This window comes from Christiangramia qingdaonensis, from assembly GCF_048381525.1.
Taxonomy (GTDB): domain Bacteria; phylum Bacteroidota; class Bacteroidia; order Flavobacteriales; family Flavobacteriaceae; genus Christiangramia.
This window is the reverse complement of record NZ_JBLWIM010000012.1, coordinates 1033513-1075821: the sequence shown is the minus strand read 5'-3', so window position 1 is coordinate 1075821 and position 42309 is coordinate 1033513. Positions and strand designations below refer to the sequence as shown.

Below are 42309 nucleotides of genomic sequence, written 5' to 3'. Positions count from 1 at the left end.
GGTCTCGCACAGTAAGGAGCAGCCAGTGTTTGTCCCCTTCTATTCTGCAAATAATCCAGATAGATCTTATTTTTGCGATTCTTTACAGCCCGATCCATACTGGTAAGATCTTTGGTTCGCTCGAGAACATAATAACAGATGAGTTTTGTAAATTCCCGACCTTCTTCGTAAGAATATTTCGCTCCAAGTGGGATATAAATATGAATCCCCGAAGATCCTGATGTCTTGCAATAAGCTTCAATGTTTGCCGACTCTAAAATTTCCTTTGTTACCTGCGCAACTTCAATTACTTCCTCAAATGTATTTTTTTCTGAAGGATCAAGATCAATGACTACATAATCTGGTTGGTCCAATGAGTTTTTCCTGCTATTCCAGGGATTGATCTCAATACAACCCAGGTTTGCCATATAAATCAAACTAGCCTCGTCCTGGCAGAGAAGGTACTGAATATCTCTTTTTGCAGAAGTAGACCAAATCTTTAAAGTTTCGATCCAGGAATCCAGCAAACCTTCATTGTCTTTCTGGTAAAAACCTTCCTTCTCGATACCATGTGGATGCCTGTGGAGATTTTGCGGACGATCATTTAGAAACGGGATCATATATTCTGAAACCTGTATGTAATAATCGATGAGATCATACTTCCTGAAACCTTCTCCCGGCCAATAGATCTTATCAAGATTCGTAACATTAACTGTTCTGCCATTTATGTCTAAGCCATTGAAACTAGCCTTTGAAGATTTCTGAGATGATTTATTAGCGGTTTTCTCATCACTTAAAGATTTGTCTTCTCTTAAACCTTTGTACACAGGATGGCGCATTCTACCGCTCTCTGTCCATTCTGAAAATTTGATCTCGCATACAAGTTCCGGTTTTACCCAATTTGGTATTCTGCCTTTGAGGTTTATTATATGTCCGAAAGGTGACTTTTGAGTTTCAAGTCCCTGCATTTTCTGAAGTAATTCCTGCTGCACCGAAGATGAAAATCCTGTTCCGCAATTACCTACGTATTGTAATTCACCTTCTCTGTACATCCCGAGTATCAACGATCCGAAAACGGATCCTTTTGAATCTGTATAACCACAGATCAAAGCTTCTTCAGATCTTGTTCCTTTTATTTTTAACCATTTCTCACTACGATAACCTGGAGTATATACCGAATCTGCTTTTTTTGCGATCACTCCCTCCATACCATTTTTGATAGCTTTCTTGTAAAATGCATCTGCCATACTCTCAACATGCTCACAGTAATAGGTCATCTCCAATCCTTCCAGAACATCAGGAAGCAGACTTTTACGTTCGAGCAGGCCTAAGTCCAGTGTACTGTGTCCATTTAGAAAAAGTATGTCAAAAATATAAAAACGAAGATCTGCCGGAGAAGTACTGTCGTAATTCTGCAGTTGTTGAAACTGTGGTTTTCCCTGCTCATCCAGAATTACCACTTCCCCATCGAGTATCACATCATGCGGGATGTTATCCAGGTCCTGAGCGAGCTTTGAAAACTTATTATTATAATTTATACCATTCCGGGAATACAGGTTCACATTACCTTGGCTGATACTTGCAAGAACTCTGTAGCCATCCCATTTTAACTCGTAGATCCACCCGGCTTTACTAAAGATTCCATCTGCCGCAGTCGCTAGCATTGGTTTTATGATATCAGAATCGTTTAAGCTTTTTACGATTCCTTGCGGAGCATAATCTTCTGCGTCGTAATTTGAACTTACCGAATGATCGTCTTTCTTCTTTATAAGCAACCAGTGTTTCTGTCCATCCTGCCTTCTTGTTCTAACAAGGGCAAATGTTCCTTTCAGCTTATCACCATGAAATTTCACTTTCAGATCACCCTTTTTTAATGCCTCCTCAGCTCCAGAATCTCCTACCGATTCAAATGTACCGGTATCCCAGATCCGCATTTTTCCAGCTCCATAATTACCCTTTGGGATGGAACCTTCAAAGTGTAGATACTTTACCGGGTGATCTTCAGTTTCAATAGCCAGCCTCTTATCGTCGGGATTCATGGAAGGGCCTTTAGGAACGGCCCAGCTTTTAAGAACACCATCAACCTCAAGCCTCAAATCATAATGTAATCTGGAAGCTCGATGACGTTGAATTACGAACCTATGAAGATTCTCGTTTTCAAGATCACCCTTGGGCTCAGAGGTTTGAGTAAAATCACGTTTTTTATTGTATTCTGTTAAAGACATGTATTAGCTGGCCTTTGACTTTTTCTTTTCAAGGCTGGCCTTCAGTTTAGCCATAAGATCGTCTGCCTGCGTGGGTTCAGAATCGTATTCTTCAACTTTAGGCTTTTTACCAGTCGCTTTGGATTCTATGATCTTCATTAACTGGTCATTATAGATATCCTTATATTTCTTAAAATCAAAGTCAGAAGTATATTGTTCGATGAGTGAAACTGCCATATCTACCTCCTTGGCTTTTACTTTGGTTTTGGTAAGCTTTAGCTCTCCGGGATTTCTTATCTCATCTTCAAACCTAATTACGTGTAACACCAGTGCATCCCTGTAAATACCTACAAGAGATAAATGCTCCTTTTGTCGCATCACGAAAGTAGCAACACCTAGTTTTCCAGTCTTTTTCAATGCCTGGAGCAGTAAGTTATAGGATTTACCACCTTCTTTCTGTGGTTCCAGAAAATAAGGCTTTTTAAACAACACATCGGCTACCTCATCCTCATCGATAAATTCTTCGATATCGATAGTTTTAGTCTTTTTCATGTTCGCCTGGTCAAAATCCTCTTTTTCCAGAATAACATAGCCGTCATCCTTTTTATAGCCTTTTACAATATCCTTCCATTCCACCTCTTTGCCGGTATCCTCATTTACACGTTTATAGCGAATACGGGCATGATCATTTTTATCAAGCATATCCAGGTCTATACGCCTGTCTTCAGAACCCGAATAAAGTTTCACGGGAATTGAAACCAGACCAAAACTTATTGAACCATTCCAGATTGAGCGCATATTAGTGGTTTCTTAGTGCTTTAATCAATTCATCTTTAGACATATCACTTCGTCCATCGATGCCAACTTTTTTCGCCTGCTCGTAGAGTTCTTCTTTTGTTCTCTCTTCGTAATTTTCGGCTTTACCACCTTTCTCTCCGGAATTGGATGTATTGGCGATCCTCGCCGCTTTTTCCTTGCTCATTCCTTCCTTGCGCAATTTCTCGTACTGCTCATCATTTTTAATACTGGGTCCGTGATCTTTTGACATCTTCTGAATCTTTTGAATTGAACTTAAATTTAATCAACCTTTCAGCAGTCCTGAAATTTTAAGGGATTGATTAACCATAGTTTAACTGAAATACCAGTTTAAAGATCTTTTTTCCGAAGGAATAGGAGAATGATACTTTTGGCTAGAAATTGAAAAACCTCCACAATTGCGGAGGTTTCTTTATTTCTTTTTTATTGAAGGGTTTCCTATAGTGCGTCGATCTTTTTCTGCACTTCCAGGCTTGTGCCTTCAAATTCATAGGTATCACTGGTCTCATTTCCATTTAAGGAACTTGTGACCACTACCCTCGCGGTTACCAGATCGTCCAGATCATTTTTCTCCAAACTAATTTCTTTTGAAATCACAGAACCTTCCGAAGAGATCACCTCAACAGTTTCCTCCTGGTTTGGAATGTCAGCATCTGTATGCCCACCTAAAATTGGTGCGATTACCAGGCCGATAAGGCAGGTTAATTTAATTAATATATTCATTGAAGGACCTGAAGTATCCTTGAAAGGATCTCCTACCGTATCACCGGTTACTGCTGCCTTGTGAGCATCAGAGCCTTTATAGGTCATCTCCCCATTGATCATGACTCCGGCTTCAAAAGATTTCTTGGCATTATCCCAGGCACCTCCGGCGTTATTCTGAAAGATAGCCCAAAGCACACCACTCACAGTAACCCCCGCCATATAGCCCCCAAGCATTTCAGCAATCGCAAGATTATCCATTCCGAAAATCATTGGCAGAAATGCGATGACTAATGGAAAACCGATAGTTAATAAACCTGGCAACATCATTTCCCTTAAGGAAGCTTCCGTAGAGATAGCCACGCATTTATCATATTCAGGCTTTGCAGTTCCTTCCATAATACCCGGAATATCCTTGAATTGTCTTCGTACTTCCTGCACCATTTCCATCGCAGCTTTACCCACCGCATTCATTGCCAAAGCAGAAAATACCACAGGAATCATCCCACCAACAAAAAGCATAGCCAGAACAGGAGCTTTAAAAATATTGATTCCTTCAATCCCTGTAAAGGTTACATAGGCGGCAAAGAGAGCTAAAGAAGTTAAAGCAGCAGATGCAATTGCAAAACCTTTTCCTGTGGCTGCGGTCGTATTCCCTACAGAATCCAGAATATCTGTTCTTTCTCTTACTATTGGCTCCTGCTCACTCATTTCAGCAATACCTCCAGCATTGTCTGCTATAGGTCCAAAGGCATCGATCGCCAGCTGCATAGCTGTAGTTGCCATCATTGCTGAAGCTGCCAATGCAACTCCGTAAAATCCTGCGAAAGCATAAGACGCCCAGATCGCACCGGCGAATAATAAAATTGAAGGAAAGGTAGAGATCATACCGGTCGCCAAACCTGCAATTATATTTGTTCCAGCTCCAGTACTTGATTGCTGAACGATCTTGAGAATTGGTTTTTTCCCCAGTCCTGTATAATATTCGGTTACAGAAGAAATCGCACCACCTACAACCAGACCAACCAGCGTTGCGTAAAATACGCGCATGGAACTTATGTTAATCATTTCAAATCCTTCCTCTCCACCTATGAAGAATCCCATGGTCATGGTATTCGCAGGTAGCATCCAGTTTACCAGAAAATAACAGGATACCGCAACCAGTAAGATCGAAACCCAGTTCCCGATATTTAAAGCTTTCTGAACTTCAGATTCTTTAGCCGAATTTGAAGAGATCCTTACCAATAATGTCCCGATTATAGAAATGATAATTCCTACTCCGGCGATTGCCATTGGTAATAAAATTGGACCAATACCACCAAAACCTTCGCTGGTGATATCACCTCCCATATCCTCGATTATATAATTTCCAAGCACCATTGCTGCCAAAACTGTGGCCACGTAACTTCCAAAAAGATCGGCTCCCATCCCGGCAACGTCACCTACATTATCTCCAACATTATCTGCAATAGTCGCAGGGTTTCTAGGGTCATCTTCAGGGATACCTGCTTCAACCTTACCAACGAGATCAGCTCCAACATCTGCAGCTTTGGTATAAATCCCTCCTCCTACCCTGGCGAAAAGCGCTATAGATTCGGCACCGAGAGAAAAACCAGCAAGAGTTTCCAGAACTACGGTCATTTGCTGAGTATTGGTCCACTCTCCTCCCATAAAATAATGAAAAAAGAATATAAAGAAGCCGGTAAGACCAAGAACTGCGAGACCAGCAACTCCAAGTCCCATCACTGTTCCACCTCCAAAAGAGATATTCAAAGCTTCTGGCAGACTGGTTCTTGCCGCCTGTGTCGTTCTTACATTAGTTTGGGTAGCGATCTTCATCCCGATATTTCCGGCGAATGCTGAGAATATCGCACCAAAAATAAAGGCAACTATAATAAGGTAATGAGTGGTTGGAACAAAATATGCGATTGCGGCTAACGCAATGCTGGCTCCAATCACAAAGAGAGTCAATAATTTGTATTCTGCTTTTAAGAAGGCCAGGGCTCCTTCATAGATGTGTGCTGAAATTTCTTTCATTTTTCCGTCTCCGGAGTCCTGTTTCATCACCCAGGATCTTTTGACCCACATAAAAATGAGTCCGATGATTGCCAGCACCGCTGGCAGGTAGATCATTATTGATTCCATATTAGCTAGTTAATTGTTAATTAAATATTAATGCTAGCTAATGTAGTAAAATTGGTAACAATTAAAAAAGCAACAACTTTTTAAGGTTATTGCTTTCATATTCTTAATAATTTGAGTGATATCTTGCGATTATATTCCGAATCTGGATTTATCACCTTCATAGTTCTCATATCGTTCGATACACTGTCTAATGATCTCACGAGCTTCGTCTGCATCTCCAAAATCTCCTGTATCTACCTTTTTCTTCTCAAGATCTTTATAAACCTTGAAGAAATGTTCGATCTCTTTAAGCATATGACCATTCAATTCTTTAAGATCGTTCAATCTATTCCAGATAGGATCTGATACCGGCACGCAGATGATCTTCTCATCCGGACCTTTTTCGTCTGCCATATGGAATACACCGATAGGCTTCACTTCCATCACGATCCCTGGAAAGGTAGGCTCAGAAACCAATACCAATACATCAAGTGGATCTTCATCTAATGCAAGGGTGTTAGGAATAAAACCATAATCTGCAGGATACATCATCGAAGAGAAGATCATCCTGTCGTAACGTACTTTTTTAAGTTTGAAATCGTATTCGTATTTATTTCGGCTTCCCTTTGGGATCTCGATCAATACATCAAAAGTATTCGACATTTTTATATTTTTATCTAAATTAAAATTCAGGGCAGCAAATATAGTTATTTCTGATATTTAAACTATTATCTAAAAGTGAAATCCGAAATCTATTGTAAACGCAAGACTCCTTGCATCAGAATTATCGAAGTAATTTCCACGGAAATGAACATCAAACCGCATGACCTTTAAAATATTTCCAATACCCAGACTATACTCGTAAAACGGATCATTATCTGGAGCTACCAGCGGTAAACCGGAAGCATCTAAATCTTTACTATCTTGTGAAATATCTCCATAGACCGCTCGAAATCCTACTAATTCCCGCAGGTTTAAATCCCTTAGCAACGGAATTCTTGAAAATAGCCTTCCATTAAAATTATGGTCGATATGAATAGCTGAATAACTATCTGTCACAAATTCATAGAAATCCAGTGTTGGAAACGAATTATACATACTAAAATATGTCTGGTTTCCAGGAACTACACTCAGCAAACCTAAAGGCACAGCGTCAAATGTCTTCCCGGCTTCCAGGCTGATATTGGATCTACCAAAACCACCAATTAACAATGGCTGATTGTAAAAGAACTGAAGTTTCTTATAATCAAAATCACTATTAAAAACTTCTTTAACTCCAAGACTGTAGTTTAAAAATAAAGTTGGAAAATCCTCTTCATTCACCACATTACGCTCCACTCCAAAGCCAGAAGTTTTCCTACCCGGTGTCCAGGTTATGATCGTAGAAAGTTCGGTTTGGTTAATCTCACTATCGGTGATCGTACGCGTGTCGTCTACGTAATATTCAAGACTAAAACCTTCAGATGCTGGTTGTAATATTCTGTAGTTAGCTCCGAATCTTAGGGTAAGATTTTTTACCGGTTCCAGTTGTACGGAAAAAACACTTAAATTAATAGAACTCAATTTATCTGTATCTCCAACATTCAGAAGCGATGAAGACGCAAGACTCCTTCCCAGAACATCTGTGGAATTAGTAAGACTGGTTCCTAACTGCTCTACATCCCTTCGGTTTCCACCACTTAAGATTAGTCGCATTTTGTAATCCAGCAGAACTTTTGCTGATACTCCATACTTGAATTTATGGTCTTTAAATCCATAAGCGCCATATGCCTCGATTCTCCATGGATCATTCTGCCCGAAATAGGTTCTTCCTCCAAAACGGGTTCGAACTCCTTCCACGTCATTAAATCCAAAAGTGGAATAAACAGGACCATAATCCCATCCATCAAACTCTACGTAACCAGACTGCGCAATCGTGGCTATATCATACAATCTGTTAAAAGCCTTTGTCTTTGTAAGACTGTCCAGCATTACATAGATTCCTTCTTCATCATCGTTTAACTGTTCCAGCCTGTTTTCACTCCAGAACTCGTCACTTCTATTATAAGCCTGAGATTGCGGATTGTAAACTGGTTGATTATAAAAACTCGATCCCCGTTCTTTATTAAACTCATACTCATCGTAAAGCATGGTTCGTTTCGCGTAAACTCCCTGTGAGGTTTTCTTTTTGTTTATTCCGAAGTCGGCCATAAAGAAATCCTTCTCTATCAAAAAAACAGAATCATTCAGAACTTCGAAATCCTGTTCGATATAAACCTGTTTGATCCAGTTTATATTTACATCCTTAGTAGTTTCGAGATTGATGTTCTTCACTGCCCAGGTCGTATCATTCACCCAGAAATCTCCTTTAAAAGTTAGTTCATTCTCACGGCGTGGATAATAGACGATATTATAGCACCACTTATTGTCGATATAAGCACTATCAGACAACACATAATTGTAGGTATCGATCCCTGTAGTCGAGATTGGGCTTACAAAGGATTTATCGAAGAACTTGATATAGTTTTTATAGATATCGTAATCGTCATAAATATCCTTCACAAAATCGATCAGGTTCCTATTCTGATTGAATCCGGAATTCTTGTTTCCTAGTAAAACCTTTTTCTCTTCATTGATCTTATTATCCCCATAAACCTGGGTTACCGACTCGTTAATGAACATAGGCAGATAAGTCTTCCCGGTCACTGCATTGGTATCTGCATAATCGAAAATGAACTCCATTCCATTAAAGATCCTGCTTTCTACGACAGCACTATCTATGGTATTGAGATCAAATTCAAGTTTTTCGTATTCCTTATAACTATACTGGTCGAAAGCATTTACACCGTTGCTTCGGCGGTTTGCCCAAACTTTCTTTAAGATATCAATTGCCGGGTTGTTCTTCTTCGAGGTTTTCCCACGATAGATAACTACTTCATCAAGACTGGAAGCTTCCTGCTCCAGCTTCACTTCCATGTTTAGATTGACCCTGGATTTTAAAGCGATATTTTTGGTTTTGTAGCCAATAAAGGAAAACACAAGGGTATCATAGTTATCATCTGACTGAAGGTAAAACTCACCAACTTCATTGGTAGTCGTTCCTGAAGTAGAATTTGCGAAAACTACATTCGCAAAAGGCACAGTAGCTCCGGTGTCATCGGTAACAATTCCTCCAGCTTTTGTTTGAGCGATTAGACTGAAAACTGGAAGGAGAAAAAGTATAAAAAGGTAGGTGTATTTGTTCATTATAGGATAAAAAAAAACTTCATCGTTTAGATGAAGTTTCAAAGATAGGTTGAAAAGGTTTACTTGTACATGACCTTTTTCACAGCTTTAACAACATCCTCACTATTTGGCAACCATTCTTTCAGAAGAACAGGTGAATAAGGTGCAGGAGTATCTGCTGTATTGATCTTTATAATTGGAGCATCCAGGTAATCGAATGCTTTAGATTGTACCTGATAAGAAATTTCCGTAGAAATATTTCCAAAAGGCCATGATTCCTCAAGGATCACTAGACGGTTGGTTTTCTTAACTGATTCAAGGATGATATCTATATCTAAAGGACGAATCGTTCTAAGATCAATGATCTCACATGAAATATCTTCTTCAGCTAAAGTTTCAGCTGCCTTATAAGCTTCTTTGATTATTTTTCCGAAGGAAACAATAGTAACATCAGAACCTTCACGCTTGATATCGGCTTTACCAATTTCAATAACATATTCATCTTCAGGAACTTCACCTTTATCTCCATACATTTGCTCACTCTCCATAAAGATCACCGGATCATCATCACGAATCGCAGCTTTCAATAATCCTTTAGCGTCATACGGGTTAGATGGAACGATGACTTTAAGGCCTGGTGTGTTTGCGTACCAGCTTTCGAAAGCCTGTGAGTGAGTTGCTCCCAATTGACCTGCAGATCCTGTTGGTCCACGAAATACAATTGGAATATTAAATTGCCCGCCACTCATCTGGCGCATTTTTGCAGCGTTATTGATAATTTGATCAATCCCTACAAGTGAGAAGTTAAAGGTCATGAATTCAATGATAGGACGGTTACCGTTCATGGCAGAACCAACTCCTATTCCAGAAAATCCAAGTTCAGCGATTGGTGTATCTATAACTCTATCCGGACCAAATTCGTCAAGCATACCTTTGGAAGCTTTATAGGCACCATTGTATTCAGCAACTTCTTCACCCATTAAATAGATACTGTCGTCGCGACGCATTTCTTCGCTCATCGCCTCAGCAATAGCTTCTCTAAATTGAATTGTCCTCATTATGTAAAATCTTAATTTTAATTCCTGCAGAGCAAAAATAGTAATTCATTAAGGTAAATACCATAATTGTAAGCAAAAATTTAGAGGTTGCAGAGTTCTTCGGAAATGCTTAAATCACGAATAACGAGAATCTCATTATTTTGCATAGTTTTATACATATTGCGCATTAAAACACACACAAAACCAAAAATCAACTAAAATTTGACTGATTCTTTTGGTTAAATTTATTATGCATGCATAGCTTTTTTTGATATAAAATACTTACCTTCGTCTGCGAAAACGTTTTATTAAAAAAAGAACCTTATATATGAAAATCTTAGTTTGTATTAGTCACGTACCTGACACTACATCCAAAATCAATTTCACGGAAGGAGACACGAAGTTTGACACAAATGGTGTTCAATTTGTAATAAACCCGAATGACGAATTTGGTCTTACCAGAGCGATGTGGTTCAAAGAAAAACAAGGCGCGAGTGTAGATGTTGTAAATGTTGGGGGAGCTGAAACCGAGCCTACACTTAGAAAAGCACTTGCAATTGGAGCAGATACAGCAATTCGAGTAAACACTCCTGCAACTGATGGATACCAGGTAGCAAAGGAATTGGCTAAAGTTGTTAAAGACGGCGGTTATGACCTTGTTATTGCAGGTAGAGAGTCTATTGATTATAATGGTGGAATGGTTCCAGGAATGTTAGCCGGAATTCTGGATGCTAATTTCATTAATAACTGTATTAGCCTTGAGATCGATGGTGACAAAGCGAAAGCTCTTCGTGAGATCGATGGCGGTAAAGAAACTTTAACTGCTTCTCTTCCACTAGTTATTGGAGGACAGAAAGGATTGGTTGAAGAATCTGATCTTCGTATCCCGAACATGAGAGGAATTATGCAAGCGCGTAAAAAACCTTTAAATGTTGTTGAGCCTGCGGAAACTTCAGTAAAAACCGAAGTTGTAAAATTTGAGAAGCCAGCACCAAAAGGAGATGTGAAATTAATTGATCCTGACAATCTGGATGAATTGATCAACTTACTTCACAACGAAGCAAAAGCGATCTAATCAAAATTCAGAATAAAATAGATTCAGGAATTAAAAAATTTAGAAAATGTCAGTTTTAGTATATATAGAATCAGAAGAAGGAAAATTTAAGAAAGCCTCTTTCGAGGTTGCATCTTACGCAAAGGAAGTTGCAGACATGCTGGGAACCAGTGTTACTGCGGTAACCTTCAATGTTGATGATGTTTCAGAGCTTGGAAACTACGGGGTTGACAAAGTTTTGAAAGTAAACAACGACAAATTGAATAATTTCAATGCTGAAGCATATTCTGATGCCATTAAACAGGCGGTAACTCAGGAAAGCAGCAAGGTTGTAGTTCTTAGTCAGAGTGCAAACAGTAAATATCTAGCACCACTACTTGCAGTACACCTGGAAGCAGGATATGCATCTAATGTTGTGGCATTGCCAGAGAGCGCAGATCCTTTTACAGTTAAAAGAACTGCTTTCACGAATAAAGCATTTAATTTCACTAAGATCGATACCGATGTGAAAGTGCTTGGTCTATCCAAGAACGCTTTCGGTCTTAAAGAATCTCAGGGAGCTGCGACTGCTGAAGATTTTAGCCCGGAACTTTCAGATGAAGATTTCACTGTAAACGTAGAATCTGTAGATAAGGCAACGAATAAGGTAACGATCGCCGATGCTGAAACTGTGGTTTCAGGAGGTAGAGGACTTAAAGGTCCTGAAAACTGGGGAATGATCGAAGAAATGGCTGAAATTCTTGGAGCTGCAACTGCATGTTCCAAACCAGTTAGTGATATGGGTTGGAGACCTCACAGTGAACACGTGGGACAAACAGGTAAGCCTGTAGCATCCAATTTATACATTGCAATTGGTGTATCTGGTGCAATTCAGCATCTTGCCGGTATTAATGCTGCCAAAACCAAAGTTGTAATTAACAATGATCCTGAAGCGCCTTTCTTCAAAGCTGCAGATTACGGGGTGGTTGGAGACGCTTTTGAGATCGTACCGAAGCTAAATGAAAAATTGAGGGAATTTAAAGAGAAAAACGCATAATTTTTCTAAATTGCGACCCATAAAAGGGCTGTCTAGATCTGGTAATTTTGTCCTTATTTAGACAGCCTTTTTAATTTTTACGAAGCATGAGTTTAGTTCGTCTGAACATTAAAGGAATATCTTACAGTCAAACACAAAATGGAGCTTACGCCCTGATTCTTAACGAGGAGGATGGTGAACGTAAGTTACCAATTGTTATTGGAGCATTTGAAGCACAATCCATTGCGATAGCGTTGGAAAAAGAGATCAAACCTCCCAGACCACTTACCCACGATCTTTTCAAAAACTTTTCAGATCGGTTCTCGATCACGGTTAAACAGGTTATCATTCACAAACTCGTAGACGGCGTATTTTACTCCAGTCTTATTTGTGAACGTGAAGGTGTCGAGGAAGTTGTGGATGCCCGAACCAGTGATGCAATTGCACTTGCACTAAGGTTTGACGCCCCTATTTTCACCTACAAGAACATTCTTGATAAAGCTGGAATTTTCCTGAAAGCAGACGAGAGTCAGCGTGCTAAGGAAATGAAAGATGAAGAGGAAATTATTGAAGAAGAACTTTTACGCGAGGACATTGAAGTGAAAATGGATAGCGATTCAGGTTTCAGCAAGATGTCACTGGAAGAACTTAATGAGCTACTTGCCCAGGCTGTAAATCAGGAAGATTACGAAAAAGCCGCTCGTCTAAGGGACGAGATCTCCAAAAGAAAATAATCTATAATGAATAAACTCTGGTGTTGCCTGTTTCTGGTCTTAATTTCTATTGCATCAGCTTCTTCACAAACCATTTCCAAATCCTGGACTCTGGAAAATTCAGCTGAATTTCAAGAGAATTCAGTTTTTCAGGATGTTGAAGAAGTTCATTTTAATGAAGGTAGCTTCCTTTTTCTGACAAATTCTGAACAGGATACCATTGCTTCCGGAGACTATCTATATCAAAAGAAATTACTGGTCCTGTTCTATAACTCACCAAAGGATACTATTCAAAATCTGAGGGTGACTGGGATTAGCGATCAAAAACTAAGCATCAAAGGTAGAGATAACACCTTCGAACTTTCAGCAAAGCCAAAGCTTGCTGAAGATGTGATCCCTGTGAAAGCTGCGAAGCAAATGATACCCAGCCAGGGAATGTCCACTTCAAGTTTGATTCGAGGCATTCTTGGTATGTTCGTGCTTTTACTCATCGCATTCCTCTTCAGTAGTAACCGAAAAGCGATTAGCTGGAAAACTGTTGGTATAGGACTAGGAGCTCAATTAATATTGGCTATTGGTGTTTTAAAGATCACAGTGGTTCAGAAAGTATTCGAATTCGTAGGACAAGTATTTGTATTGATCCTTGATTTCACCGCGGCAGGAAGTGAATTTTTACTAGGCGGAATGATGGACGTGGATAGTTTTGGATTTATTTTTCTATTCCAGGTATTACCTACCATAATTTTCTTCTCCGCATTAACATCAGTTTTATTCTACCTTGGAGTAATCCAGATCGTTGTAAAAGGAATGGCCTGGGTACTTACCAAATTAATGGGAATCTCTGGACCTGAGAGCCTTAGTGTTGCCGGGAACATATTTTTAGGACAGACCGAAGCACCTCTAATGATAAAAGCTTATCTGGAACGTATGACCAGGTCTGAAATTCTACTGGTTATGATTGGCGGGATGGCTACTGTAGCCGGAGGTGTACTCGCTGCATATATTGGATTTCTTGGTGGTGATGATCCGGAATTAAGACTTCAATTTGCTAAACACCTGCTTGCCGCTTCAGTAATGGCTGCACCTGGTGCTATCGTAATTTCAAAAATTTTATATCCACAACAGGAGGCTGTAAATACAGATGTAGAAGTTTCTTCAGACAAGATTGGAAGTAATATTCTAGATGCCATAGCAAATGGTACTACTGAAGGTTTAAAACTGGCGGCGAATGTTGCAGCGATGCTACTAGTCTTCATCGCATTTATCGCCATGATCAATTATATCCTTGGATATTTAGGTGCGCTTACTACTTTAAACAGTGTCATGGCAGAATATACTCCATATTCTAAATTCTCTCTGGAATCGATTTTAGGAATCATCTTTTCTCCTTTGATGTGGGTCATAGGTGTGGCAAAAGAAGATATGATGCTAATGGGACAGTTGCTTGGAATTAAACTGGCAGCAAGTGAATTCGTAGGATATGTTCAACTGGCAGACCTTAAAAACCCTGCAAACGCATTAAGCCTGAATTACGAAAAGTCGGTCATTATGGCTACTTATATGCTCTGCGGTTTTGCTAATTTCGCTTCCATAGGGATTCAAATTGGCGGAATTGGATCATTAGCTCCAGGACAACGTAAAGTTCTTTCTGAATTTGGAATGAAAGCATTAATTGGTGGAACTCTTGCCTCCCTTTTATCCGCTACGATCGCCGGAATGATCATTGGTTAACAGCCTAATTTTTAGAAAACTTTGTAATCTCATATTCTTCAGCAGCCTGAAAATGTGCTAATTTGCCGTGCTCAGTAAAACAGAATATGGAAAAAGTAGCTTCAAAAAGAGGAAATAGAGGACAGAATGCGGAATGGCCGCATCAGATACCATTTAAAGGCTGGGTAGATATTGGAAAGCGTGTCTATAAGGAAATGGCGGTAGACCATGTTCAGATTGTTTCTGCCGGAGTTGCCTTTTATTTTTTCCTATCTATTTTTCCAACAATTGTAGTAGCTATTTCTATTTACAGCCTGGTATTAGATCCCGCGCAAATACAAGAGCAATTATCCAGACTTACTTTGATACTACCGGAACAGGCATATGGTATGATCGCCGATATTCTCAATCCGGTCATAGAACAGGATCGTAAAGAAATTGGCTGGGGATTAGTCATTAGTATCCTAGTGAGTATCTGGAGTGCGAACAAGGGAACCAGTGCATTATTTCAGGGTGTTAATATCGCTTATGATGAAGTTGACACTCGTGGAATTATCAAAAAGAACCTTCTTACTTTGCTATTTACCTTGGCAGGTGTAGTAGTAGGTTTAATAAGTTTGCTTATCGTAATTTTCTTTCCGCTACTTATCAAAAATATTGGCCTTACACCAGGTCTTGAACATATGCTTACCTGGTTGCGCTGGGTTTTCCTGGGAGTTATTCTTATTGTGATGTTAAGTATGGTCTATAAACTGGCTCCAAACCGAACCAATCCTAAAATGCGCTGGGTGAGCTGGGGAGCTATTCTGGGTACTATCTTCTGGCTTGGTGGTTCCATTGCATTCTCGTGGTATGTTGGGAATTTTGGTAGTTATGATGATCTCTACGGAAGCTTCGCCGCAGTAGCTATTCTAATGTTATGGTTATTTCTTACCGCTTTTATTGTTCTTATGGGTGCTGAAATTAATTCTGAAATGGAACACCAGACTAAAATTGATTCTACGATTGGGGCCGAAAGACCCATGGGAAAACGAAATGCTTACCATGCAGATAGATGTGCGGTAGTTGAAGATGGTGATGAAGAATGCTAAATTATTATAGATTGGACTGGAATTCAGTCTAAAGTTTAGCCGATTTTCTTATTTTTATTGCTCGACTTTTCGCTCAATAATCAAGCTTTTCTTCATGAAACAATACCACGATCTTCTTAAACATGTACTTGAAACGGGTGCTCAAAAAGGTGACAGAACCGGCACTGGAACAAAAAGTGTTTTCGGTTACCAGATGCGCTTCGATCTCAGCAAAGGCTTCCCTATGGTTACTACCAAAAAGCTTCATTTAAAATCGATTATTTACGAATTATTGTGGTTTCTAAAAGGAGATACGAATATTGAATACCTTAAAGATAATGGCGTAAGAATATGGAACGAATGGGCAGATGAAAACGGTGATCTTGGCCCTGTATATGGACATCAATGGAGAAACTGGAATAGCGAAGAGATCGACCAGATCAAGGAGATCGTAGAGACATTAAAAACAAATCCTAATAGTCGAAGAATGCTGGTTTCTGCCTGGAATCCTTCAGTATTACCAGATACTTCTGTTTCATTTTCAGATAATGTAGCGAATGGTAAGGCTGCCTTACCTCCATGTCATGCATTTTTCCAGTTTTATGTGGCAGACGGCAAATTATCTTGCCAGTTATACCAGAGAAGTGCAGATATTTTTCTAGGAGTTCCTTTTAATATTGCATCTTACGCCCTACTCACCATGATGATGGCACAGGTATGTGGATATGAAGCGGGTGATTTTATTCATACTTTTGGTGATGCTCATATCTATAGCAACCATATGGAGCAGGTGGAACTTCAGTTGAGCAGAGAACCCAGAGAACTTCCTCAAATGAAACTAAATCCTGAAATAAAAAACATCTTTGATTTTACTTTTGAAGATTTCAGTTTAGAAAACTATGATCCATATCCGGCAATCAAAGGTAAAGTAGCAGTTTGAAAAGCAAACTTTTGCCAAGTCCATCGTGGCGGGATAATTGCAACAACCAGATTAAACCAAAAATATTAGTATGAAAAATATATTTCTAGTAGCATTATTATTCATAGGATTTGGAGCCGTCGCTCAAGACGATGTATCGGTAGAAGGAAACAAGGTTTCTATGAAAGAGACTGCACCGGTCTGGCCGGGTTGTGAAGCAAGTGAAGATACAAAAGCCTGTTTCAATTCCATGTTAATGAAACATATAAAGGAAAATTATAAGTATCCAAAAAATGAAAACGGTGAATACATTAGAGGAAAAGCCACAGTTTCATTAGTTGTAAACGAAGAAGGAAAAGTGGTGGTTAAAGAAGTCACTGGTAAACACCCAAAAATCAATAAGGAAGCAAAAAGAATGATCGAAGCGATACCAACGATGACACCAGGACAGCTAGCTGGAAAGCCTAGAGCGATTAGCTACAAAATCCCCTTAACTTTCTAAATGAAACTCATAAGTTTTCTAAGTTTACTCTTTCTATTCACAAATTCTATTCAATCTCAAAATCCTGACATAGTTCCATGGGATGAAGTGGATAAAATTCCAGTTTTTGTGGGTTGCTCAGAATCTGCAAATATTAGTATGTGTTCTGAGAAAGCATTTATTGATTTTGTGATCAATCAATTTAATCAAGAATTGATTTCAGAATCTGAGTCTGCTTATACCTTAAACTTTAGGATCATCATTGGTACAGATGGCAAACTGCGATGGTCATCTGTAAAAGGTAATAATGACGAGATAGAATTGGAAGGACGTAGAATCTTATCCAGTTTACCCACCTATAGTCCGGGATTAGTAAAGGATCAGCCGGTAAATGTTATGGTTTCGTATAGGATTGAATTAGAGAAACAAAATGATATCTCAAATATTAAATCTGTAGATATCCCGCCTATACCTCGTGATTGTGAGAATAATGAAGATAAAAGAATTTGTTTAGCTGAAAACATTTCGCGTTATGTCAATAGATCTTTCAATACTGATATTCTGAGATCAAAGAAAAAAGGCAACTCAATATTCAGAACTACAGTGCATTTTGTCATTAACGATCAAGGTAAAATTGTTGATGTGACAGCAGATGGAGAAAATGAAGTATTCAACCAGGAAGCTATTCGAGTAGTAAGTACTATTCCTTCCATGCAACCGGCAATACTCAATGACAAACCTGTAGCGGTGACTTATAGCCTGCCAGTTGCAGTTGGAATTTCAAGTAATTAACACTTTAACTCGACCTTAACGAGCTACTTGCAAGCTCATTTTGAAAAATTTGTAAATTTGAGTGATACCAAAAAGTATCGCTCATTTTTTATGTTGTCACAATCCGAATTACTACATCTTTTCAAAGAGACCCGAATAGATTCAGAAAATATTTGCTCCTTCCTGGAAACTGAAGATTACGTGGTACAACCAATCGTAGATGTTTCACCTCCTAAGTGGCATTTAGGACATACCACCTGGTTCTTTGAAGAATTTGTTTTAAAAAAATATGCTAAAAACCATTCGCTATTCGATGAGAACACAGCATTTGTTTTTAATAGCTATTACGAAAGTGTTGGTGAAAAAGTAGTACGAACAGACAGGGGAAATCTTTCAAGACCGACTGTTGCCTGGATCTATAAATTCAGAGAATATATCACGACCGAAACTGTCAGATTACTAGAAAATTATAAGCTTTCGGAAGAAGCTCTGAGTGTTCTGGAAATAGGCTGTCATCATGAAAAACAACATCAGGAACTATTGTATGCAGATATCAAGTATATTTTAGGTAATAATCCTTTAATGCCAGAATACAATCAGCAGTTTCGAGAAAACCCTGTTCAGGATTTTGAGCGAGAATGGCTTGATATTCCTGAAGGTATTTATGAAATTGGCCATACTTCAGAAGATTTCTGCTACGACAACGAATTAGGTACACATAAAACCTATCTACACGACTTCAGTATATCTAACAAACTAGTAACTAATTCAGAATACTTAGAATTTATTGATGCTGGTGGATATGAGGATGTTCTGTTATGGCATGCTGAAGCCTGGGATTGGGTGAATGCTAATCAAATTAAAACACCATTTTACTGGCATAAGATCGAAAACAAGTGGCATCAGTACACTTTAGGTGGATTAAAGCCTCTGAATCTGGATGCTCCGGTTACCCATATTAGTTACTATGAAGCTTTTGCATATGCACAATGGAAAGGTATGAGATTACCAACTGAGCAAGAGTGGGAAATTGCTCAAAAGGATTTTGACTGGGGAAGCAGATGGGAATGGACAGAAAGCGCTTATTCTCCATATCCAAATTATCAAAAAGCAGACGGCGCTCTTGGAGAGTATAATGGAAAGTTTATGGTAAACCAAAAGGTTCTTCGTGGAGCTTCAGTCGCTACTTCCAGTAAGCATAGCCGTTATACTTATAGAAATTTTTTCCATCCACAATTAAGATGGCAGTTTACGGGTTTCAGACTCGTTAAATAATAAAATATGAAAAATCAATCTGCAACCATGTTCGAATCTGTCTTTGCTGAAGACACACATAAAGGACTTACCAGCTATCCAAAATATTTGCATTCCAAGTATATCTACGATAAAAAAGGAGACAAATTATTTCAGGAAATCATGGCAATGCCTGAATATTACCTTACCAGCTGTGAGTTTGATATCTTAAAACAGAACAAGACTGATATCGCTAAGATATTTAGCAGTGAGAACGATTTTGATCTTATTGAACTTGGCGCAGGAGACGGTAAAAAGACCAAACTTCTTCTAAAGGAACTGGTAGACAAAGAATATAAGTTCAATTATTTACCTGTTGATATTAGTCAGAATGTGCTGGATGAACTTGAAGATGCTTTAAAAAAAGAGATTCCGCAAGTTTCTGTAAAAACTCAACAAGGGACCTATTTTGAAACACTGGAGAAACTTGCAGAGTATAATTCCCGAAAAAAAGTCATACTTGTTCTGGGTAGTAATATTGGGAATCTATCGCATACCGAAGCAGTAGATTTTCTTCGGAATATTGCTGTAGCGATGAGCGATGACGATATGTTGTTCATGGGTTTTGATCAAAAGAAGGACCCACAAACTATTATGAATGCTTACGATGATCCCGCTGGGATTACGGAAAGATTTAATAAAAATTTACTGGTAAGAATTAACCACGAACTGGACGGTGAATTTGAAGTAGAAAAATTCAAGCATTGGGAAACCTACGATCCGGAAACTGGTACCGCCCGCAGTTTCTTAGTGAGCAAGGAAGAGCAAATGGTTAAGATCAATAAACTCGAACTGGAAGTCAAATTCGATGCCTGGGAGAGCATACATACGGAGATTTCTCAGAAATATGATGATGCAATCGTAAGCTGGTTAGCAGATGAAGCTGGTTTGGTAGTAGAACGTAATTTTGCAGATTCAGAGAACTGCTTTAAAAATTATATCTTTAGAAGGAAATAAATTTACTGAACTATGAAAGCTATTTGGAAAGGCACCGTAATTGCAGAAAGTTCTGAAACGAAGATCGTTGAGAATAATTATTATTTTCCTCCTGAAGATATTAAGGACAAGTTCTTTAAACCAAGTGAATTTACCACCCGATGCCCATGGAAAGGCAAAGCTTCCTACTATGACATAGAAGTAGATGGTGAAAAAAATGAAGATGCAGCATGGTTCTACCCGGAGGCAAGTCACGCGGCCAAACCCATCGAAAATTACGTAGCCTTCTGGAAGGGTGTTCAGGTAACTGAATAGGGTCTATACACTTACCACACTATTATCATCTCCCGCGAAATCGTTCCATTTGTAGGCATCTGCAGCTGGATCGTTTTGCCACTGTCCGTCTACAAGATATCTGAATTCGTATGCTTTATCTACTGGTAAATTAAGCTGAGTCTTGAAATTACCATTTTTATACTTCCTCAATTTTGCTGGTTTCCAGTCGTTGAACTCACCCACCAATTCTACCTGCTCTGCTTCTTTCGCAGGAAGGTTAAAAGTGATCTTACATTCCGGTTTGGACTTCAAGTATTGCTTGCTAATTGGCATAATTTTAATTTGTTGATTGACTCTTCAAATTAAATCAAAATATACTTGTAATGCAATACATATCAGGGATCTACGTCATTTTTACTGAATTACTAATTTTAATTAATTAAAGAGATAATTCTGTATTTCGAAAACGGTTTAGGATACAAAAATATTGATTATCACTAGGATTTTAAGATTAAATCCCGAGTACAGCAAACAGTTTATTTAGCTCTTTTTCAGAATTGAAGTAGTGTAAACTAATTCGAATTCCGTTTCCTCTCATAGAAGTAATAATATCTTCTGATTTCAATTTATTAAATAGTTGTTCATCACCCTTAATACTAAATAGAGATGAATAGTTCTCTCTCTCTGCAACCCATTCTTCTAACAAACCAGCCGATGTGAAACGTTCCCGGGCTATATGTTTCAGTTTGGAAATCTGATCTTCAATAGGATCCCAGCCAATCTTCTGAATAATTTCAATCGCAGTTTTTAAGCTTCCGAAGTTGAGCGTATCATAATGTCCCGGTTCAAATTTGCCAAGAAAATTACCCTCATGTTCTTTGTACTTCCCCTGCAGCGAACCGAAACCAAGATGTTTAGGATTCAGTCTTCCTTCTACTCGATCGCTAAATAACATAAAGCCATTACCGTAACCAGCATTCATCCATTTGTAGCAACTTGCGATCGCGATATCCAATCCGCTATTTTCAAAATCAAATGCCTCGGTTCCAAAGTATTGAGTACCGTCACCAATAAGTAGAAGATCCGGGAATTGCACTTTTATCTCTTTAATAAATTCTGAACCCAAGCGCACTCCATTTATGTACTGAACAATACTAAACGCGAATACGTCTGGTTTTTCCTTTTTGATGGCCTCGAGAATATTATTTTCCAGATCTTTATCCAGGTTTGCATAACAGACTTGAAAATCTCTGGATTCCACCGGCCAGTTAATCGAAGGATAATCATCTTTAAGTAGTAGAATTTTGGAACCCGAATCGATTCCTCCCAGGATACTATTAAATCCATAAGAGAAATTTGGGATCAAAGCTACCCGATTTGGAGCACAATGATATAAAGCACCGATACTTTCACGTACTCCTGTAAGCATCTCTCCCATTTTCTCTTTTAAAACACTTGCTTTTAAGAAAAAATCCATGTCATGATCCTGCCTGAATTCCCATACTTTTTCGGGAAGTAAGCCGCAAGCAGCCGTGTTGAAGTATGTATATTGCTGAAGTACAGGAAAGCCTTTTCTTAAATTATCCATAAGCTATTGGAAGTTCTTTTGATAAAAATGTAAATTTGAAACTACACTAAGGTACTTTTTATTATGTTTTCCAAAAAGAAAAACGAATCCAAAATAGATTATGAACAACGAGAGCTCTATGAGAATGCCAGGCAGAGAGCAAGACAGAAAAAAAGACTATTCCGGCATTTCGTAATATTCTTAATTGGTGCCGCTTTTCTTATTGTATTGAATGTGGTCGTGGGTTACCAGGAAGATTTCAAACCCCTGGGATATAACTGGTTTGTCTGGGCCGTTCTACTATGGACGCTTTTATTCCTGATCCATTTCTTTAACGTCTTTATCATTAATGGCTTTATGGGTAAGGAGTGGGAAGCAAAACAGATAGACAGACTGGTCAAAAAGCAACAAGCCAAAATTGCTCAACTTCAAAGCAAAGTAGAAAAAGACCATCCGCTACCTGATCGCTCCACACACGCCAAAAATACAGATACAGATTTCCAGAACAGAATTACACCTGGGAATCCAGACAGACCAATAAACAGTTAAATATGATCACAATGATTGCTGCGGCAGCAGAAAACAATGCACTAGGTAAGGATGACGATCTTGTATGGCATCTTCCAGACGATTTCAAAAGATTTAAAAGACTTACCTCCGGGCATCATATTATCATGGGTCGTAAAACTTTTGAATCATTCCCGAAATTACTTCCAGACAGGACGCACGTGATCATTACCCGAAAGAAAGATTACTCTCCGGAAAATACTATTGTAGTACATTCTATGGAAGAGGCACTAAAAGTTTCAAAACTGGATGATGAGGCTTTTATAATTGGAGGCGGTGAAATTTACAAAATGGGAATGGAACATGCTGATAGAATTGAACTAACCCGCGTTCATGGTGAGTTTGATGCCGACACCCATTTTCCGGAAATTGATAAAAGTGAATGGGAAATAGTCAAAGATCAGTTTCATGATAAAGATGAAAAACACAACTATTCATTTACCTACCTAACCTATGAAAGGAAGCAGGAAAAATCTCATTTATAGGATTGGTGAAAAACATAGCCTCAATATCCAGAGTTTTAAGCCACTTACCGGTGGAGATATCAATGAGGTCTACAAATTAGAATGCAAGGATCAAAACCTGGTTCTTAAACTTAATTCTGCTTCGAAATTTCCCGGGATGTTCGAGGCAGAGAAAAAGGGATTGGAATTACTTGCTACTGCCGGAGTTATTCAAATCCCCAAAGTCTTTGAAACTGCTATCCTTGATGATTATTCGTACCTGCTATTAGAATATGTTCCAACAGGCACCAAAGGTCCTGATTTCTGGCAAGTTTTTGGAAGACAACTGGCGAAATTGCATTCTCAGCGAAATGATCATTTTGGTCTGGATCATGATAACTACCTGGGCAGTCTTCCGCAGCAAAACTCCTATCGAGATAATGCTATAAGTTTTTATACCGAAATGCGTCTTGAACCTCAACTGAAATTGGCAAAGGAGCTTGGTTACGATCTACCGGATACTTCCAGTCTATATAAAAATTGTGAATCCATTATTCCGAAGGAAAAAGCATCGTTGATCCATGGCGATCTCTGGGGTGGCAATTACCTGGTTGACACGAATGGTAGCCCCTGCATTATTGACCCTGCGATAGCCTATGCACCCAGAGAGATGGATATTGCGATGACCAGACTTTTTGGTGGTTTTGGCGATCAAATGATTTCAACTTATCAAGATTACTATCCCATGGAAAAGGACTGGGAGCAAAGAATTGAGCTCTGGCAATTGTATTATCTACTTATGCATTTAAATGTTTTTGGTATAAGTTACAAGTCACAGGTTACCGAGATTATCCACAAATACTCCTGATTTTACATTTCTTAACAGGACAATCCTCTTTTTTAGCAGTTCCTTAGCTCAGCTTCATTAGTATCTAAAGTATCTTCAACTCAAATTAAAATTACTATGAGTACTAAGAATTTATATGACGATAAGGCAAGAGAAAAAATTAAGGAACTGGCAGAAAATGTAGATTTCTGCATGCTGGTCACTAACATGGATGAGAAGCCATTAAGCGCAGTACCAATGTCTACTAAGGAAGTAGATGATCATGGAGCTGTATGGTTTTTGAGCAAGAATGATAGCGATCACAATCGTGATATTGAAAAAGATAAAGATGTGCAGTTGTTATACAGCGGAACTTCAGACATGGAGTTTCTAAGTGTATACGGTGAAGCATTTATCGAAACCAATAGAGATGTGATCAAGGAGTTATATTCAAAAGCAGATAATGCTTGGTTTGATGGCGATGATGATCCAAGTATCACTGCGATCAAAGTAAACCCAAAAGAAGCATATTACTGGGATAATAAAGATAGCAAAATGGTCACTCTTTTCAAGTTAGGAATGGCCGCTGTTACTGGTGATGATCAGGATATTGGAGAAAAAGGAAAACTAAATGTCTAGGTAGAAAGCATACGATTTTTAGATAAGACCTCATAGCGAAACTTCGTTATGAGGTCTTTCTATTTATCCCTATTTTTGTTACTCTAAACAATCTTTATGAAAGCATACGTATTTCCAGGTCAGGGAGCACAGTTCTCCGGAATGGGTCTTGATCTGTACGAAAAATCGCCAGAAGCACAGGCTTTATTTGAAAAAGCAAATGATATCCTTGGTTTCTCTATTACAGATATCATGTTTGAAGGCTCTGCGGAAGATTTAAAGCAAACAAAAGTTACGCAACCTGCCGTGTTTTTACATTCGGTAATATTAAGTAAAATCTTAGGTAAGAATTTTGAGCCAGATATGGTAGCAGGACATTCATTGGGCGAATTTTCAGCCCTGGTTGCTAATAAAACTCTGAGTTTTGAAGATGGTCTTGAGCTGGTTGCCAAAAGAGCAAAAGCCATGCAAAAGGCGTGCGAATTAGAACCATCGACTATGGCTGCTGTCCTGGGGATGGAAGATGAAATGGTGGAGTCTATTTGTGCTGAAACCCAAGGCGTAGTAGTTGCTGCAAATTATAATTGTCCCGGTCAATTAGTAATTTCCGGAGCATACCCTGCCGTTGAAAAAGCATGTGAGAACTTAAAAGAAAGAGGCGCTAAACGCGCATTAATACTTCCGGTGGGTGGAGCGTTTCATTCCCCACTTATGGAACCTGCGCGCAAGGATCTTGCCGAGGCCATCGAGAACACGGAGTTCTCTAAGCCTATTTGCCCTATCTACCAGAATGTAAGCACATTTGCAGTGAACGATCCTTCAGAGATTAAGAAAAACCTCGTCTTTCAATTAACTGCTCCAGTTAAATGGACGCAATCTGTTCAGAATATGATCAATGATGGAGCTAGCGATTTTGTTGAAGTTGGTCCTGGAAAAGTTCTACAGGGATTAGTAAAGAAGATCAATAGAAGTATGACAACATCTTCTGCAGTAATAGAGTAAAATAATGTAGTAATTACAATAAAAGCCTGATCTTTAGCGACCGGGCTTTTTTTTTGTTCTCTAACTAAGCTAGCTAAGATTTAAAAAACGAGTAGTATCCAAATTAAACTATTGGCTCTACTAATCTGTTTATTTATTCTTATACACCTTTCCTTCTTTCATCACAAATACCACTTCATTTAGAGTGGAAACATTCTGAGTAGGATCCTCGTTCACCGCAATAATATCAGCATAGAAACCGCTGGCGATTTGTCCGCTTTCATTTTTCATGTTTAATACTATAGCGGGTGTGATGGTTGCAGAGATGATCGCTTCCATAACCGGCATTCCGGCTTCGGTCATATATTCAAATTCGCGAGCATTTTCTCCATGTTTAAAAACACCTGCATCTGTACCGAACAAAATTGGTACTCCCCTCTTGTAAGCTTTAGCAAAAGTATTCTGAATCTTAGGTCCTATTTCCTGAGCTTTAGGAACTACAAGATCCGGATAGTATCCATCGATCTCTGCATTCTCAGTTACTTCTTTACCTGCAGTGATGGTGGGCACCAGATATGCATTCATTTCCTTCATAAGATCCATGGTTTCTTCACTCATCAAAGTACCATGCTCGATCGTTTTAACTCCTGCTCTTACCGCCCGCTGCATTCCCTCATCGCCATGTGCGTGGGCCGCAACATGAAAACCGTAATCTTTAGCAGTCTTCACTATTTCTTCGATCTCTTCAGTAAAGAACTGCGGATTCGAACTGCTTTTCGCAACACTAAGAACTCCTCCGGTAGCAGTAATCTTAATAAGATCGGCGCCGTTCTTGTAACGTTGCCTAACCGCCTTTCTTGCATCCTCCAGACTATTCACTACGCCATCCTTCGGTCCAGGATTTCCCATTAATTCAGCATTAACTCCGTTCGTAGGATCGGCATGACCTCCAGTCGTTGCGAGACTTTTGCCGGCTGTGAAAATTCTTGGACCAGCTATTTTTCCCTTATTTATGGCATTCCGAAGAGAGATGTTAATACCAGAACCTCCAAGATCCCGAACTGTAGTAAAACCAGCCATCAGTGTTTTCTCAGCAAAACCTACAGAGTTGAAGGCGTTATCAGCCGGATTATTAGTAAAGCTTTCTAAATACTCACCAGGATTGGATTCGCCCTCCATATGTACATGCATATCGGTAAGGCCGGGAAGAACCGTTTTACTTTTAAGATCGATAACCTCAATGCTATCACTGGAAGGTTTCTTAAAACCTTTCTCTACGGAAGAAATTTTATTACCTTCAATAATGATGGTTTGCTCTTCCAGTACTCTTGAGTTTTTTGTGTCGATTAATTTTCCAGCGTGAATATAGGTCTGCTGGGCCATTGAGTTCATACTGAACAAAACAGCAAATGCTATTAATAGAATGTTTTTCATGAAATTGATTATTTGAGAAAATCGATGATTGTTCCTGAAAGATAATCAATTTGCTCATCATCAAGCTCGGTGTGCATAGGTAGGGAGATCACTTCCTGCACAAGCCTGTTGGTTACAGGAAAATCAGCTTCATTATAACGCTCATCGGCATAAGCTTTTTGCTTATGTAATGGAATTGGATAGTAAATTCCGAATGGCAGGCCTTTCTCCTGAAGATGTTTTGCCAGCGCATCCCTCTTGCCATTAAGAATCCTTAATGTATACTGGTGAAAAACATGGGTATCGCAGTCACCTTCTCGGTAAGGCGTTACAATCTGCTCATGACCTCTAAATGCCTCGGTATATTTAAAAGCAGCTGCCTTCCTCGCCTCGTTGTAGATATCCAGCTTTGGTAATTTGGCTTTTAGTACTGCTGCCTGTAAACTATCTAATCTCGAGTTCACCCCAACTACATCGTGATGGTAGCGTTCATACATACCATGATTAACGATACCTCTAATCGTATGTGCCAATTCATCATTATTCGTAAAAATAGCGCCACCGTCTCCATAACACCCCAAATTTTTACTTGGAAAAAATGAAGTAGCTCCCACATCACCTATAGCACCTGCTTTAAACGTCCTGGCTTCCCGGGTATGATAATTGGCACCGATAGCCTGAGCGTTGTCTTCAATCACATAAAGATCATGTTCTTTAGCAATTTCCATCACCGCATCCATATTTGCAACCTGGCCAAATAGATGCACAGGTACGATAGCACGCGTTTTTGGGGTGATCGCCTTACGAATCTTTTCAGGATCTATGTTATAAGTTTCAGGATCTACGTCAACTAACACTGGAGTTAGTTGAAGTAAGGCAATAACCTCCACAGTAGCGGCAAATGTGAAGTCGGCAGTTATAACCTCATCGCCTGGTTTTAGCCCCAGTCCCATCATAGCTATTTGTAAAGCATCGGTACCGTTCGCACATGGTATAACATGCTTTACACCTAAATATTCTTCAAGATCCTTCTGAAATGCATGCACATGAGGGCCATTAATAAAAGATGTTTCTTCCATGATTTCCTGGAAAGAAGCATTTACTTCGTTTTTTATACCTTCGAACTGACCTTTAAGATCAACCATTTGAATCTTTTTCATCTGCATTTTTTTTCAGGTTCACGAAAATACAAAATATAGCATCTACTGGCAATCACTTTAATCACAAACGGCTATTTTTGAAATTAGATTTACATTCATGCAATCTCTCTATAACTCACTTATAAATTTCAGCCAGCCGGTAATTTCGATTGCCGGAAAATTCAGTCCAAAACTGAAGGAATTTTCAGAAGGAAGAAAAGACCTGTTTCAACGTCTTGAAAAACTGCTCCAGCCAGGATCACATTACATATGGATACACGCAGCTTCTCTTGGAGAGTTTGAAATGGCAGTACCGGTCCTTAAAATGCTGAAAGATGAATATCCTTCAGAAAAGATAATCGTGAGCTTCTTCTCTCCTTCGGGTTTTAACAATAAGAAAAAGCATGAGTTGGTGGATATCTTCACCTACCTCCCACTGGATACTAAGTATAATGCAGAAAAGTTTCTTGAACTTATAAATCCGAAAATGGCATTCTTCATCAAATATGATTTCTGGCCAAATTTTTTAATGGGTCTTAAAGATCGTAATATTCCCACATACCTGGTTTCTGGTGTGTTTCGTCAAAATCAAAGTTTTTTTAAATTCTACGGAAAATGGATGATCAATTCTTTGCAGGCTTTCGATCACTTCTTTGTTCAAAATGAGGAATCTGCAGAATTATTGAGCAAAATAGGTTTTGAGAATACAACTGTTGCAGGAGACACAAGGTTCGACAGGGTTGCAGCTCAGATCACTCAAGACAACCGTATAGAATTTATTGAAGATTTTAAGGCTAACCAGCTTTTGACAGTATTTGGTAGTAGCTGGCCAGAAGATGAAAACCTCTATATTGACTATATAAATAAACATCCTGAACAAAAGTTTCTGATTGCACCGCATGAGATTAAAGCTGAAAAAATTCAAACTTTAAGCGATAAAATAAAACAACCGGTGCTGCAGTTTTCAGAAATGAAGAAGGCTAATATTGAAGATTTCAATGTTTTTATTCTGGATACGATTGGCTACCTTGGAAGAGTCTACAGTTATGCAGACATTGCCTATGTCGGCGGTGGTGCAGGTTCGACCGGCTTACATAATATTCTGGAACCGGCTACCTTCGGAATTCCAATAATCATTGGATCGAATTACGATAAATTTCCGGAAGCGGCACGATTAAGACAATTAGCAGGATTGTTTTCTGTTAAAAATTCCGAAGAATTTGAAGAGATTATGGACAAATTCATAAGCAATCCTGACTTTAGAAGAAAGAGCGGAATGATCGCAGGGCACTTTATTAACAGTAATACAGGGGCTACCAGAATTTTAGAATCCCATTTAAGAGTAGCAGAAAACTGAGGATTAACAAACATTGCTAAAAAAAAGTAAAAATAATTCGCACAATTGTTTATAGTTGTAATTTCGACCAGTATTAACAACTAAATAAATACAAATGAGACGTTTATCAATCCTTGCGGTTGCATTAATGACTAGTCCTGTTTTATTCACATCCTGTAGACAAGAAGCAGAAAAGGAAACCATCGTCAAGGAAGTAGAAGTTGAAAAGCAGGTTAAATCACCTGAAGAAGCTGATGAACGAGAAGGCATTCTTGAGCGAACAGCTAAAAAAGTTGATAATGAAGTAAATAAGGAAATCGACGAAGAAATAGAAAAAATTGGAGACGACAATTAGTAATAAATCTCGAATTTTAATACATTGAATTACTAAAACTACTAATAACTAAATAATCAAATTATGAAAAAACCGATTTTAATGCTTGCTTTAGCACTGTCAACAAGTTTATTCTTTACTTCTTGTAGAGAAACTAACGAGAATGAGACTGATGATATGGAGCAAATGGAGTCTGATGATATGGACGACATGGATGATATGGATGACATGGACGATGCAGGAAATGACATCGAAAATGCAGCTAATGATGCTGGTGATGCAGTAGAAAATGCAGCTAACGACGCTGGAGATGCGGTAGAGAATGCAGCTCAGGATGTCGAAGACGAGGTTGAAGGAAACGACGACTACTAGTCCTTAATAAAATAAGTTTTAAAAGCCCTCTCTAAATTAGATGGGGCTTTTTTAATGCTTAAAAGATTTTAATTCTCTTTTTAACTCGTTCATTGATTGTTGAAGTTCCTGAAAAAGCCCATTATTTGTTGGATTGTCCAGGTTGAAAGTAAGTTTAGAATTTACCTGCCAGATCTCCTGAATATCGTGCACATTGATCTCTAAAGGTAAATATTCTTCATTGAGTGATATCAACAAAACTTTCGAAGGATCAGGCATTTTCTGTATCTTCTTTACCAATACCGAGTCATACATTACGACCACATATACTTTATTGTTACTGGCTTCTTCTATGCTAGCAACAGCTTTTCCCATCACCCATTCTCCCGGACGATAATCTGGCAACATACTATCTCCCTCGATCTGGAAACCACGGTAGGTCGCATTTCTAAATTCTGGTAAAGGAATATCAAATGCCGGAAGTTGATTATACCATTCCACATCCTGTACGTTGTGAGGATACCCTGCAGCCGCCTTTTGGTTTACAAGAACTATATTTTCGTTATCGGCATTATCTACGGTAACAACTTTTGGACTTACATCGCCTTTACTGATCTTAAGATACTTCTGCCCACTGTCTCCAAATAGCCATAATGGATTGATCGCGAATTGCCTAAGCAATTCAGCCACTACTTTACCTGAAAGCTTCGTACGGCCACGTTCTATGTCTGCAGTTGAATTTTTTATACCCAATAGCGTAGCAAATTCTGTTTGAGTATAATTATGCTCTTCACGAACTTCTTTAAAATGCTTAATTTCAATCGATCCCGGTGTACCCATAAACTATTAATATTGGAATTATTCCAAATTTATAATAATAAATGGAATCTTTCCTCGGAATTGAGAAAATTATTGAATTAAATTTACGTTGGGACTATTGGTCATGTCCGAACATGGCTTATCCCATTGCGTAAGGAAATCATAGTTTCATAATACTGAAGAACTTAAAAATTCTATTCAGATTTGTAACCCAGAAGTCTGAGTGCATTTAATACCACAACAAGGGTTGAGCCTTCATGGAAAACCACCGCCACCCCAATATTGGCCCAACCAAAGATCGTCGCCGGAAGTAGCAAAGCCACTACACCCAGACTGATCCATAAATTCTGTTTTACGATGTTATGCGCTTTACGGCTCAAACCTATTGCGAATGGAAGCACTTCAAGTCTATCTGCCATAAGAGCGATATCTGCAGTCTCAAGCGCAACATCACTTCCTGCTGCGCCCATCGCAATTCCTACAGTGCTATTTGCCATTGCCGGAGCATCATTAACGCCATCCCCTATCATGGCAACTTTGGCCTTCCCGCTGCTAAGTTTTCGAATCTTATCGACTTTTTCTTCAGGCAATAAACTACCATAAGCTTTAGTGAGACCAATTTCTTTAGCGACCGCATTTGCTACAAATTGATTATCACCGGTAAGCATCACCATTTCCTTTATACCCAATTCTCTTAAACGTGATAAGGTAGGCCTGGCAGATTCCCTGGGCTCATCCATCAATCCCAGAATTCCACTAAAATGATCTCCAGATTTCACTAACATGGTAGTTTTCCCATCTCTTTCCAGGTCTTTGATTCTTTTAACCAGATTTGAATCAAGGTGCTTCTCACCTTCAAATAGTTCCAGGTTTCCAATAGATATTTGATTCCCATTGACATACCCACTTATACCTTTTCCCTGAATTGCTTCAGAAGCAGATAATTGAGGTATTTGATATTCTACTGGCAGTTTTGCGCGTCCATCACGAACTATGGCTTTGGCAAGCGGATGATTACTTGTATTTTCCAAAGCAATCACTTCTGAAAGTAATTCAGCTTCCGAAGAATTATTCAGCAAAATAACATCTGTTAGTTTTGGTTTCCCCTCGGTAAGCGTACCGGTTTTATCAAAAGCCAAAGTTTTCAAGGTCCCAAGATCTTCCAAAGGTTTACCACCTTTGAATAAGACACCACCTTTTGCGGCACGAGCAATTCCACTTAATACTGCGGAAGGTGTGGATATCGCGAGGGCACAGGGACTTGCAGCCACCAAAGCAGCCATAGACCTGTAAAAACTAGCGGACCATGGTTCATCAATGACCAGAAACGCCAGGTTCAGAATTAGAATAAGTATAAGTACCGCCGGCACGTAAAACTTTTCAAATTTATCTGTCAGCAATTGGGTTGGAGACTTTTTATCCTGCGCCTGCTGCACCATTTCAATAAGCCTGCTCAGCGTGGAATCTTCCGCCTTCCTGATCACCTTCACCTCTATCGTGGCATCTCCATTAATCGTTCCAGCAAAAGCACGGTGTTTATCGGGAATGGAAGTGGTATTATTATAATCTATACCTTCCTCCTGTATAGGTTCCTTGTCTACAGGAATACTTTCTCCTGTAATTGGAGCTTGATTAATGTTCGTTCTTCCATGGACCAAAATGCTATCTGCCGGCACGGTTGAATTAGGTCTTATCCTTAGAATATCGCCCACCTCTAGATTTTCCAGGCTCACTTCCCTGAACTCACCATCAATTTTCTTGAAGGCTACCTTGGGAGCTAGTTTTGTAAGAGCTTCAATAGATTTCTGAGCTTTATCCATAGCGAGATGCTCAAGCGCATGACCTAGACTGAACAGGAATAAAAGCAATCCACCTTCAGCCCACTTGTCTAGAAATGCTGCGCCAATAGCGGCTACCAACATTAAAAAATCAATTTCAAATCTAGCTTTTGAAATTTCTTCAAACGCTTCCTTAGCTGTGAAAAATCCACCGAAAAAATAAGAAACCAAGTATGGAATTAGAATATAAGGGAAGTCAAAACCTGAAAACTGCTGAAGTAAATATCCACTGAGAAGAAATATTCCGCTTATAATAGCGAATATTAGTTCTGTTCTTTCTCCAAAAATACCGTCATTATGTGGCTTACAACAACCGTGATTATGTCCTGACATTTATTTCAGCAAATTTTAAGCTAAAGGTACAATTAAATGTCCTGAAGTATAAATCACAAACAAGTCCGAAAGCTTAAATAGCTAGAAGATTTAAGAATATCTACAGAAATCAGCCCTTACAAAGGATGTGTTTTATTTCTGAAGAAAATTAGCTTTTGATTAGTTCCGAAGAAAATCCAAATCAACCAAAATGTAATTCTAAGATAGTAGTTAAGACCTCGTTAAGCAACCGTCTATCAAAACAGCGGGCAGACTTATTAAATGGTCACGCAAAAACTAGATTATTTACAACAGCGACAGGTTTCAAGTTTCAAGACCTGATATTTCTTCAAAGCTGCATCTGAAGCAAGCCTGCTGTTATCATATATTCCCAGATATACTCGTTCAAAAACTGAAGGCAATTGCTTACAACTATCTGCATGGATAGACATAATGCCATTGCTATTAGTTTGTTTACTGAGGTAGTAAAATTTCATCCGGCAATTTATCTTACTAGGTGAAGATCATTTAATAGAATTCGGTAAAAAATTACTGTTTTTAATCTATGGATTAAATTTATAAAGTTTGAAGTTCCAACATCCAGAATGCGATGATGAGGAGAAGACTAATAATCATTCCCGAGAAGATCATAAGCAGACCTCTATTTTCAACCTGAATGGTTTCCAACTCCTGCTCAAATAATTCCTGTTGTTCCTTTTCCATGTTGAAATAACGTTGAAATCCCAACCTGTTAGCCAATTTACCCTTATTGGTAAGATAAACCTGTCCGCGGTCATTAATATATATAAGCCTCTTATCTCTTAGTTTATTAATAAAGTCTATAGAAGTGCTTTGCCTCAGGTCTGTCGCCTTAGTACCATCCTGCAGGGTATTTGGGTATTGCTTCATATTAACAAGTCTTTAACTTTCGAGTAATACTAATTAAAAGAAGTTAAACATGATTTCCTAATGTTTTCTTAATTTTAACTCTATGAAATACGAAAAACAATGGAGGAAGAGATGACCGAAGTTGTTAATTGTGATAGGACGCGACTAATTGACGAGATGTTAATAAGATTATGGATTAAGTTAGTTTTTGTTAAATTTAGCAAAAAATAACACGACATGAAACGCCTTATCCTTCCAATCTGCTTAATAATTATGAGTTGTGCTCTGGATAAACAAACTAATGAGGACTTACTTTTCGTTTCCAGAGAACCAAAACAGACTGGTGTTGACTTTGAGAATACGTTAGTCGAAGATGAATATCATAATATCATTAATTACATCTATTATTATAACGGGGCTGGAGTCTCCATTGGAGACATTAACAATGACGGTTTGGACGATCTCTTTTTCGTCTCAAATCTGGGAGCAAACAAATTATATTTAAATAAGGGCGACCTAAAATTTGAGGATATCACCAATTCTGCAAACCTTAAGAGCAAATCAAATTGGAATACAGGATCTACAATGGTAGATATAAATCAGGACGGGTATCTTGACATATACGTATGTTCAGTATCCGGGCTTCTCGATTTCAAAGGATCAAATGAATTATTTATAAATAACGGTGATGGGACGTTTACAGAAAAAGCCGAGGAGTACAATCTTGATTTTTCCGGCTATTCTACTCAGGCTTATTTCTTTGACTACGATAATGATCGCGACCTGGATGTCTATCTCGTAAATCATGCAATACACACAACCCTGTCTCATGGATCTGCCGAGGTTAGAAATAAGAGAGTTCCAAAGGTTGGCGATGTCTTACTTCAAAATCAAAATGGTATATACGTGGACGTAAGTGAAAAATCCGGGATTTTTGGAGGGCAGAACGGCTACGGCTTAAGCGCGTCTATTTCAGATTTTAATAATGATGGCTTTACAGATATATACGTTTGTAATGATTTTCATGAAGATGATTACTATTATCTTAATAACGGTGACGGTTCCTTTACTGAAGATCTTGAATCCAGTTTCTCAACAATAGGTCGGTTTTCCATGGGAAGTGATGTAGCAGATCTCAATGCAGATGGTTTTATGGACCTAATTACCGTTGACATGCTCCCAAAAGATGAAAAAGTAATCAAGGAAACTGAAGGTGACGACATGATGCAGAATATGCAGCGAAAACTAAAGAATCTCGGCTATAAAGATCAGTACGCCCGGAATATGGTTCAGCTAAATCAAGACGGAGCATACTTTCAGGAGGTCGCCTTGTTCAATAACCTTGAAGCGACAGATTGGAGCTGGTCACCATTGATAGCCGATTTTAATCTAGATGGTTATGAAGATATTTTCATCTCTAACGGGATCCTTAGAAGACCAAATGACCTGGATTTCAAAAGCTATGTGTCAAATGCATTCAAGAACAGAGATAAGGAAGATGGAATGAAATGGCTCTATAAATCGAAAGAAAAGATGCCATCTGGGGAGGTCCCCAATGAAATTTTTATGGGCGGGCCTGAAAAGTTTAAAATTAAGACTGGATCCTGGATTGAAGACAGACCTGGATTTTCCAATGGTTCTGCTTATGCAGATCTGGATAATGACGGGGACCTTGACCTTGTTGTTAATAATCTAAATTCTCCCGCAAGCATTTATGAAAATACAGTTGAATCAGGAAATTGGATCTCTTTAAAATTCCAGTTCACGGATGGGAATGTTAACGGGATAGGGACAACCGCGATACTATATTCAGAAGGAAAAAAATATATAAAACAGCTTTTCCGATCAAGAGGGTTTCTTTCGTCAGGGAATGACCGACTGCACTTTGGAGTCAAAGAAATGATTGATTCTATACAAATTATCTGGCCTGATCATACCTTCATGACAATCAATTCACCTGAACTCAACAGAGAACACCAATTAAATCATCAAAGTAACCTCCCAGAATTTTCATTTGAGAAAAGTGAAAAAGCTCAAGTTTTTACAAAGTCGAACGCTATTTCATATATACATATTGAGGACTCCTACGATGATTTCAAAAATGAAAAATTAATTCCATACCAAGTATCGAACCTTGGTCCAGCTGTGGCTATAGACGATGTTGATAATAATGGGTTTGATGATATTTTTATAGGCGGATCCTCTGGAAGGAAAGCAAAATTATTCTTGAACAATGGAATTGCATTTTCAGAGCGAGAAATTACCGGCATAGCAGTGGATTCTACATATGAAGACAACACTGCTGTTTTTATAGATGTTGATAGTGATGGAGATCTAGACCTATATGTTGGAAGTGGTATTCATGAAGAAAGAATTGAAGAATTCGAAAAAGATAGGCTCTATATCAATCAAGATCTTAATTTCACACGTTCCAAGGATTTCATAATAAATGATTCATATATTACCTCTGTCGTTATAGCATCAGATTGGGATCTAGATGGCGATCAAGATTTATTTGTTGGTAATCATTCGAAACCTGGTGATTTTGGTGAATTAGTCCCATCATATATTTTAATGAACGATGGCAACGGGCACTTTGAGAAATATGATCAGTTTGGCTTGCGCTCTCACGTGATGGACGCCAAGTGGGAGGATATCGATAAAGACAATTATCCAGAACTTATAATAGCATCAGAATGGGATAGACCCAGAATCTACAAAAACAACGAAGGTCTGCTATCAGAAATAACATTACCAGGAAATTTAAGCGGTCTATGGCAATCTATCGATATTTACGATATAGATCATGACGGGGATAAGGATATTTTATTAGGCAACTGGGGACTGAACACAAGATTTAATTTTGCCCAGAGTAGCCTCAGAATGTATCATTCAGATTTCAACAGTGATGGTAATAAGGAAACTATTATCGCCTACCAACGTGGGGACGAATATTACCCTCTGCATTCCAAAAGTGAGATAGAATCTCAGCTGAATTATGTCAAAAAGATTTTTCCTAAACATAAAGATTACTCTCTTAAAACGGTGAATCAAATTTCCAGTAAAGAGGCAATAGAGAATAGCAAAATTTATGAATTAAATCAGATGGCATCGGGATATCTTGAAAATGTAAATGATAATTTTGAGAGCTTTAAAATGTTTCCTTCTGAATTTCAAATGGCACCTATCACTTGTTTCGCAAGTATCAATATAAACAATATCTCTAATCTATTAGTTGGTGGAAATTCATTTAGAGTGAATTCATATCATGGTGGCTATTCAAGTTTAAAAGGGATCATTCTGGAAGATATTAATAACTATGCCCCCGTATCAGATTACGGTATAGCACCATTCAACGAACAAATCCAAACTATAGAAAGTATACACATGAAGGATCATGAAAAACTTTTCATAATTCCCAATAACGGTGAATTACAGTCTTATACTTACAGATAATTAACCCGACACGTAAATGATTTCTTTACGTTGATGACAATAACTGTAGATTGTTATCCAAAAATATCTACTATGATTCTGGAAGATCGGAAGATAGTAAGCAGTTTTACCACTAAGCAATCTCAGCAATTGAAAACATTTATTTACGACGAGATATCTATTTAAATTTTTGGTATCGAACAACTAACAAACAGCTAATAAGGAAAAAAAAGATTGAATTCCGATTGTAATTACAAATATTAGCTATCTGAATATCCAGCTAAAAACAAAAAAACCTGCCAGAACCGGCAGGTTTTTCTATTCAGAAATTAATGCTAAGATTATTTTACATCTTCCATTTTAATTTCTTCACCTTCTTTATTCAGAAGTTTTACTTCATCAAAGCCCATATCTTTGAATTGTTCAAACTGAGTCTTTGCATCTCCAACAACCAGATAGGCCATTTTTGACTCATCCAGATACTTTTTCGCCAATTCCTGATGTTGCTCCAATGTCATGTTATTAACAATATTTTCTTCTTTCTCAATATAATTTGAATCAAGATCATAGGCACTCATTTCTTGTAACATTCCTAAAAGCGATCCTTGAGTTTCAAATCGGCGAGCATTTGACTTAATCAGTGCATTTTTCGTGAATTGCAGGTCTTCCTGAGAAATCCCATCTTTATACTTAGAAATTTCATCTCTGAAGATCTTTACCGATTCTCCTGTAGTATTTGTTCTAACCGAAGACGATGCCGTAAAGGTTCCTGGAATTTTTGATCCGCTAAATCCTGATCGTGCTCCATAAGTGTAGCCTTTTTCTTCTCTAAGAATAAGGTTTACATTTCCGGAAAAGGATCCTCCTAATTTGTAGTTCATTACTTCTAAAGGATAGTAATCCTCGCTTGTTCTTGGAATCGCAATGTAACCAATATTAATAATGGATTGCTTTGCGTCTGGAACATCTACAAAATAGAGAGATGCCTTTTCACGATTATTCTGGATTTGAAAATCAGGAATATTGACTTCTTTCGCTTCCCAGTTATTCTTAAGACCTTCAGCAGCCGCCAAAGCTTCAGCTTTATTTACATCACCAACTACATGTAATCTTGCCACAGAAGGTGAGAAGTTTTTAGCATAGAATTCTTTCAGATCTTCCATACTAACCGCTTCCACATCTTCTTTTGTACCTGAAGTAGTATAAGCGAATGGATGATCTTCACCATAAAGAATTTTATTGTAAACCCTGTTTGCAATGGCATTAGGGTTTGCATCATTTCTTTCTATCCCATTGATAGTACTGGTTTTAATCCTTGCTAATTCTTCTTCATCCCATCTTGGTTCCAATAGAATTTCTTCCACCAGATCCATGGTTTTTGAAAAATTTCTTTTCAGAGAGTTTCCGCGAATTACGATAGATTCATTGGTAGTATACATATAAATGCTCGCACCAAGTAGCGCGATGGCGTCCTCAAGTTCCTGCGGAGTTTTGTTAGCTGTTCCTTCCATCATGATATCGCTCATTAAATTAGCAACACCATTGTTTTCAAGATCATCCAGTAAATGTCCGCCTTCTATAACCAAACTAAAAGTTACCAGTGGTAATTCATTCTGTTCGATTCCGTAAACTTCTAAACCATTTGCCAGTTCCGTATTCCACGATTCAGGCACACTAAGACTAGGAGATTCACCCATTTCCGGTTGCACAGATCTGTCAAAATTTGAAGGAGTTTTTTCGACTTCTTCAGTAGAAGTTTCTGCTACTTCAGTTTCTTTATTCTCAGTAATCTTCTCTTCTACAACCTGGGCTTTTTCAGAATTTTCAGCAATTAATTCGGTTTTACCCTTCGGCACAAAACTGGTCATTACATAAGGCTTGTCCTTGATATATTCAGTATAGACTCGCATTACGTCCTCTTTGGTCACATTTTTAATGTTTTCCAGATCCTGCTTATAGAAATTAGGATCACCAGCAAGAACATCATAGCGCGCTAACTGGAAAGATTTTCCAAGAACACTGCTAATACCGTTATAGAAATCTGTTTCTAATCCTGCTTTGATCTTTTCAATATCAAAATCTGTAACTCCCTCTTGTTCGAAAAGTTCAAGAGCCTCTTCAATACCCATTTCAATACTATCAAGATCTACTCCTGAATTTGCCGTCACGTTAATAGTAAACTGACCCGCTAATTGACTCGGACTATTATACGCATTGGCGCGAGAAGTAAGTTCTCTCTCCTTTACAAGCACTTCGTATAATGGTGCATCTTTCCCATTGGATAGAATTTGCCCAAGATAATTTAGCGCATAAGAATCTTCATTGTACTGTTCAACAACAGGCCATACCATATTTAATTGCGGTGCGGTAGCAAAATTATCTTCGTGATATAAACGCTTGGTTTCATCAAGCGTCACCAATTGAGTTTCTAATGGTTCGACTTCCTGACCTTTTTTGATCTCCCCAAAATATTTTTCAATAAGTTCTCTGGCCTCATCCTCCTCAAAATCTCCAGCTAATACTAGCGTAGCATTATTAGGACCATAAAATTTGTCATAAAACTCCTTGACATCCTCTACTGTAGCATTCTGAAGATCTTCAAGTTCTCCAATCACCTGCCAGCTATAAGGGTGACCATCAGGGTACATATTTTTATCTATTACCCATCCGGTATGCCCATAAGGATTATTATCTACACGTTGTCTTTTTTCATTCTGAACCACTTCCTGCTGATTGGCAAAAGCTGCTTCGGTTACGGTATTGATTAAAAAGCCCATTCTATCAGACTCCAACCAAAGCACTGTTTCCAGAGCATTTTTAGGAACTACTTCATAATAAATCGTCCCATCCTGCCAGGTTCCCCCGTTTAAAGTACCGCCAACATCCTGTATTGTTTTGAAAAACTGATCCTGCGGAACATTTTCAGATTCCTGAAACAGCATATGCTCAAACAAATGGGCAAACCCTGTTCTACCCTTCTTCTCACGGTTAGAGCCAACACCATATTGAATCGCTACGGAAACAATAGGATCTGATTTATCCTCGTGTAGAATAACATTCAAGCCGTTTTCCAGCTCATACTTTTTGAATTCAAGACTCAGGTCTGCACTTGCCTCGGCTTTCACCGTGTCCTGTTCCACCTTGGTCTGATCTGGTCCTGCGGAAGTATTCTGCGGAGTATCCTTAACCTTACAGGATACTGCAGCCAAAAATGTAAATGAAAGCGCTAAAGCCTTCATATTAAATCTGACGTTTGTCATATAATTAATGTTTTTGTTAAGATTTCTGAATTTAATAAAAATCACGCTTGTACTTTGCTAGTTTTCAGATAATTTGAAATAATCCTTGAAATTGATATAAAAAGCCAATAAAAAATCGAGATTTCAACTCAGGAATCTAAAATATGATATGATATCAAATAACTATAACCGATTCTGAAAACTACCTCTGCTAGAGATCTTCTAATAATTTTAAGTCGACTCATAAAACATTCTGTAGCTTAAAAAGAAAATAGTCTAAGTCCCGACAAGAGCTACAATTTTCAGGATGTAATAATTTCATTTCAGCAGAAAATAATGCTACTCAAATTACTAACATTCAATCTTGGTCATTTAAGCTATTGTGAGTTTTAACGAAATCTTTCGAGAATCTAGAGGTCTATGCGATATCTTAAATGTGTAATTCATAATAATTTTAATGACACGCTTTAATATTTCATCACTTATAGGGGGCGTACTCCTAATGCTTCCAGGTTTTATGATAGCCAGTAATATTCCGCAGGATTCCACCAATAAAAAGATAGAGCAACTTCAGGTAGGCGTTTTTGAACAAACACCTTATATGTTCAAGGATAATAAAGGAAATTGGGACGGTATTAGCATCCGACTTTGGAGAAATGTTGCTGATGATCTAAATTATCGTTTCGATCTTCAGGAAATAGATTCGGAAATAGCGAATAGTAGTTTAAAAGATAAACAGATCGATATTTTACTTTTAAGTGAATTAACTACAAAGGAGGACAGCCTGGTAGACTTTAGTCATATTTATTACACTGCAAACATGGGAGCAGCAACCTCCCCGGCAATGGATCTTGGAGCCATTATCAAAAGTTTTTTCAGTAAAAGATTCTGGATCATAGTTTTAGTACTCTCTGTATTATTGCTAATTGTGGGAACCATCATGTATTTTGTGGAGCGCAGGAGCAATGATGAAAATTTTGGAGGCGAACGTTCAATTATTAAAGGTATAGGTTCAGGTTTTTGGTGGGCGGGTGTAACTATGACCACGATTGGATATGGTGATAAGGCTCCGGTAACTTTCTGGGGAAGAGTCATCGCCCTCTTTTGGATGCTTATCGCTATGGCGGTCACTGCGGTTCTAACTGCATCTTTAGTAAGCGCGGTGATGGGCGGTTCTTCCAGTAAGAAGATTGCAATCCCCACCGACCTAAAAGACATGAAGGTACTTGCGTTGCAGGAATCAAAAGCATCCACATATCTAGAAGAAGAAAGAGTAAGCTTTCAAAAGGTATCTGATCTTAAAGAGGGTCTACAGCTTGTAAACTCCAGAAGGGCCGATATAATCCTGCATAATATTCCGCAGCTTAATTATTATATAAACAGCGATGCAGCTCTTAATCTTCGTGTTCAACCTATCTTGCTAAATCCTCGTTTATATGCCATGGGTATTCGTAATAATAGTAATTTACGCGAAGATCTAAATCGTTCTATTTTGAAAGTAATACAGACTTCTCAATGGCAACGTGAGCTAGACAGATTTATTCCGGATAAGAGATAGCAATTACGTGAAAGACATTGATTCTAAATTGAATTATTTAAAATGTTGAAACTCGAGCTCCTTTTCAATTCACTTTTAGAATTATTGCGAGTTTGCTATCTGTATAACTCACCTTGTTGAGGTATCATAAAAATCCACTTAATTCTGTTTCGGATTCAAAAAAACATTGAATTCTGTGCGAAAGAAATGGACACAAAAAAACCCTCAAAATCTACAGATTAAGAGGGTCTTTGGTACTCGGGACGGGACTTGAACCCGTACGACCTAATGGTCATTGGATTTTAAGTCCAACGTGTCTACCAATTCCACCACCCGAGCTTAAAATTATTAAAGAGCGAAAA

At 38.4% G+C, this 42309-nt stretch carries 37 protein-coding genes and 1 tRNA gene; 21 read left to right on the top strand and 17 right to left on the bottom strand.

The window, feature by feature from the left end; all coding sequences use genetic code 11:
• From ligD to ACNI3T_RS09890, 7 genes are all read right to left on the bottom strand, one after another.
• On the bottom strand, positions 1-2204 hold a 2204-nt coding region (gene ligD, locus ACNI3T_RS09920), incomplete at its 3' end, for a DNA ligase D (RefSeq protein ID WP_418227651.1).
• A gap of 3 nt (positions 2205-2207) precedes the next feature.
• On the bottom strand, positions 2208-2981 hold the full coding sequence (gene ku, locus ACNI3T_RS09915; RefSeq protein ID WP_298248268.1) for a non-homologous end joining protein Ku: 774 nt from the start codon (positions 2979-2981) through the stop codon (positions 2208-2210).
• A 1-nt stretch (position 2982) separates the two neighbouring features.
• Positions 2983-3231, bottom strand: a complete 249-nt coding sequence (locus ACNI3T_RS09910; protein ID WP_322301033.1) for a DUF7218 family protein — start codon at positions 3229-3231, stop codon at positions 2983-2985.
• Between the two features lie 206 nt (positions 3232-3437).
• Positions 3438-5846 (bottom strand): sodium-translocating pyrophosphatase, encoded by a 2409-nt coding sequence (locus ACNI3T_RS09905; RefSeq protein ID WP_418227650.1) that lies wholly within the window; start codon positions 5844-5846, stop codon positions 3438-3440.
• Between the two features lie 129 nt (positions 5847-5975).
• Entirely contained in the window at positions 5976-6488 is a 513-nt protein-coding gene (locus ACNI3T_RS09900; RefSeq protein ID WP_418227649.1) for an inorganic diphosphatase, read from the bottom strand.
• A 69-nt stretch (positions 6489-6557) separates the two neighbouring features.
• Complete coding sequence (locus tag ACNI3T_RS09895) at positions 6558-9050, bottom strand: DUF5686 and carboxypeptidase-like regulatory domain-containing protein (protein WP_418227648.1); 2493 nt, start codon at positions 9048-9050, stop codon at positions 6558-6560.
• Between the two features lie 59 nt (positions 9051-9109).
• The gene (locus tag ACNI3T_RS09890; protein ID WP_418227647.1) at positions 9110-10087 is read right to left on the bottom strand and encodes a pyruvate dehydrogenase complex E1 component subunit beta; all 978 of its coding nucleotides are present in this window, start codon (positions 10085-10087) and stop codon (positions 9110-9112) included.
• A 307-nt stretch (positions 10088-10394) separates the two neighbouring features.
• Between ACNI3T_RS09890 and ACNI3T_RS09885 the strand changes: the two genes are divergently transcribed.
• From ACNI3T_RS09885 to ACNI3T_RS09835, 11 genes are all read left to right on the top strand, one after another.
• A complete protein-coding gene (locus ACNI3T_RS09885) occupies positions 10395-11141 on the top strand; it encodes an electron transfer flavoprotein subunit beta/FixA family protein (RefSeq protein ID WP_141878618.1) in 747 nt (248 codons plus the stop codon).
• 46 nt (positions 11142-11187) lie between these two features.
• Positions 11188-12156, top strand: a complete 969-nt coding sequence (locus ACNI3T_RS09880; RefSeq protein WP_418227646.1) for an electron transfer flavoprotein subunit alpha/FixB family protein — start codon at positions 11188-11190, stop codon at positions 12154-12156.
• An 86-nt stretch (positions 12157-12242) separates the two neighbouring features.
• A complete protein-coding gene (locus ACNI3T_RS09875; protein WP_141878620.1) occupies positions 12243-12869 on the top strand; it encodes a bifunctional nuclease family protein in 627 nt (208 codons plus the stop codon).
• Between the two features lie 6 nt (positions 12870-12875).
• Positions 12876-14579 (top strand): NupC/NupG family nucleoside CNT transporter, encoded by a 1704-nt coding sequence (locus ACNI3T_RS09870; protein ID WP_418227645.1) that lies wholly within the window; start codon positions 12876-12878, stop codon positions 14577-14579.
• Between the two features lie 86 nt (positions 14580-14665).
• Complete coding sequence (locus ACNI3T_RS09865; RefSeq protein WP_418227644.1) at positions 14666-15649, top strand: YihY/virulence factor BrkB family protein; 984 nt, start codon at positions 14666-14668, stop codon at positions 15647-15649.
• Positions 15650-15743: 94 nt separating this feature from the next.
• Positions 15744-16568, top strand: a complete 825-nt coding sequence (locus tag ACNI3T_RS09860; protein ID WP_418227643.1) for a thymidylate synthase — start codon at positions 15744-15746, stop codon at positions 16566-16568.
• A 70-nt stretch (positions 16569-16638) separates the two neighbouring features.
• A complete protein-coding gene (locus tag ACNI3T_RS09855) occupies positions 16639-17049 on the top strand; it encodes an energy transducer TonB (protein WP_418227642.1) in 411 nt (136 codons plus the stop codon).
• Positions 17050-17820: an energy transducer TonB gene (locus tag ACNI3T_RS09850; protein ID WP_418227641.1), complete on the top strand. Its 771-nt coding sequence runs from the start codon at positions 17050-17052 to the stop codon at positions 17818-17820.
• Positions 17821-17910: 90 nt separating this feature from the next.
• Positions 17911-19074: an ergothioneine biosynthesis protein EgtB gene (egtB, locus tag ACNI3T_RS09845; RefSeq protein ID WP_418227884.1), complete on the top strand. Its 1164-nt coding sequence runs from the start codon at positions 17911-17913 to the stop codon at positions 19072-19074.
• A 6-nt stretch (positions 19075-19080) separates the two neighbouring features.
• A complete protein-coding gene (locus tag ACNI3T_RS09840; RefSeq protein ID WP_418227640.1) occupies positions 19081-20049 on the top strand; it encodes an L-histidine N(alpha)-methyltransferase in 969 nt (322 codons plus the stop codon).
• Between the two features lie 12 nt (positions 20050-20061).
• Complete coding sequence (locus ACNI3T_RS09835; RefSeq protein ID WP_418227639.1) at positions 20062-20343, top strand: DUF427 domain-containing protein; 282 nt, start codon at positions 20062-20064, stop codon at positions 20341-20343.
• A 3-nt stretch (positions 20344-20346) separates the two neighbouring features.
• Here the strand turns inward: ACNI3T_RS09835 and ACNI3T_RS09830 are convergent, their stop codons facing one another.
• Both ACNI3T_RS09830 and ACNI3T_RS09825 read right to left on the bottom strand, forming a co-directional pair.
• The gene (locus ACNI3T_RS09830; protein WP_418227638.1) at positions 20347-20637 is read right to left on the bottom strand and encodes an isoamylase early set domain-containing protein; all 291 of its coding nucleotides are present in this window, start codon (positions 20635-20637) and stop codon (positions 20347-20349) included.
• A gap of 178 nt (positions 20638-20815) precedes the next feature.
• The gene (locus ACNI3T_RS09825) at positions 20816-21892 is read right to left on the bottom strand and encodes an aminotransferase class V-fold PLP-dependent enzyme (RefSeq protein WP_418227637.1); all 1077 of its coding nucleotides are present in this window, start codon (positions 21890-21892) and stop codon (positions 20816-20818) included.
• 63 nt (positions 21893-21955) lie between these two features.
• Between ACNI3T_RS09825 and ACNI3T_RS09820 the strand changes: the two genes are divergently transcribed.
• From ACNI3T_RS09820 to fabD, 5 genes are all read left to right on the top strand, one after another.
• A complete protein-coding gene (locus ACNI3T_RS09820) occupies positions 21956-22420 on the top strand; it encodes a 2TM domain-containing protein (protein ID WP_418227636.1) in 465 nt (154 codons plus the stop codon).
• Between the two features lie 2 nt (positions 22421-22422).
• The gene (locus ACNI3T_RS09815; protein WP_418227635.1) at positions 22423-22923 is read left to right on the top strand and encodes a dihydrofolate reductase; all 501 of its coding nucleotides are present in this window, start codon (positions 22423-22425) and stop codon (positions 22921-22923) included.
• On the top strand, positions 22892-23749 hold the full coding sequence (locus tag ACNI3T_RS09810) for a fructosamine kinase family protein (RefSeq protein ID WP_418227634.1): 858 nt from the start codon (positions 22892-22894) through the stop codon (positions 23747-23749). Before ACNI3T_RS09815 ends, ACNI3T_RS09810 begins: the two co-directional genes overlap by 32 nt.
• Before the next feature lie 96 nt (positions 23750-23845).
• Entirely contained in the window at positions 23846-24346 is a 501-nt protein-coding gene (locus ACNI3T_RS09805; RefSeq protein ID WP_418227633.1) for a pyridoxamine 5'-phosphate oxidase family protein, read from the top strand.
• Between the two features lie 96 nt (positions 24347-24442).
• On the top strand, positions 24443-25327 hold the full coding sequence (gene fabD / locus ACNI3T_RS09800; RefSeq protein ID WP_418227632.1) for an ACP S-malonyltransferase: 885 nt from the start codon (positions 24443-24445) through the stop codon (positions 25325-25327).
• Between the two features lie 129 nt (positions 25328-25456).
• Here fabD and ACNI3T_RS09795 read toward each other — a convergent pair whose 3' ends face one another.
• Both ACNI3T_RS09795 and ACNI3T_RS09790 read right to left on the bottom strand, forming a co-directional pair.
• Positions 25457-26740, bottom strand: a complete 1284-nt coding sequence (locus tag ACNI3T_RS09795) for a metal-dependent hydrolase family protein (RefSeq protein WP_418227631.1) — start codon at positions 26738-26740, stop codon at positions 25457-25459.
• A gap of 8 nt (positions 26741-26748) precedes the next feature.
• Positions 26749-27879: a DegT/DnrJ/EryC1/StrS family aminotransferase gene (locus tag ACNI3T_RS09790; RefSeq protein ID WP_418227630.1), complete on the bottom strand. Its 1131-nt coding sequence runs from the start codon at positions 27877-27879 to the stop codon at positions 26749-26751.
• 97 nt (positions 27880-27976) lie between these two features.
• Here ACNI3T_RS09790 and ACNI3T_RS09785 point away from each other — a divergent pair, with 97 nt between their 5' ends.
• The 3 genes from ACNI3T_RS09785 to ACNI3T_RS09775 all read left to right on the top strand — a co-directional run bounded on the left by ACNI3T_RS09785 (position 27977) and on the right by ACNI3T_RS09775 (position 29900).
• Positions 27977-29215 (top strand): 3-deoxy-D-manno-octulosonic acid transferase, encoded by a 1239-nt coding sequence (locus tag ACNI3T_RS09785; protein WP_418227629.1) that lies wholly within the window; start codon positions 27977-27979, stop codon positions 29213-29215.
• 94 nt (positions 29216-29309) lie between these two features.
• On the top strand, positions 29310-29549 hold the full coding sequence (locus ACNI3T_RS09780; RefSeq protein WP_418227628.1) for a hypothetical protein: 240 nt from the start codon (positions 29310-29312) through the stop codon (positions 29547-29549).
• A 63-nt stretch (positions 29550-29612) separates the two neighbouring features.
• Entirely contained in the window at positions 29613-29900 is a 288-nt protein-coding gene (locus ACNI3T_RS09775) for a hypothetical protein (protein WP_418227627.1), read from the top strand.
• 51 nt (positions 29901-29951) lie between these two features.
• Here the strand turns inward: ACNI3T_RS09775 and ACNI3T_RS09770 are convergent, their stop codons facing one another.
• From ACNI3T_RS09770 to ACNI3T_RS09755, 4 genes are all read right to left on the bottom strand, one after another.
• A complete protein-coding gene (locus tag ACNI3T_RS09770) occupies positions 29952-30719 on the bottom strand; it encodes a LexA family transcriptional regulator (RefSeq protein ID WP_418227626.1) in 768 nt (255 codons plus the stop codon).
• A gap of 173 nt (positions 30720-30892) precedes the next feature.
• Positions 30893-32869, bottom strand: a complete 1977-nt coding sequence (locus ACNI3T_RS09765; RefSeq protein WP_418227625.1) for a heavy metal translocating P-type ATPase — start codon at positions 32867-32869, stop codon at positions 30893-30895.
• Positions 32870-33150: 281 nt separating this feature from the next.
• Complete coding sequence (locus ACNI3T_RS09760) at positions 33151-33345, bottom strand: hypothetical protein (protein ID WP_418227624.1); 195 nt, start codon at positions 33343-33345, stop codon at positions 33151-33153.
• 79 nt (positions 33346-33424) lie between these two features.
• Positions 33425-33757: a hypothetical protein gene (locus ACNI3T_RS09755; protein WP_418227623.1), complete on the bottom strand. Its 333-nt coding sequence runs from the start codon at positions 33755-33757 to the stop codon at positions 33425-33427.
• A gap of 216 nt (positions 33758-33973) precedes the next feature.
• Here ACNI3T_RS09755 and ACNI3T_RS09750 point away from each other — a divergent pair, with 216 nt between their 5' ends.
• Entirely contained in the window at positions 33974-37192 is a 3219-nt protein-coding gene (locus ACNI3T_RS09750) for a VCBS repeat-containing protein (RefSeq protein WP_418227622.1), read from the top strand.
• A gap of 320 nt (positions 37193-37512) precedes the next feature.
• On the opposite strand, the gene ACNI3T_RS09745 is transcribed toward ACNI3T_RS09750, so the two are convergent.
• Complete coding sequence (locus tag ACNI3T_RS09745; protein ID WP_418227621.1) at positions 37513-40431, bottom strand: M16 family metallopeptidase; 2919 nt, start codon at positions 40429-40431, stop codon at positions 37513-37515.
• 436 nt (positions 40432-40867) lie between these two features.
• On the opposite strand from ACNI3T_RS09745, the gene ACNI3T_RS09740 reads away from it, so the two are divergent.
• Positions 40868-41968 carry an ion channel gene (locus tag ACNI3T_RS09740; RefSeq protein ID WP_418227620.1) on the top strand — a complete coding sequence of 367 codons (1101 nt, stop codon included), beginning with the start codon at positions 40868-40870 and terminating at the stop codon, positions 41966-41968.
• 231 nt (positions 41969-42199) lie between these two features.
• On the opposite strand, the gene ACNI3T_RS09735 is transcribed toward ACNI3T_RS09740, so the two are convergent.
• Positions 42200-42286: transfer RNA gene (locus tag ACNI3T_RS09735), tRNA-Leu, on the bottom strand.
• Between the last annotated feature and the right edge of the window lie 23 nt (positions 42287-42309).

Coding starts and splice junctions, on each gene's coding strand:
- ku (WP_298248268.1), bottom strand. CDS start 2,981: ATGCGCTCAATCTGGAATGGTTCAATAAGTTTTGGTCTGGTTTCAATT.
- ACNI3T_RS09910 (WP_322301033.1), bottom strand. CDS start 3,231: ATGTCAAAAGATCACGGACCCAGTATTAAAAATGATGAGCAGTACGAG.
- ACNI3T_RS09905 (WP_418227650.1), bottom strand. CDS start 5,846: ATGGAATCAATAATGATCTACCTGCCAGCGGTGCTGGCAATCATCGGA.
- ACNI3T_RS09900 (WP_418227649.1), bottom strand. CDS start 6,488: ATGTCGAATACTTTTGATGTATTGATCGAGATCCCAAAGGGAAGCCGA.
- ACNI3T_RS09895 (WP_418227648.1), bottom strand. CDS start 9,050: ATGAACAAATACACCTACCTTTTTATACTTTTTCTCCTTCCAGTTTTC.
- ACNI3T_RS09890 (WP_418227647.1), bottom strand. CDS start 10,087: ATGAGGACAATTCAATTTAGAGAAGCTATTGCTGAGGCGATGAGCGAA.
- ACNI3T_RS09885 (WP_141878618.1), top strand. CDS start 10,395: ATGAAAATCTTAGTTTGTATTAGTCACGTACCTGACACTACATCCAAA.
- ACNI3T_RS09880 (WP_418227646.1), top strand. CDS start 11,188: ATGTCAGTTTTAGTATATATAGAATCAGAAGAAGGAAAATTTAAGAAA.
- ACNI3T_RS09875 (WP_141878620.1), top strand. CDS start 12,243: ATGAGTTTAGTTCGTCTGAACATTAAAGGAATATCTTACAGTCAAACA.
- ACNI3T_RS09870 (WP_418227645.1), top strand. CDS start 12,876: ATGAATAAACTCTGGTGTTGCCTGTTTCTGGTCTTAATTTCTATTGCA.
- ACNI3T_RS09865 (WP_418227644.1), top strand. CDS start 14,666: ATGGAAAAAGTAGCTTCAAAAAGAGGAAATAGAGGACAGAATGCGGAA.
- ACNI3T_RS09860 (WP_418227643.1), top strand. CDS start 15,744: ATGAAACAATACCACGATCTTCTTAAACATGTACTTGAAACGGGTGCT.
- ACNI3T_RS09855 (WP_418227642.1), top strand. CDS start 16,639: ATGAAAAATATATTTCTAGTAGCATTATTATTCATAGGATTTGGAGCC.
- ACNI3T_RS09850 (WP_418227641.1), top strand. CDS start 17,050: ATGAAACTCATAAGTTTTCTAAGTTTACTCTTTCTATTCACAAATTCT.
- egtB (WP_418227884.1), top strand. CDS start 17,911: ATGTTGTCACAATCCGAATTACTACATCTTTTCAAAGAGACCCGAATA.
- ACNI3T_RS09840 (WP_418227640.1), top strand. CDS start 19,081: ATGAAAAATCAATCTGCAACCATGTTCGAATCTGTCTTTGCTGAAGAC.
- ACNI3T_RS09835 (WP_418227639.1), top strand. CDS start 20,062: ATGAAAGCTATTTGGAAAGGCACCGTAATTGCAGAAAGTTCTGAAACG.
- ACNI3T_RS09830 (WP_418227638.1), bottom strand. CDS start 20,637: ATGCCAATTAGCAAGCAATACTTGAAGTCCAAACCGGAATGTAAGATC.
- ACNI3T_RS09825 (WP_418227637.1), bottom strand. CDS start 21,892: ATGGATAATTTAAGAAAAGGCTTTCCTGTACTTCAGCAATATACATAC.
- ACNI3T_RS09820 (WP_418227636.1), top strand. CDS start 21,956: ATGTTTTCCAAAAAGAAAAACGAATCCAAAATAGATTATGAACAACGA.
- ACNI3T_RS09815 (WP_418227635.1), top strand. CDS start 22,423: ATGATCACAATGATTGCTGCGGCAGCAGAAAACAATGCACTAGGTAAG.
- ACNI3T_RS09810 (WP_418227634.1), top strand. CDS start 22,892: ATGAAAGGAAGCAGGAAAAATCTCATTTATAGGATTGGTGAAAAACAT.
- ACNI3T_RS09805 (WP_418227633.1), top strand. CDS start 23,846: ATGAGTACTAAGAATTTATATGACGATAAGGCAAGAGAAAAAATTAAG.
- fabD (WP_418227632.1), top strand. CDS start 24,443: ATGAAAGCATACGTATTTCCAGGTCAGGGAGCACAGTTCTCCGGAATG.
- ACNI3T_RS09795 (WP_418227631.1), bottom strand. CDS start 26,740: ATGAAAAACATTCTATTAATAGCATTTGCTGTTTTGTTCAGTATGAAC.
- ACNI3T_RS09790 (WP_418227630.1), bottom strand. CDS start 27,879: ATGAAAAAGATTCAAATGGTTGATCTTAAAGGTCAGTTCGAAGGTATA.
- ACNI3T_RS09785 (WP_418227629.1), top strand. CDS start 27,977: ATGCAATCTCTCTATAACTCACTTATAAATTTCAGCCAGCCGGTAATT.
- ACNI3T_RS09780 (WP_418227628.1), top strand. CDS start 29,310: ATGAGACGTTTATCAATCCTTGCGGTTGCATTAATGACTAGTCCTGTT.
- ACNI3T_RS09775 (WP_418227627.1), top strand. CDS start 29,613: ATGAAAAAACCGATTTTAATGCTTGCTTTAGCACTGTCAACAAGTTTA.
- ACNI3T_RS09770 (WP_418227626.1), bottom strand. CDS start 30,719: ATGGGTACACCGGGATCGATTGAAATTAAGCATTTTAAAGAAGTTCGT.
- ACNI3T_RS09765 (WP_418227625.1), bottom strand. CDS start 32,869: ATGTCAGGACATAATCACGGTTGTTGTAAGCCACATAATGACGGTATT.
- ACNI3T_RS09760 (WP_418227624.1), bottom strand. CDS start 33,345: ATGAAATTTTACTACCTCAGTAAACAAACTAATAGCAATGGCATTATG.
- ACNI3T_RS09755 (WP_418227623.1), bottom strand. CDS start 33,757: ATGAAGCAATACCCAAATACCCTGCAGGATGGTACTAAGGCGACAGAC.
- ACNI3T_RS09750 (WP_418227622.1), top strand. CDS start 33,974: ATGAAACGCCTTATCCTTCCAATCTGCTTAATAATTATGAGTTGTGCT.
- ACNI3T_RS09745 (WP_418227621.1), bottom strand. CDS start 40,431: ATGACAAACGTCAGATTTAATATGAAGGCTTTAGCGCTTTCATTTACA.
- ACNI3T_RS09740 (WP_418227620.1), top strand. CDS start 40,868: ATGACACGCTTTAATATTTCATCACTTATAGGGGGCGTACTCCTAATG.